The 57671-nt window shown below is 53.4% G+C and carries 51 protein-coding genes and 4 tRNA genes (2 of these 55 cut by a window edge); 52 read left to right on the top strand and 3 right to left on the bottom strand.

Annotation, left to right across the window (positions count from 1 at the left end; genetic code table 11):
* The 5 genes from bfr (WA318_RS11830) to WA318_RS11810 all read left to right on the top strand — a co-directional run.
* Positions 1 to 218, top strand: partial view of a bacterioferritin gene (bfr, locus tag WA318_RS11830; protein ID WP_114097520.1) — the 3' portion only. It extends 259 nt beyond the left edge of the window; the window shows 218 of its 477 coding nt (coding positions 260–477); the start codon falls outside the window, past its left edge; the stop codon is at positions 216 to 218.
* Between the two features lie 21 nt (positions 219 to 239).
* On the top strand, positions 240 to 731 hold the full coding sequence (bfr, locus tag WA318_RS11825; protein WP_114097338.1) for a bacterioferritin: 492 nt from the start codon (positions 240 to 242) through the stop codon (positions 729 to 731).
* A gap of 216 nt (positions 732 to 947) precedes the next feature.
* Entirely contained in the window at positions 948 to 3428 is a 2481-nt protein-coding gene (locus WA318_RS11820) for a heavy metal translocating P-type ATPase (RefSeq protein WP_336081289.1), read from the top strand.
* Between the two features lies 1 nt (position 3429).
* Positions 3430 to 3813, top strand: coding sequence for a Cu(I)-responsive transcriptional regulator (cueR, locus tag WA318_RS11815; protein WP_114097340.1), 384 nt, complete (start codon positions 3430 to 3432; stop codon positions 3811 to 3813).
* Positions 3814 to 3851: 38 nt separating this feature from the next.
* On the top strand, positions 3852 to 4334 hold the full coding sequence (locus WA318_RS11810) for a c-type cytochrome (RefSeq protein ID WP_336081285.1): 483 nt from the start codon (positions 3852 to 3854) through the stop codon (positions 4332 to 4334).
* A gap of 85 nt (positions 4335 to 4419) precedes the next feature.
* Here the strand turns inward: WA318_RS11810 and WA318_RS11805 are convergent, their stop codons facing one another.
* Positions 4420 to 5532 (bottom strand): PAS domain-containing sensor histidine kinase, encoded by a 1113-nt coding sequence (locus WA318_RS11805; protein WP_336081283.1) that lies wholly within the window; start codon positions 5530 to 5532, stop codon positions 4420 to 4422.
* Positions 5533 to 5554: 22 nt separating this feature from the next.
* A complete protein-coding gene (locus WA318_RS11800; protein ID WP_336081281.1) occupies positions 5555 to 6820 on the bottom strand; it encodes a D-amino acid dehydrogenase in 1266 nt (421 codons plus the stop codon).
* Between the two features lie 200 nt (positions 6821 to 7020).
* Between WA318_RS11800 and WA318_RS11795 the strand changes: the two genes are divergently transcribed.
* The 11 genes from WA318_RS11795 to WA318_RS11745 all read left to right on the top strand — a co-directional run bounded on the left by WA318_RS11795 (position 7021) and on the right by WA318_RS11745 (position 18725).
* On the top strand, positions 7021 to 8484 hold the full coding sequence (locus tag WA318_RS11795) for an NAD(P)H-hydrate dehydratase (RefSeq protein ID WP_336081279.1): 1464 nt from the start codon (positions 7021 to 7023) through the stop codon (positions 8482 to 8484).
* Positions 8485 to 8633: 149 nt separating this feature from the next.
* The gene (locus tag WA318_RS11790; RefSeq protein ID WP_336081277.1) at positions 8634 to 10025 is read left to right on the top strand and encodes a malonyl-CoA decarboxylase; all 1392 of its coding nucleotides are present in this window, start codon (positions 8634 to 8636) and stop codon (positions 10023 to 10025) included.
* Positions 10026 to 10193: 168 nt separating this feature from the next.
* Positions 10194 to 10278 (top strand) — tRNA-Leu (locus tag WA318_RS11785).
* Positions 10279 to 10391: 113 nt separating this feature from the next.
* The gene (gene tig / locus WA318_RS11780; protein ID WP_114097344.1) at positions 10392 to 11837 is read left to right on the top strand and encodes a trigger factor; all 1446 of its coding nucleotides are present in this window, start codon (positions 10392 to 10394) and stop codon (positions 11835 to 11837) included.
* 58 nt (positions 11838 to 11895) lie between these two features.
* Entirely contained in the window at positions 11896 to 12525 is a 630-nt protein-coding gene (clpP, locus tag WA318_RS11775) for an ATP-dependent Clp endopeptidase proteolytic subunit ClpP (protein WP_114097345.1), read from the top strand.
* Between the two features lie 300 nt (positions 12526 to 12825).
* Positions 12826 to 14091, top strand: coding sequence for an ATP-dependent Clp protease ATP-binding subunit ClpX (gene clpX / locus WA318_RS11770; protein ID WP_114097346.1), 1266 nt, complete (start codon positions 12826 to 12828; stop codon positions 14089 to 14091).
* Between the two features lie 129 nt (positions 14092 to 14220).
* On the top strand, positions 14221 to 16632 hold the full coding sequence (gene lon, locus WA318_RS11765) for an endopeptidase La (protein ID WP_114097347.1): 2412 nt from the start codon (positions 14221 to 14223) through the stop codon (positions 16630 to 16632).
* Positions 16633 to 16895: 263 nt separating this feature from the next.
* Complete coding sequence (locus WA318_RS11760) at positions 16896 to 17168, top strand: HU family DNA-binding protein (RefSeq protein WP_114097348.1); 273 nt, start codon at positions 16896 to 16898, stop codon at positions 17166 to 17168.
* A gap of 114 nt (positions 17169 to 17282) precedes the next feature.
* Positions 17283 to 17359: transfer RNA gene (locus WA318_RS11755), tRNA-Val, on the top strand.
* A gap of 276 nt (positions 17360 to 17635) precedes the next feature.
* Positions 17636 to 17712 (top strand) — tRNA-Val (locus WA318_RS11750).
* A gap of 380 nt (positions 17713 to 18092) precedes the next feature.
* The gene (locus WA318_RS11745; protein WP_336081270.1) at positions 18093 to 18725 is read left to right on the top strand and encodes a hypothetical protein; all 633 of its coding nucleotides are present in this window, start codon (positions 18093 to 18095) and stop codon (positions 18723 to 18725) included.
* A gap of 93 nt (positions 18726 to 18818) precedes the next feature.
* Here the strand turns inward: WA318_RS11745 and fliG are convergent, their stop codons facing one another.
* Positions 18819 to 19838: a flagellar motor switch protein FliG gene (gene fliG, locus WA318_RS11740; RefSeq protein ID WP_114097349.1), complete on the bottom strand. Its 1020-nt coding sequence runs from the start codon at positions 19836 to 19838 to the stop codon at positions 18819 to 18821.
* Between the two features lie 312 nt (positions 19839 to 20150).
* Here fliG and WA318_RS11735 point away from each other — a divergent pair.
* The 36 genes from WA318_RS11735 to lpxD all read left to right on the top strand — a co-directional run.
* A tRNA-Asp gene (locus WA318_RS11735) sits at positions 20151 to 20227 on the top strand.
* A 284-nt stretch (positions 20228 to 20511) separates the two neighbouring features.
* The gene (locus WA318_RS11730; protein ID WP_008891231.1) at positions 20512 to 20877 is read left to right on the top strand and encodes an NADH-quinone oxidoreductase subunit A; all 366 of its coding nucleotides are present in this window, start codon (positions 20512 to 20514) and stop codon (positions 20875 to 20877) included.
* Positions 20868 to 21410, top strand: a complete 543-nt coding sequence (locus WA318_RS11725; RefSeq protein ID WP_114097350.1) for a NuoB/complex I 20 kDa subunit family protein — start codon at positions 20868 to 20870, stop codon at positions 21408 to 21410. The genes WA318_RS11730 and WA318_RS11725 overlap by 10 nt, the downstream gene beginning before the upstream one ends.
* Before the next feature lie 19 nt (positions 21411 to 21429).
* The gene (locus WA318_RS11720) at positions 21430 to 22059 is read left to right on the top strand and encodes an NADH-quinone oxidoreductase subunit C (protein WP_181850171.1); all 630 of its coding nucleotides are present in this window, start codon (positions 21430 to 21432) and stop codon (positions 22057 to 22059) included.
* Entirely contained in the window at positions 22059 to 23237 is a 1179-nt protein-coding gene (locus WA318_RS11715; RefSeq protein ID WP_114097351.1) for an NADH-quinone oxidoreductase subunit D, read from the top strand. Before WA318_RS11720 ends, WA318_RS11715 begins: the two co-directional genes overlap by 1 nt.
* Positions 23234 to 23896, top strand: coding sequence for an NADH-quinone oxidoreductase subunit NuoE (gene nuoE, locus WA318_RS11710; protein WP_336081262.1), 663 nt, complete (start codon positions 23234 to 23236; stop codon positions 23894 to 23896). Before WA318_RS11715 ends, nuoE begins: the two co-directional genes overlap by 4 nt.
* 1 nt (position 23897) lies before the next feature.
* The gene (gene nuoF / locus WA318_RS11705) at positions 23898 to 25178 is read left to right on the top strand and encodes an NADH-quinone oxidoreductase subunit NuoF (protein WP_114097353.1); all 1281 of its coding nucleotides are present in this window, start codon (positions 23898 to 23900) and stop codon (positions 25176 to 25178) included.
* A 27-nt stretch (positions 25179 to 25205) separates the two neighbouring features.
* Positions 25206 to 27266: an NADH-quinone oxidoreductase subunit NuoG gene (nuoG, locus tag WA318_RS11700; protein ID WP_336081259.1), complete on the top strand. Its 2061-nt coding sequence runs from the start codon at positions 25206 to 25208 to the stop codon at positions 27264 to 27266.
* 86 nt (positions 27267 to 27352) lie between these two features.
* On the top strand, positions 27353 to 28366 hold the full coding sequence (gene nuoH / locus WA318_RS11695; protein WP_114097355.1) for an NADH-quinone oxidoreductase subunit NuoH: 1014 nt from the start codon (positions 27353 to 27355) through the stop codon (positions 28364 to 28366).
* 31 nt (positions 28367 to 28397) lie between these two features.
* Positions 28398 to 28886: an NADH-quinone oxidoreductase subunit NuoI gene (gene nuoI, locus WA318_RS11690; RefSeq protein ID WP_068518918.1), complete on the top strand. Its 489-nt coding sequence runs from the start codon at positions 28398 to 28400 to the stop codon at positions 28884 to 28886.
* An 83-nt stretch (positions 28887 to 28969) separates the two neighbouring features.
* Positions 28970 to 29578 (top strand): NADH-quinone oxidoreductase subunit J, encoded by a 609-nt coding sequence (locus WA318_RS11685; RefSeq protein WP_114097356.1) that lies wholly within the window; start codon positions 28970 to 28972, stop codon positions 29576 to 29578.
* Positions 29578 to 29886: an NADH-quinone oxidoreductase subunit NuoK gene (gene nuoK, locus WA318_RS11680; protein ID WP_007089416.1), complete on the top strand. Its 309-nt coding sequence runs from the start codon at positions 29578 to 29580 to the stop codon at positions 29884 to 29886. Before WA318_RS11685 ends, nuoK begins: the two co-directional genes overlap by 1 nt.
* A gap of 7 nt (positions 29887 to 29893) precedes the next feature.
* Positions 29894 to 31897, top strand: a complete 2004-nt coding sequence (gene nuoL / locus WA318_RS11675; RefSeq protein ID WP_336081245.1) for an NADH-quinone oxidoreductase subunit L — start codon at positions 29894 to 29896, stop codon at positions 31895 to 31897.
* A gap of 6 nt (positions 31898 to 31903) precedes the next feature.
* A complete protein-coding gene (locus WA318_RS11670; RefSeq protein WP_114097358.1) occupies positions 31904 to 33421 on the top strand; it encodes an NADH-quinone oxidoreductase subunit M in 1518 nt (505 codons plus the stop codon).
* A gap of 11 nt (positions 33422 to 33432) precedes the next feature.
* Positions 33433 to 34872, top strand: coding sequence for an NADH-quinone oxidoreductase subunit NuoN (gene nuoN, locus WA318_RS11665; protein ID WP_258548643.1), 1440 nt, complete (start codon positions 33433 to 33435; stop codon positions 34870 to 34872).
* 2 nt (positions 34873 to 34874) lie between these two features.
* Entirely contained in the window at positions 34875 to 35633 is a 759-nt protein-coding gene (locus tag WA318_RS11660) for a biotin--[acetyl-CoA-carboxylase] ligase (RefSeq protein ID WP_336081238.1), read from the top strand.
* A 42-nt stretch (positions 35634 to 35675) separates the two neighbouring features.
* A complete protein-coding gene (locus tag WA318_RS11655; protein ID WP_114097361.1) occupies positions 35676 to 36467 on the top strand; it encodes a type III pantothenate kinase in 792 nt (263 codons plus the stop codon).
* Between the two features lie 73 nt (positions 36468 to 36540).
* Complete coding sequence (locus tag WA318_RS11650) at positions 36541 to 38217, top strand: ribonuclease J (RefSeq protein WP_336081235.1); 1677 nt, start codon at positions 36541 to 36543, stop codon at positions 38215 to 38217.
* Positions 38218 to 38362: 145 nt separating this feature from the next.
* Positions 38363 to 38767, top strand: coding sequence for a methylmalonyl-CoA epimerase (gene mce / locus WA318_RS11645; protein ID WP_044826779.1), 405 nt, complete (start codon positions 38363 to 38365; stop codon positions 38765 to 38767).
* Between the two features lie 104 nt (positions 38768 to 38871).
* Positions 38872 to 39111 (top strand): DUF1467 family protein, encoded by a 240-nt coding sequence (locus WA318_RS11640; protein ID WP_114097525.1) that lies wholly within the window; start codon positions 38872 to 38874, stop codon positions 39109 to 39111.
* A 417-nt stretch (positions 39112 to 39528) separates the two neighbouring features.
* Positions 39529 to 40086 (top strand): hypothetical protein, encoded by a 558-nt coding sequence (locus WA318_RS11635; protein ID WP_336081230.1) that lies wholly within the window; start codon positions 39529 to 39531, stop codon positions 40084 to 40086.
* 167 nt (positions 40087 to 40253) lie between these two features.
* The gene (gene proS / locus WA318_RS11630; RefSeq protein ID WP_336081228.1) at positions 40254 to 41573 is read left to right on the top strand and encodes a proline--tRNA ligase; all 1320 of its coding nucleotides are present in this window, start codon (positions 40254 to 40256) and stop codon (positions 41571 to 41573) included.
* A gap of 112 nt (positions 41574 to 41685) precedes the next feature.
* Positions 41686 to 42936 carry a lipoprotein-releasing ABC transporter permease subunit gene (locus WA318_RS11625; RefSeq protein WP_336081226.1) on the top strand — a complete coding sequence of 417 codons (1251 nt, stop codon included), beginning with the start codon at positions 41686 to 41688 and terminating at the stop codon, positions 42934 to 42936.
* Positions 42929 to 43663, top strand: a complete 735-nt coding sequence (locus tag WA318_RS11620; RefSeq protein ID WP_336081224.1) for an ABC transporter ATP-binding protein — start codon at positions 42929 to 42931, stop codon at positions 43661 to 43663. The genes WA318_RS11625 and WA318_RS11620 overlap by 8 nt, the downstream gene beginning before the upstream one ends.
* Before the next feature lie 99 nt (positions 43664 to 43762).
* On the top strand, positions 43763 to 47248 hold the full coding sequence (gene dnaE, locus WA318_RS11615; RefSeq protein WP_336081222.1) for a DNA polymerase III subunit alpha: 3486 nt from the start codon (positions 43763 to 43765) through the stop codon (positions 47246 to 47248).
* A gap of 231 nt (positions 47249 to 47479) precedes the next feature.
* On the top strand, positions 47480 to 48259 hold the full coding sequence (gene rpsB, locus WA318_RS11610) for a 30S ribosomal protein S2 (RefSeq protein ID WP_336081220.1): 780 nt from the start codon (positions 47480 to 47482) through the stop codon (positions 48257 to 48259).
* Between the two features lie 86 nt (positions 48260 to 48345).
* A complete protein-coding gene (gene tsf / locus WA318_RS11605; RefSeq protein WP_114097368.1) occupies positions 48346 to 49269 on the top strand; it encodes a translation elongation factor Ts in 924 nt (307 codons plus the stop codon).
* A 165-nt stretch (positions 49270 to 49434) separates the two neighbouring features.
* Positions 49435 to 50166, top strand: coding sequence for a UMP kinase (gene pyrH, locus WA318_RS11600; RefSeq protein WP_068518933.1), 732 nt, complete (start codon positions 49435 to 49437; stop codon positions 50164 to 50166).
* A gap of 2 nt (positions 50167 to 50168) precedes the next feature.
* Positions 50169 to 50732 (top strand): ribosome recycling factor, encoded by a 564-nt coding sequence (frr, locus tag WA318_RS11595; protein WP_114097369.1) that lies wholly within the window; start codon positions 50169 to 50171, stop codon positions 50730 to 50732.
* 2 nt (positions 50733 to 50734) lie between these two features.
* Entirely contained in the window at positions 50735 to 51475 is a 741-nt protein-coding gene (locus WA318_RS11590) for an isoprenyl transferase (protein ID WP_114097370.1), read from the top strand.
* Positions 51462 to 52280, top strand: a complete 819-nt coding sequence (locus tag WA318_RS11585; RefSeq protein ID WP_258548644.1) for a phosphatidate cytidylyltransferase — start codon at positions 51462 to 51464, stop codon at positions 52278 to 52280. Before WA318_RS11590 ends, WA318_RS11585 begins: the two co-directional genes overlap by 14 nt.
* 38 nt (positions 52281 to 52318) lie before the next feature.
* Positions 52319 to 53479, top strand: coding sequence for a 1-deoxy-D-xylulose-5-phosphate reductoisomerase (locus WA318_RS11580; RefSeq protein WP_114097372.1), 1161 nt, complete (start codon positions 52319 to 52321; stop codon positions 53477 to 53479).
* Positions 53480 to 53517: 38 nt separating this feature from the next.
* Complete coding sequence (rseP, locus tag WA318_RS11575; protein ID WP_336081212.1) at positions 53518 to 54621, top strand: RIP metalloprotease RseP; 1104 nt, start codon at positions 53518 to 53520, stop codon at positions 54619 to 54621.
* Between the two features lie 26 nt (positions 54622 to 54647).
* Positions 54648 to 56948, top strand: coding sequence for an outer membrane protein assembly factor BamA (gene bamA, locus WA318_RS11570; protein ID WP_336081210.1), 2301 nt, complete (start codon positions 54648 to 54650; stop codon positions 56946 to 56948).
* A complete protein-coding gene (locus WA318_RS11565) occupies positions 56948 to 57529 on the top strand; it encodes an OmpH family outer membrane protein (protein WP_336081208.1) in 582 nt (193 codons plus the stop codon). Before bamA ends, WA318_RS11565 begins: the two co-directional genes overlap by 1 nt.
* On the top strand, positions 57529 to 57671 hold the 5' end (the start) of the coding sequence (gene lpxD / locus WA318_RS11560) for a UDP-3-O-(3-hydroxymyristoyl)glucosamine N-acyltransferase (RefSeq protein WP_336081206.1). Its footprint extends 877 nt past the window's final position; 143 of the gene's 1020 nt are visible here — the first part of the coding sequence; its start codon is at positions 57529 to 57531; its stop codon lies off the right edge, out of view. The genes WA318_RS11565 and lpxD overlap by 1 nt, the downstream gene beginning before the upstream one ends.

Genomic DNA, 57671 nt, shown 5'->3' with positions numbered 1-57671 from the left:
TCAGTTGCGACATGAAGTTCGAACTGGCATCCCTGCCGCTGCTGCGCGAAGCAATTACTGCCTGCGAAAAGGCCGAGGATTTTGTCACCCGCGATCTGCTGGTGAAATTCCTTGAAGAGCAGGAAGAGCATGTCGACTGGCTTGAGACCGAAGAATGGCAACTCGAACATGTCGGTATTGCAAATTACATTCAGAGCCGTTCAGGCGACGGCGACTAATCAGATCAGGAGCTTAACGCCATGAAGGGTAGCAAGAAGGTTATTGCCGCACTCAACAAACAGCTCACAGCCGAGCTGTCCGCGGCGGACCAGTACAATACGCACGCAGAAATGTATGCCGACTGGGGCCTGCATTCGCTTTATGAGCGCATGCACCATGAAAAGGACGAAGAGCTTGAACACGCAAAGCGTTTGATCGAGCGTATCCTGTTCCTTGAAGGTGTGCCCGATACCGCGTCACGTGAACCGATCAAGATCGGCAAAACCGTTCCCGAGATGATGAAAAATGATCTCGAGCACGAATATCACGTCATCAATCTTCTGAAAAAAGCGATCAAGATTGCCGAAGCAGAGGACGATTTCCAGACCCGCCAGATGCTGGTCGGACTGCTTGATGACAGCGAAGAGGATCACGCATACTGGATCGAACAGCAGATCCGTCTGATCGATATGATGGGGCTTCAGAATTATATTCAGTTCCGTGCAGCAGGCGAACCAAGCCCGCACGGATAAGAATTATCAAGCCTGACCCGACAAGAACCCCGGACATGATCCGGGGTTTTTTCTTGCTTTTTTCAATGCGCATCTCGACTTCGTCCATTCCGATTTTTTTGTCTTGACCTTCCAGTTGCTGGAAGGTCTATCTTCGCCCATATCAAGAATAGGGTCAGCTACGGCATAGCGACAAAATATGCGGAGACCCTCCAAACCAGATTGAGGTTACGTGATATGGATGGCCAGATCGAAACAGACGAACGCGATGCAGAGGCAAGTGCGCCAGCGTCGCCGTCCCATCAGGATGAAGTCACCTTGCCTGTCGACGGCATGACCTGTGCCAATTGCGCCGGACGGGTTGAAAAGGCGATTGCCGGACTGGATGGCGTTGCCGAGGTAGATGTCAATCTTGCGCTGAATTCAGCACATATCCGCTTTGATACAGACAAGATCGATACCGCACGGATTGCGGCCACCATCAAGGATGCCGGTTACAGTGTGCCGCAGCAGCAGCTGTCCTTTGATGTTGATGGCATGACCTGTGCGAACTGTGCCCTTCGCGTTGAAAAGGCACTGGCAGCGATGCCCGGTGTTACATCGGCGAGTGTGAATTTTGCCCTTGAGCGCGCAGACATAGAAGCACTGCCGGGCAAGGCAAACGATGCCGCCGTGATCAAGGCGATCGAAGATGCGGGGTATCACGCAACATCGCGCAATAAATCTTCCGGTGCCGATCAGGATGCCGATGGCAAAGCAGTATCAGGCAAGGTGGACAAATCCCTTGTGTTGCTTGCAGTGTCAGCGCTTCTGACCGCTCCGCTGGTGTTGCAGATGGTCTGGATGAACCTTGGTGTGACTTATCACTTGTCTGCCTGGGTCGAACTTGCCCTGGCAACGCCGGTTCAGTTCGTGATCGGTCACCGTTTCTACAAGGGAGCGTGGGCCGCGCTGCGTCATCGCAGCGCCAATATGGACGTTCTTGTCGCGCTCGGAACGTCAGCCGCCTATTTCCTGAGTGTCTATAACATGGCGGTCGGCCAACCCGGGGAAATGCATCTGTATTTCGAGGCATCGGCTGCCATTATCACCCTTATCCTTGCTGGCAAGATTATGGAAGAACGCGCCAAGCGTGGCGCATCCGCCGCCATTCGTGAATTGATGGCGTTGCGTCCGCGTCGTGCGCGCAAGCTGGTAGAGGGTGAAGGTGAACAGGATGTCGCCATCGAAAGCCTTACGGTCGGCGATATCGTTCGTGTACTGCCGGGCGAACGTTTGCCCGTCGATGGTACTGTGGTTGCAGGTGAAAGTGAACTGGATGAAAGCCTGATTACCGGCGAAACACGTCCGGTTGCCCGCGTCGCGGGAGACGGGGTTGTTGGTGGTGCTGTAAATGGCACCGGTCGCCTTGATATCGAAGTGCGTGCCGTTGGTGATGACACCACGCTATCGCGGATTATTCGTCTGGTTGAAAAGGCCCAGACGGGCAAGGCCCCGGTTCAGAAGCTGGTTGATCGTGTATCATCTGTTTTCGTGCCGATTGTTGTCGTCATTGCCGTTGCGACGCTTATTGTCTGGTTGCTGATGGGCTATGGGGCAGAGGCATCAATCGTGGCCGCCGTGTCGGTGCTTGTGATCGCATGTCCCTGTGCGCTTGGTCTTGCAACCCCGACGGCACTTGTCGCCGGAACAGGCAGTGCGGCACGGAATGGCATTCTGATCCGTAATTTTGAGGCGCTCGAACAGGCCCATAATGTTGATACGGTGATTTTTGACAAAACCGGCACCTTGACCGAGGGCACGCCGACGGTGCGTGACGTTTGCGCCGCGGATGGCATGGATCGCAATGAAATGTTGCGTCTCGTGGCCGGGGTTCAGGCTGCAAGCGAACATCCGTTGGCACGTGCGATTGTCTCACTTGCAAAGGACGAAAATATTGTCCTGCCCGAGATTGAGGACTTCAAGGGCAAAACCGGTGCAGGCGTCCTTGCCAAGGTTGATGGTCACGCGGTTGCCATCGGAACCGAGGCGTTGCTGACCGATCAGGGCATCCAGTCGCTTTCTGATAAGGTTGCCATTGAAATCAAACAACATGAGAGCGAAGGGCGTACCGTCGTTCTGGTGGCGATTGACGGTGCCTTTGCCGGATATATCACCCTTGAGGACCGCATTCGTGAAAGCGCGAAACAGGCAATTGCCGATTTGAAGGCGCGCGGTATTTCGTCGATCATGCTTTCGGGCGACAGCCAGGACGTCGCCAGTCACGTTGCCCGCGAACTGGGGCTGGAGCGCGGCGAAGGTCGTATCCGCCCGCAAGACAAGGCGCTTGAGGTCGAGAAACTCCGCAAACAGGGACGTCGTGTCGCCATGGTTGGCGATGGCATCAATGATGCACCGGCATTGGCAGCGGCAGATGTTGGTATTGCGATGGGTGGTGGTACGGATATTGCCATGGAAACGGCGGGTATCACCTTGATGCGTTCGGATCCGGCACTGGTGTCGGCTGCGATTGACATATCGATCGCAACCCGGCGCAAGATCGCCCAGAACCTGTTTTGGGCCTTTGCCTATAACGTGGTGGGTGTGCCACTGGCGGCACTTGGTGTTCTTAGCCCGGCAATTGCCGGTGCTGCAATGGCGCTGAGTTCGGTTTCGGTGGTTGGCAACTCCCTGACGTTGCGGCGCTGGAACGTGCGCCGCCATAAGAGTGGGGAATAAAATGAATATTTCCGATGCAGCAAAGAATTGCGGACTTCCTGCCAAGACCATTCGGTATTACGAGGATATCGGTCTGGTAAATCCGGGCCGGATGGAAAACGGCTATCGCGACTATGGCGAGGATGACCTTCATAAATTGCGGTTTCTGCAACGTGCGCGCGGGCTTGGATTTTCGGTCGAGGATTGCCGTGTGTTGCTGTCACTTTACGAAGACCGCAACCGGGCCTCTTCGGACGTCAAGGAAATCGCCAAAACCCATCTGGGCGAGATCGAACGCAAGATTGCCGAATTGCAAAGCCTGCAAAAGACCTTGTCTGATCTGGTTCATGCCTGTCACGGTGATGACCGGCCCCATTGCCCCATCATCAATGATCTGGCGCGCTGACCGCGCGCAGAAAGACGTCTTCAGAGAGAGAACAAGCAGTGCAAAACAAAAGTGTTATGGTGTTGGGGGCGGCAGTCGGTGCGGCCATCATGTACGGGATCGTAAGTTTCTTTGGGCCGCAATCCGGACAGATGCAAAATGTGGAACTGCGCCCTGATGACCTGAAACTCGTGGCACTGGGCAAAAAGGTCTATGACGCCAATTGTGCTTCATGCCATGGGGCAAGATTCGAAGGTCAGGCGAACTGGCGTGAACGTGGTGACGATGGTTTGCTGCCAGCACCCCCGCATGATGAAACCGGTCACACATGGCATCATCCCGATGCCATGTTGTTTGCCCTGACCAAATATGGTCCGGCGGCAATTGCAGGCAACGATTACAAATCGGCCATGCCCGCATATGAGAACACCCTGACGGATGAGGAAATCCTTGCCAGTTTGTCCTATATCAAAAGCCGCTGGCCAGATGAGATCAGCCAACGTCACGACCAGATCAACCAGTCAGCCGCACAGCAACAGTAACTCTCGTCAGGCAGCTCCGGGAAATGACAAAGCCTGTACCAAGACTACCGGTGCGGGCTTTTGATTTGTCTGAATTCGGGAATGGTCAGGTACGTGGCAATGTGATGCGCACCGTGGTGCCCTTGCCAAGGTCGCTTTCGATGCTCAAGCGGCCGCCATGCAATTCAACAAGCAATTTGGCAAGTGGCAGGCCAAGACCGGTTCCGGCACTTTCCTTGACCCCAGATGGGTGGAGTTGCGAGAAACGGGCAAGCGCACGGGGAATGTCATTCGGGCTCATGCCGACACCGTTATCGGCAATCGAAATGGTGATGTCATCGGGTGTCATGGAGAGCCCGATGGAAATGTCACCTCCATCCGGGGTGAATTTCGCCGCATTGCTCAGGATATTGATCAGAATCTGTTTGAGTTTCAGCTTGTCACAGCGCAGCAAGACGCTTTCGCGTGGCAAGTCGATTTCAAGGTTATGCCGACGTCGCGAAATGTCATCGTGAACAAGCTTGGCTGCTTCGTTGATGATCGTGCCAAGATCGACGTTTTCGGATTGCAAAGTCATCGAGCCAGCAGAAAGCTTGGAAACATCAAGAACATTATTGACCAGTTCAAGCAGATGTTTACCGGCCTCGTAAACGTCGCGTCCGCATTCGCGGTATCCGTCGGGGATATCGCCCAGAACAGCCTCGGCAATCAGCTCGGAGTTGCCGATGATCGCATTTAGTGGTGTACGAAGCTCATGCCCCATATTGGCAATGAAGTCGGATTTGGATGCGTTGGCATCGGCCTGATGGCGGTTTTGCTCCATCAGGGAACGTTCAGCCTGTTGCTGACGGTCATTTTCCAGAAGCGTCATCAAAACCGCTGTACGCGTTTCGTTGTTCTGGAAATATTCAAGCGGCGCGATGGAAAGATCGCAGACATGGCTTTCATTCGAAGCGCCGACAAGAACAATGTCCCCGCGCCAGGTCCGGCCGGATGAAAACACATCTTCAATATCGTTGATAAGGCCCCTGGACAGGAAGCCGGCCTTGCGACCCAGCATGCGATCACGCGACACGCCGATCAGTCTGGCGATGGCTTCGTTACATTGCAGGACCAGTCCGTTGCGATCACAAATGACCGCCGCATAGGGCAGGGCGTTCAGAACAACCTGATCTGCCAATGGCACATTGGTGGTGCCAATCGGTGTATTGCTGGTCATTTCAGCCCCTGGTCCCATTGTTTTACAGTAACGCTCGTTTAAAACGCTCGATACCCAGCCCCGTAAGCGGGATGTCAGGTGTGCGATTGCTTATTACGTCGGCGATTGCCTTTGCCGACCCACAACTCATCGTCCAGCCCAGCGTCCCATGCCCCGTATTAAGGTATAGATTATCATATTTAGTACCCCCAAGAATAGGGGCAGAATCGGGCGTTACCGGGCGTAAACCCGACCAGAAACTGATGGTCGATCGATCTCCGCAATTCGGAAATAATTCTAATGCTTTATCGACGATAAGCTGATTTCTTTTTGGTGACATTCGCAGGTTGTAACCATCCAGCTCTGCGGTCCCTGCTACCCTGAGTTGGTTGCCAAGTCGCGAATACACCATTTTGACGCTGTCATCGATCAGGGCGGTCTGAGGGGCGCCGTGATAACCGGTGGTATCAATGCTGATCGAATATCCCTTGCACGGATAGATCGGCGCACTCAGGCCAAGTGGCTTCAGCAATAACGGACTATAACTTCCAAGACAGACCAGAAAGGCGTCAGCTGTAATGTTGCCCTGATCGGTTTGTACCGAGGTGATCCTGCCCTCATCATGGATCAGGCGTCTGATCTGTGTGTTGAAGCGGAATGTGGCGCCCCGGGCGATGCAATGTTCGGTCAAGCGTTCGGTAAATTTGCGGGCATCGCCGCTTTCATCATCGGGTGTGAAGCTGCCACCCACAATCGGGGCGTTACTTTGGCGAAGGGCAGGTTCGATTTCATAACATTCGTCGGGGCTGACGGTTTTCCGGTTAAGTCCAAGGTCACGCATCTGCGCAGTTGCCCGATCAACAGCGTCCATTTCGTAGGCATCACGGCAGACATGCAAAATTCCGCGTTCGCTGAGATCATAATCCAGATCAAGTTCGCAGCGGAGGGCGCGCAGGCAGTCGCGACTATAGGTCGCAACGCGCAAGGCCTTTTCAAGATTGATGCGGGCACGTTCATCGGTGCAATTTCGCAAGAACCGCAAACCCCAGGCAAAAAGCTGCGGGTCAAAGCGCATGCGGACCAGAAGCGGTGCTTCCTCGTGTCCAAGCCATTTCAGGATTTGTTTCGGGGTGCCGGCATTGGCCCATGGTGTTGCATGGCATGCCGAAATTTGACCGCCATTGGCAAAGCTTGTTTCCTGTGCACTTGCATGTTGGCGATCAATGACGGTGACCTGATGACCATTTTGCAAAAGATACCAGGCCGCTGTCGCCCCGATGACGCCAGCACCCATTACGACAACATGCATGCGGGCAAAGCCTTGTTGCGGAAAGTGCGTTCGTGAAGCAGCCCAGATAGATAGGACAATGCGTTATCTGTCTGACTTGCGAATTTGTTTGCAATATACTGTCGTGTAAAACAAATGGCTACCGGCGACTTTTGATCTTTTTTGCACCTATGAAAATGCGTCGGAATGATCGGGCGCAGTGATAAAACAGACGGGGTAAAATGTTTGAAATCCTGACCACAGACCAGATGTACGAAGCAGACCGCCGAACGATTGAAGGCGGTCTTGCCGGTGATGTGTTGATGGACAATGCCGGACGTGTGGTGTTTGAGGAAATCATACGTCACTGGTCCCCTCGGTCGGTCTCTGTTTTGTGTGGTCCGGGCAATAATGGTGGCGACGGTTTTGTGATTGCCAGATTGCTGCGCGACGCCGGCTGGTCGGTCCGGCTGGGCCTGATGGGGGATGTTGTATCACTTAAGGGCGACGCGGCCCTTCATGTTGCACGCTGGGACGGCGCGGTGGAGCGTCTTTCACCAGCCCTTGTCGTCGGTGCGGATTTGCTGGTGGATTGTATCTTCGGGGCAGGACTGGCGCGCGAGATTACCGGCGAGATTGCCGAACTGATCACCACGATAAATTCAAGTATTGCATCGGTCGTATCCGTCGATGTGCCATCGGGAGTGGATGGCAATAGTGGCGCGATTTGGGGCTGTGGTGTCAAGGCGGATCTGACGGTGACATTCTGTCGGGCAAAGCCCGGTCATTACCTTTTGCCCGGCCGGTTGATGTGCGGTGAACTGGCCATCCGTGATATCGGTATTTCCGATCAGACCATTTCCGAAATGCGTCCGAATTGCTGGCGCAATGATCCGGTTCTGTGGCGTGCTGGTATCCACTGGCCCGGACTGGATGGGCACAAATATCATCGTGGTCATCTGCTGGCTTTTGGCGGGGCATCGATGACCGGTGCAACACGGCTTGTTGCGCGTGCCGCCCGCCGATCAGGTGTCGGGTTGTTGACCATTGTATCAGATCCGGTGGCACTTCCGGTTTATGCGTCAGATACCCCGGGCAATATGACAGCGCCAATCGGACAGGTCGAAAGCCTTTTAAATGACTGTCGTCACAATGCCTTTGTGATCGGGCCGGGATATGGTCTGGGGGATGACACCAGAAGTCTTGTCCTTAAACTTTTGCATCTGTGCCGTTCGACCGTTCTGGATGCAGATGCGCTCACAAGCTTTGCCGATGATCCGTCTACATTATGTTTTGCGATTCAGGGGCCGACGGTTCTTACCCCGCATGAGGGCGAATTTTCCCGCCTGTTCCCCGATATCACTGGCGATAAATTGACCCGGGCGCGCGCAGCGGCGAAACGAAGTGGTGCGACAGTTCTGATCAAGGGGGCGGATACGGTGATTGCCGCACCTGATGGCCGGGCCGCAATCAGTGCCGCCGATGCCCCCTGGCTGGCAACAGCCGGATCGGGCGATGTTCTGGCCGGGATTATTGGCGGTCTGATGGCGCAAGGCATGGAAATGTTCGATGCAAGCTGTATGGCGGTCTGGCTTCATGCCCGCAGCGGAACAGATATCGGGCCGGGCCTGATTGCCGAGGATATCCCGGAACATTTGCCCGGTATTTTGCGCGAACTTTGGCTGGCATCGCGCAAAAAAGGCTAGGGGTGTATCCGGTGATCAAGTGAAACGGTTAAATACCGACGGGCCAGAATTATGACATCTTTGCGGGCATGCTGGATGTTTGGTTGATGTCACCCGATATACTTACCTTGAAATCACAAAAACAGAACTACCGGATGTGGGAGACAGGCATGTCTCAGACCTTCTTGGACAGAACAATTGATAACCTTCGGGTTGCCTGGCGCGAATTGCGTGACAGCCCGGTGGTGCGTGGCCTTGGTCTTGATGAAAGTCAGAGCCGTCAGGAGCGCTGGCGTCGCCAGATCACCGATTGCCTTGCCAAGCGTGGCGGGGCGGTCTCGGCACGTTCGCGTGCGGCGGCGCTTGGTCATGATTTTCTGCGTCTTGATGACGCGGGAAAGCGCGAATTTTTGCACCTGCTAATCAACGAGTTTGGCGTTGATCGAGACCGTGTCGGAGCGATCATGTCAGACTGGAACATGGTTGATGATCTTGCCGAACAGGCTTTGCTGGAGGCAGAACTGAGAGCTGCCCTTACGCCGCCATTTCGCATGATTCTTAAGGAATTCAATTCATTACCCCAGGGTGTGAAGTTTCTGGTTGATTTGCGGGCGGATCTTTTGCGGTGGCGTAAGGAAGCCCCGGGGCTTGTTATCCTTGAGCGTGACCTTAAGGAACTCCTCGCAGGCTGGTTTGATATCGGCTTTCTGGAACTGCAACGCATTACATGGAATTCTTCTGCTTCCCTTCTTGAAAAACTGATCGCCTATGAAGCCGTTCACGCCATTCAAAGCTGGGATGACCTGAAACGTCGGTTGGCACCGGATCGCCGGTGTTTTGCCTTTTTCCATCCGGGAATGCCCGACGAGCCGCTTATTTTTGTCGAGGTGGCCCTGGTCAATGGCATTGCAGGTAGTGTCGATGCCCTGATCCAGAGTGATCAGGATGACGCAGACGAACAAGAGTCGAAGCTTGCCGATACCGCCATCTTCTATTCGATTTCAAATGCGCAGGCTGGCCTGGCGGGAATCAGTTTTGGTGATTTCCTGATCAAGCGGGTGGTTGGGGAATTGCAACGTGATCTTCCGGATCTCAAGCAGTTCTGTACCCTGTCTCCCATTCCGGCTATGCGCAGCTGGATGGACCGGCAACTTGATGCCATGTCGCAAAAGCAGGACACAGGACTGCCCAAGGCAATTGAGGCAGCCTTGCGCGATTGTGATGATCTGATGGGGCCCAAACCGCCTGCAAAACACCCGGACGAGGTGAGCGAACGCACGCGCACCAATATCGAATACCTTACGGCTTGGTATCTTTTGAATGCCAAGCGGGTTGAGACAGGATCGGCATTTGATCCGGTGGCGCATTTCCATCTGACCAACGGGGCACGGGTCGAACGGCTGAACTGGAATGGCAACGGAAATGAAACTGGCTGGATGCAGTCATTTGGCATGATGGTGAACTATCTTTACGACCTTTCGATGATTGAAAAAAATCATGAAAGCTATGTCGGGCAGGGCAAAATAGCCGCATCTGGTGCAGTAAAGCGTCATTTGCGCTAGTTTTGCAAAAGCCGGAAACCCTTGAAACCTGCTAGATATTCCGTGTGATGGCCTGTTAAATTCCACAAGATTGCATTTGTCGAAAAGGCGATGCTTGCATGAGGTGAGCGAAGTTTGTATTAAGGCGCACTCATTCCGGTCTTACCGGCGTGAATTGCGTGCTTGTGTGCGGGCGTGGCGGAACTGGTAGACGCGCTGGATTTAGGTTCCAGTGGAGCAATCCGTGGGGGTTCGAGTCCCTTCGCCCGTACCACTTGCAGGCTTTAAAATAGATCAGGTTATATATTCGTTTAGTCATATTGACTTTCTGACGTCCGGACTGCGTCGCGTAACGGACATTATTCGAACCAAGCAAAAGAGTTATCTATGCAGGTTACTGAAACCAAAAACGAAGGCCTGGCGCGCGAGTTCAAAGTCGTCGTGCCCGCCGCACATATCGAAGAAAAAGTCGTCGCCAAGCTTGACGAGATCAAAGACCAGGTTCGCCTGCCGGGCTTCCGTCCGGGCAAAATTCCGGCGAAACTGCTTCGTCAGCGTTATGGCCAGGCTGTCATGGGCGAAGTTCTTGAAGCCGCTGTGAACGAAAACACCGGCAAAGTTCTTTCCGACAACGACCTGCGTCCGGCCGTTCAGCCGAAAATCGAAGTAACCAAATTCGATGAAGGCGGGGATCTTGAGTTCGACATCGCTGTTGAAGTCATCCCGGCAATCGAAGCAATGGACTTCAAAAAGCTGAAACTGACCCGTGAAGTTGTTGAACTTGACGACAGCAAGGTTAACGAAACCCTTGATCGTATTGCCGCAGCGCAGGGCACCACTGCTCCGCTCGCACGCAAGCGCAAGTCGAAAGCCGGTGACGTTGTCGTTATCGACTTCCTCGGCAAAATCGACGGTGAAGCATTCGACGGCGGCAAAGCCGAAGATTACGAACTCGAACTCGGTTCGGGCTCCTTCATCGATGGTTTCGAAGATCAGCTGACCGGTGTTAACGCTGGTGACGAAGTTGTCGTCAAAGTGAAATTCCCGGAAGCTTACGGTGCTGCTGAACTCGCTGGCAAAGATGCCGAGTTCGACGTAACCGTCAAGGAAATCAAAGAAAAGAAACCGGCTGAGCTGGATGACGAACTTGCCAAGAAACTTGGTCAGGAATCGTTTGAAGCGCTTAAAGACGCAATCCGCAAGGATTACGGCCGCGAATACGAATCGGTTTCCCGTCAGAAACTGAAGCGTCAGCTGCTTGATGCGCTGGCTGAAAACCACAGCTTCGAACTTCCGACCTCGCTGGTCGAAAACGAACTGCAGGGCATCATCGGCCAGATCAAACAGGCCCGTGAAGCTGGTCAGGAAGATGACGAAACCAAAGGCAAGTCCGAAGAAGAGCTGACCGAAGAGTTCCGCGAAATCGCAGAACGTCGCGTTCTTCTTGGTCTTCTGCTTGCAGAAGTTGGCCGTGCAAACGAGATCCAGGTTACCCAGGAAGACGTGAACAAGGTCCTTGTTGCTGAAGCTCAGAAGTACCCGGGTCAGGAACAGCAGGTTATTGAATTCTATAAAAATAACCCGCAGGCCTTGCAGGCTCTTCAGGGCCCTGTATATGAAGACAAGGTCGTGGATTACATCGTCGAACTCGCAAAGGTTGAAGAAAAGACCGTAACGGTCGAAGATCTTCTGAAACCGGAAGAGGAAGACGAAGCTCCGAAGAAGAAATCGGCTGCTAAGAAAGCACCGGCGAAAAAGGACGCAGAGAAAAAGGCTCCGGCCAAGAAAGCTGCTGCCAAGAAGCCGGCTGCGAAGAAAAAAGCAGAAGACTGATCTGACGAGAAGTAATCCTGCCGGACACGGTTTTGGATAATGCAGGGAGTTGCAGTTGATGATTAGAGAACAGATGAATTCGCTTGTGCCGATGGTGGTTGAACAGACCAGCCGGGGCGAGCGTGCCTATGACATCTTTTCGCGTTTGCTCAAGGAGCGTATCGTCTTCATCAACGGTCAGGTTCATGACGGCATGTCGTCACTGATCTGCGCGCAGCTCCTGCATCTCGAATCGGAAAATCCGGACAAGGATATTTCGCTTTACATCAATTCTCCGGGCGGTGTTGTGACCTCGGGTCTCGCCATCTATGACACCATGCAGTACATCCGTTGTGATGTATCGACGGTGTGCATGGGACAGGCGGCATCCATGGGCTCGCTTCTGTTGATGGCCGGTGCAAAGGGCAAGCGTTACTGCCTGCCGAATGCGCGTGTCATGATCCACCAGCCGTCCGGCGGTTTCCAGGGACAGGCATCGGATATCGAAATCCATGCCCGCGAAATCCTGGCGTTGCGTCAGCGTCTTAACGAGATCTATGTCGAACATACCGGCCGTGATCTCAAGACGATTGAAGATGCGATGGAGCGTGACAACTTCCTCACCCCGGATCAGGCCAAGGAATTCGGTCTGATCGACGAAGTGGTGACATCGCGTCCGAAGCCGGAAAGCGATGGAAAGAAAGACTGATCGTTCCATTACGATCGGCAAAAACGCCCCGGACGAACGCCGGGGCGTTTTTTTATGTCTTGCCTCATGGCAGTTTTAAGTCATAGACAGGTATAGGCGCAGGTATCGGCATGATGTCTGGAACTTGTATGGCACTCGAACGTTTGGGTGATTAATACAAGGGGTTTCGTAACCAATCTGGCGAACCCATATCAAACATGATGCCATAACGCCGAAAAGCGCAGATTAAACGTTGAGATCGGTATCGTTTACCGGCTAACATGGCGATAAAAGATAACGTCAAACGTAATTGGGGTTTGTATGAGCAAATCGAATAGCGGGGACTCCAAGAACACTCTGTACTGTTCTTTCTGTGGAAAGAGCCAGCACGAGGTTCGCAAGCTCATCGCCGGTCCAACCGTATTCATCTGTGATGAATGCGTAGAGCTTTGCATGGACATCATCCGCGAAGAGCATAAAACCCATCTCGTCAAATCGGCAGACGGGGTGCCTTCTCCGCAAGAGATTTGCAAGGTCCTTGATGACTATGTCATCGGTCAGGGCCATGCGAAAAAAGTTCTCTCGGTCGCGGTTCACAACCATTACAAGCGCCTGCATCACGCCAGCAAGAATGAAGACATCGAACTGGCGAAATCCAACATCATGCTGGTCGGTCCGACCGGTTGCGGTAAAACGCTTCTGGCTCAGACGCTGGCCCGTATTCTGGATGTTCCGTTCACCATGGCTGATGCCACCACGCTGACCGAAGCCGGTTACGTGGGTGAAGATGTCGAGAATATCATTCTCAAGCTGCTGCAGGCTGCTGACTACAATGTCGAGCGCGCCCAGCGCGGCATCGTCTATATCGACGAGGTCGACAAGATTTCGCGTAAATCCGACAACCCGTCGATCACGCGTGATGTCTCGGGCGAGGGCGTCCAGCAGGCATTGCTCAAGATCATGGAAGGCACTGTTGCTTCGGTTCCGCCGCAAGGTGGCCGTAAACATCCGCAGCAGGAATTCCTGCAGGTCGACACCACGAACATTCTGTTCATCGTTGGTGGCGCGTTTGCCGGTCTTGATCGTGTGATCTCCCAGCGTGGCAAGGGCAGCGCAATCGGCTTTGGTGCCGACGTTCGCAGCCAGGATGACCGTCGCACGGGTGAAGTGTTGCGCGAAGTTGAACCTGAAGACCTTCTGAAATTCGGTCTGATCCCGGAATTCATCGGTCGTCTGCCGGTTCTGGCAACGCTTGAAGACCTCGATAACGAAGCTTTGGTCAAGATCCTGACCGAGCCGAAAAACGCACTGATCAAGCAGTATCAGCGTCTGTTCGACATGGAAGATGTGAAACTCACCTTCCAGCCTGATGCGCTTAAGGGAATTGCCGACAAGGCAATTGAACGCAAGACCGGTGCGCGTGGTCTGCGCTCGATCATGGAAGGCATCCTGCTTGATACCATGTTCGATCTTCCGACCATGGATAGCGTCGAGGAAATCGTCATCAATAGTGACGTTGTCGAAGGAAAGGCAAAACCGTTGCTGATCCATGCGGAACGCCATGAAGGTGTCGAAAACACTGCCTGATATCAAATCCCGCACCGGCATCTATTGCGGTGCGGGAATTTCAGCTTATCTAAGAAATGTTCGCGTTACTGGCGGGGCCTATGGCAGGACCCCAGCAACGTTTTGGCTCAGAGTAGGGAATAGAACATAATGGTCGAATTGGCGCGTGGCGAAATTTACCCGGTGCTGCCGTTGCGCGACATTGTCGTGTTCCCGCACATGATTGTTCCTCTGTTCGTTGGACGTGAGAAATCGGTGCGTGCGCTCGAGGATGTGATGCGCGAAGACAAGCAGATCATGCTTGTCACCCAGAAAGACGCCGGTCTTGATGACCCGGCAGTCGAAGATCTCTATGAAGTTGGTACTGTCGCAACTGTCCTGCAGCTTCTCAAGCTTCCGGATGGAACCGTCAAGGTACTGGTAGAAGGCGGAAAACGTGCCGAAATCACCGGCTATGTTGATAACCCGGAATTCTTCCAGGCCTATGGTGCCGTGCGCGAGGACGCTGACGAAGATGACAGCGAACTCGAAGCGCTTGCACGTTCTGTGGTGACGCAGTTCGAACAGTACATCAAGCTCAACAAAAAGATTCCGCCCGAAGTTCTGGTATCTGTGAATCAGATCGAAGAACCGGCGAAGCTTGCCGACACGGTGGCATCCCACCTGTCGCTCAAGATTTCTGAAAAGCAGGAATTGCTGGAAACCAGCCTTGTTGGTGACCGTCTGGAACGTATTTTCGGCTTCATGGAATCCGAAATCGGCGTCTTGCAGGTTGAAAAGAAAATCCGCAACCGCGTCAAACGCCAGATGGAGAAAACCCAGCGCGAGTACTATCTGAATGAGCAGCTTAAAGCCATTCAGAAGGAACTTGGCGAAGGCGAGGACGGCAAGGACGAGGCTTCTGAAATCGAAGAGAAGCTGAACAAGGCCAAGATGCCCAAAGAGGCAAAGGAAAAGGCCCAGGCAGAACTCAAGAAACTGCGCAATATGAGCCCGATGTCGGCGGAAGCCACCGTGGTGCGCAACTATCTTGACTGGATGGTGTCGATTCCGTGGAACAAGCGTTCGCGTGTGTCCCATGATCTGAAAAAGGCCAAGAAGGTTCTTGATAAGGAACATTACGGTCTTGAGAAGGTCAAGGAACGCATCCTTGAATATTTAGCCGTTCAGGCCCGCACCAAAAAAGTCAAAGGTCCGATCCTTTGCCTTGTTGGTCCTCCCGGCGTTGGTAAAACCTCGCTTGGTAAATCGATGGCCAATGCAACAGGTCGCAGCTTTGTGCGCATGTCGCTTGGCGGGGTGCGTGATGAGTCCGAAATTCGCGGTCATCGCCGGACCTATATCGGTTCCATGCCGGGCAAGATTGTCCAGGGCATGAAAAAGGCGAAATATTCCAACCCGTTGTTCCTTCTCGACGAGATTGAAAAAATGGGTTCGGATTTCCGCGGTGATCCGGCCTCGGCATTGCTTGAGGTGCTTGATCCGGAACAGAACTCGACCTTTAACGACCATTATCTTGAAGTCGATTACGATCTTTCGGATGTGATGTTCGTGACGACGGCAAACTCGCTTCGTATGCAGCAGCCGCTGCTTGACCGTATGGAGATCATCCGTATCTCCGGTTACACCGAAGACGAGAAAGTCGAGATCGCCAAACGTCACCTGATCCCGAAACAAATCAAGGATAACGGTTTGCGCAAAGGTGAATGGAGCATTTCTGACGAAGCGCTTCGTGATCTGATCCGGTTCTATACCCGCGAGGCAGGTGTCCGTAACCTTGAACGCGAGCTGGCCCGTCTGGCCCGTAAGGCGACCAAGCGGATCATGCTCGAGAATATCAAGGCTGTGCGCGTAACGCCGCGGACCCTTGGCAAATATGCAGGCATCCGCAAGTTCCGCTATGGCGAGACCGAGGGTGAAGATCAGGTTGGTGTCGTGACCGGTCTTGCCTATACCGAATTCGGTGGCGATCTGTTGCAGATTGAATCTGTGACGGTTCCGGGCAAGGGCAACATGAAAACCACCGGTAAGCTCGGTGAAGTCATGACGGAATCGATCCAGGCGGCGACCTCGTTCGTGCGTTCGCGTGCAGCAGAGTTCGGCATCAAGCCGACCCTGTTCCAGAAACGCGACATTCACGTGCACGTCCCCGAAGGCGCAACCCCGAAAGACGGTCCGTCTGCCGGTGTTGGCATGGTGACGTCGGTTGTGTCTGTTCTGACCGGCAATCCGGTGCGCAAGGATGTGGCGATGACCGGCGAAGTGACGCTGCGTGGCCGTGTGCTTGCGATTGGCGGTTTGAAAGAAAAGCTTCTGGCGGCCTTGCGGGGCGGGGTGAAAACAGTCCTGATCCCGCAGGAGAACGAAAAGGATCTCGAAGAGATTCCGGACAATGTCAAACGCGGTATGGAAATCATTCCTGTGTCGCATGTTGACGAAGTTCTCAGCCATGCTTTGGTCAATCCGCTGGTCCCGATTGAGTGGGAAGAACCCGAAGATGATGTCGCAGTCAAATCCAAGGACGGCGAAGAATCGGAAATTGGTGGTGTGACGACGCATTAAAGCGTGTCATAACCGGCAGAAATCAAGGGGAGCGACCATGTCGCTCCCCTTTTTCTGTGGATAACTTTGACCAAGAATCGGCGAAGGGACATGTCGAGATTGGTGTAAAGCGCAAAAAATCGAAAAAAACGTCAAAAACCGCAGAAAACTGCGTCTCTCGCATTGACGAGCTGTTTGCTACCTGCTTACACTGCCCATGCAACAGGTTTGGGGCAAACCAAATTTCCTCATAACTCCGAACGTCCAAACAAGGGGGCCAGGAAGTGAATAAAAACGATCTCGTTGGAAGTGTAGCTGCTAAAGCTGATCTGTCCAAAGCTGACGCTGCAAAAGCGGTTGACGCTGTTTTCGATTCCATCACCGAATCTCTTAAATCCGGCGACGAAGTTCGTCTGGTTGGTTTCGGTACCTTCGCTGTCGCTGCTCGCGCTGCTTCAAAAGGTCGCAACCCGCGCACCGGTGAAGAAATCGACATTCCGGCATCGAAACAGCCGAAGTTCAAGGCTGGTAAAGGCCTTAAGGACGCCGTCAACTAAGTTTGACGAAGTTCTTGGAAAAAATGCCGGTGACAAGCGTCACCGGCATTGCTTTTTGTAAAAACCATGTTATGTTCCGCCCCGCTTCCGCAAGAAACAGCGCGGACAAGCAACGGGTGATTAGCTCAGCTGGTTAGAGCATCTCGTTTACACCGAGAGGGTCGGGAGTTCGAATCTCTCATCACCCACCATAAAAAAGGCAGCCCTAAAGGCTGCCTTTTTTCGTGTTCGGGCATGATTCGAATCTTTTCCGAATCACATCACGCAGGCCTTGAAGCAAAATGCTGGTTCGCGGGTTCTGTTTTTCGGGTAATACGTCGCATTTTTGGCGGGTTCAGGTTGACCAGCCATCATGGATAAATACCCTTGAAATAGAAGTTACATTTTTATGCAAACAGGGCATTGCATTTTGTAAAAAGCATGGTAAGTTCCGCCCGCTTCCGCAGAAAACAGCGCGGACAAGCAACGGGTGATTAGCTCAGCTGGTTAGAGCATCTCGTTTACACCGAGAGGGTCGGGAGTTCGAATCTCTCATCACCCACCACGAAAAAGGCAGCCCTAAAGGCTGCCTTTTTTCTTTGCCTGATTTTCGGCTCTGGTGCCCTTTCCATTCAGACTTGGTCGATCACTACCGGTTTGCGCGCTGCATTGCGTCAAAGGCTGTTTTACGGCTACACGGCGTGCATTGAGTGTTTCATGACAAAATGGCGCCTGTTGCAGGTGCGTGCGCCCTCAGGGCTGTTATAAGCCGCTTTGTGGTCCTGGTGCTCCGGGGGAAGGTTGGGGGGGGGCTGAATGGTCACAGCGTTATCCATATCTCATTAAAGCCCGATAACTCTCTGTAAAAGTTGACGCTTGATCGCCTGACGGGCAGTGTTAAGGCAGAAATTTCGGCTATCGGTCACTAGAAACGGAACCTGCATCATGAACATTCCATCGACCGGGCATGTTTCGCGCGTCATCTGGCACCTTCGGCGATTGGTGCTTGTGCTTTGCGTTCCGCTTATTCTGACCAGCTGCTATTTGCCCGAGGCCTTCAATATCGATCTTTCGATGGAACGGAATGGCGATTATCGGCTGAGCTATCAGGGGATGCTGGTGCAGCCGACCATTACCCAGGGGCTGTTGGAGAAAAGTCTCGATCCCGCCGGGGAAAAGGAAAAGGTCGACAAGGTTCTTGCCGATCTCAGGCGCGATTCGGGCGTCAAGCAGTTGACCTATAGCGGGCGAGGTGTGTTCAACATCGTCTATGAACGCCGTGGCAATATCATCCGTGAGAAAAGCTTTGTCTTTGTGCGTCGCCAGTCACGCATTCTCGAGATGTTTTTCCACAAGGACCGCAACACAGTCGAAATCCGGGGCGGGTTTGTACCGGATCAATATCAGGATCGCCTTAGTGCTCTTGGCTATCAGATGACCGGCAAGATCGAGTTTCGTACCACTGCGGGCATTCGCAGTCATAACGCAGCCGAGTTCAAGGAAGTTGGCGGCCAGAACCGGTTGCGCTGGGAAATCAAATCGATTACTGACCCGGTGCCCAACGTGATTGTCGGCTAGGGCAGGGGCATCCGATACCGCAAATGACAGAGGGACAGCACAAACGCTGTCCCTTTTCGGTTTTTTCTGGTGTCTGAAGGTCTGGAAGCCGGTCTAGTAGACCATTTCGTCTTCGCCGCTGCCTTCGGAGATCACGATCTGGCCCTGAGCTGCCAGTTCTTTGGCGAGCTGAACGATCATCATTTGCGACTCTTCTACATCCGAAAGACGAACCGGCCCCAGTGCATCCATGTCCTCTTTCATCATCTTGCCTGCGCGTTCGGACATGTTCTTGAAGAACAGATCGCGCATCTGGTCGGTCGAGCCTTTAAGCGCAAGGGCAAGCTTGTCTTTCTCGACCTGACGCAGAAGGGTCTGAACACCGTTATTGTCGAGACGGGCAAGGTCTTCAAAGGTGAACATGAGCGCCTTGATCTTCTCGGCCGAGTCACGGTTGCGTTCCTCAAGAGCGGTCAGGAAGCGATCCTGACTCTGGCGATCAAGGCTGTTGAAGATATCGGCCATCAATTCGTGGTTGTCGCCGCGCGAACCACGCGCAAGGTTCGACATGAATTCGGTGCGCAGCGTCTTTTCGATGTTATCGAGAACTTCCTTCTGCACTGCTTCCATACGCAGCATGCGCATGATGACTTCCATCGAGAAGTTTTCCGGCAGAAGCGACAGAACCGAAGCCGAGTGACCGGGTTTCAGCTTTGACAGCACAACGCCAACGGTTTGCGGGTATTCGTTTTTCAGATAGTTGGCAAGAACGGCTTCGTTAACGTTATTCAGCTTGTCCCACATGGTGCGACCCGCCGGACCACGGATCTCTTCCATGATGCCGTTAACACGGTCTTCGGGCAGAACCTTGGACAGCAAGCGTTCGGTCGTATCAAAGGAACCGACAAGGGAACCGGTAGAGGACAGCTGATCGGCAAACTCGACAAACAGACGTTCAACGATATTGGAGCTGATGGTGCCAAGGCCTGACATGGTCTGGGAAATCTCTTTGATTTCCTCGTCATCCATCATGCTGAACATCTTGGTCGCGTGCTCTTCCCCAAGAGCAAGCATGAGAATCGCTGCCTTCTCGGGCCCGGCCAGTGATCTGTATTCTTCTTTAACGCGCCCCACGGGTGGTCTTCTCCGTCGTAATGACTCTGGCCTCGTACTGAACCAGTCGTACAAGGCTTGCCCCTATCACACCGTAAGATAGGGGGAATTTGTCAACAATTCTATAAAAGCCGACGCGTCTTTGCAAAGCCCCACATGTATAAGCCCGCAAAATGTACTTAATTGCCAAAATCAGTACAAATCAGAGGCCGGAATGCGTTTCAAAGCGCGATGTTCGCAGGTGATATTGCCGAATGGGTTGAAAACGTTGCTAGCTGCTTGACTTGGTTTTGGGGGTGGTCTAACAAAGGCCCGCCGATTGATGGTCATTTTGCGGGCGTAGCTCAGTTGGTTAGAGCGCCGGCCTGTCACGCCGGAGGCCGCGGGTTCAAGTCCCGTCGCTCGCGCCATGATCCATCATCTGTTGTCTGTTATCGGGTGTTTCGTCTTTTCCGCGATCATCTTTTCATGTGTTGCTAATGCTGCTTCGCACGCTTGGGTCTTGATCATCTCGACATGCGGCCCGATATCGGACGGTAGTGAACGGTAAAAAGATTAGAAAGTTTCCGGTCTTAGAGCGGTTTAATGCTGCTTGAGGACTGGAACTTGTGCGGTGCATGCGTTATGGTGCGCCGTAATGGGCCAGGTGGGGACCTGGTCGGGTCACAAGGCCTGTTCTTGAGAGGTCAGAGAGATGCAAGAGCTTCTTTCGGAATATCTTCCGATCCTGGTATTTATCGGGATCGCCGTCGGTCTTTCGGCGGTAATCGTCATCGCGTCGCTGGTTCTTGCCAAGCAGGCACCGGATGTTGAGAAACTGTCCGCATACGAGTGCGGGTTCGCGCCGTTTGAAGATGCGCGTATCAAGTTCGACGTCCGGTTCTATCTGGTCGCAATCTTGTTCATTATTTTCGACCTCGAAGTCGCCTTCCTGTTCCCGTGGGCTGTTACCCTCGGTGATATCGGGACTTTCGGCTTTGTATCGATGGTGATCTTCCTGGCTGTTCTGACGGTCGGATTTATCTATGAATGGAAGAAGGGAGCTTTGGAATGGGAGTGAGCACCAATACAGGCGCACCCCTGGCACCCGGTACGGATCAGGATGCACTGCTTAAGGGCGTGTTTGACGAGATGAATGACAAGGGCTTTGTCCTTGCCAATCTCGACAAGCTGGCAAGCTGGGCAAGCACCGGTTCCCTTTGGCCGATGACTTTCGGTCTTGCCTGCTGTGCTGTTGAGATGATGCATTCGGCTGCGTCGCGTTATGACCTTGACCGTTATGGTCTGGTGTTCCGCCCAAGCCCGCGTCAGTCAGACGTGATGATCGTTGCTGGTACGCTGACCAACAAAATGGCCCCGGCACTGCGCAAGGTCTATGACCAGATGGCAGAGCCGCGCTGGGTTATTTCGATGGGGTCGTGCGCCAATGGCGGCGGTTACTATCACTATTCCTATTCGGTGGTTCGCGGTTGCGACCGTGTTGTCCCGGTTGACGTTTATGTTCCGGGTTGCCCGCCGACAGCCGAAGCGCTGATCTACGGCGTGATGCAGTTGCAAAAGAAAATCCGCCGTACTGGTGTCCTGACACGCTGATCCGTAATAGGGGGCTTGCATGAGCGAACTGCTCAGCGATAACAGCGCCGCATTGAATGATCTTAAAGATCTTGTGGTGTCCCAGCTGGCCAACGAAATCCTCGAAAGCGAGATTCGTTACGGCGAGCTGACCATCGTCGCAAAGCGCGATGATATTCTTAAAGTTCTGACCTTCCTTCGGGACGATACCGGCTGCTTGTTCAAGCAGCTTATCGACGTTTGTGGTGCAGATTACCCGGAACGTGCTGAACGTTTCGACGTGGTTTACCACCTGCTGTCGCTCAAACATAACCTGCGTATTCGCGTAAAGATCCGTACCGACGAAGAAACGCCGGTGCCGAGCTGTGTTCCGCTTTTCAGCGCCGCCGGCTGGTTCGAACGTGAAGCTTGGGATATGTACGGTATCTTCTTTGCAGGTCATCCGGATCCCCGCCGTATTCTTACCGACTACGGTTTTGAAGGTCATCCGCTGCGCAAGGATTTCCCGCTGACCGGTTATGTCGAGGTTCGCTATGACGACGAGCAGAAGCGCGTTGTCTACGAACCGGTGAAACTGGTTCAGGATTTCCGTAATTTCGATTTCGAAAGCCCGTGGGAAGGCATCCAGCATGTTCTTCCGGGTGATGAAAAGGCGGAGGGCAACGCCTGATGTCCGAACAAAAAATCAAAAATATGACCATGAACTTCGGCCCGCAGCACCCTGCGGCGCACGGCGTTCTGCGTTTGGTTCTGGAAATGGACGGCGAAGTTGTCGAACGTTCCGACCCGCATATTGGTCTTCTGCATCGTGGTACGGAAAAGCTGATCGAATATAAGAGCTATATTCAGGCGACCCCGTATTTCGACCGTCTCGACTATGTTGCTCCGATGAACCAGGAACATGCATATTGCCTGGCCATCGAGAAGCTGATGGGGATCGAGGTTCCCAAACGTGGTCAGTATATCCGTGTTCTCTATGCGGAAATCGGTCGTATTCTGAACCACATTCTGAACCTGACCGCGTTCGCACTGGACGTTGGTGCGATGACCCCGCTTCTTTGGGGCTTTGAAGAACGTGAAAAGCTCATGGAATTCTATGAGCGCGCCTGTGGTGCCCGTCTTCACGCCAACTATTTCCGTCCGGGTGGTGTTGCGGCTGATCTTCCGGCTGGTCTTCTTGAAGACATTGATGCCTGGGCAGATCAGTATGACATCTTCCTCAAGGACTTTGACCGCGTTCTGACCGGTAACCGTATTTTCAAACAGCGTACGGTTGATATCGGTATCGTGAGTGCGGAAGAGGCGCTTGACTGGGGCTTCACCGGTCCGAACATTCGTGCATCGGGTCTGGCATGGGATCTGCGTAAATCGCAGCCTTATGACTCCTACGAAGAATTCGACTTCGACATTCCGATCGGCAAGAACGGCGATTGCTATGACCGCTTCCTCGTTCGTTTCGAAGAGATGTGGCAGTCCCTGAAAATCATCAAGCAGGCCATCAAGAATATGCCAGATGGTCCTGTTATTGTTGAGAATAACAAAGTGGCACCGCCGTCGCGCGCCGATATGAAGCGTTCGATGGAAGCCCTGATCCATCACTTCAAACTCTTCACCGAAGGTTTCCACGTTCCGGCTGGCGAATGCTATGCCGCTGTGGAAGCACCGAAGGGCGAGTTTGGTGTGTATCTTGTTTCGGATGGCTCGAACCGTCCGTATCGCTGCAAAATCCGCGCCCCGGGGTTCCCGCACCTCCAAGGCATCGACTTCATGTCCAAAGGTCACATGCTGGCCGACGTCGTTGCCAATATCGGGTCGCTAGATATCGTGTTCGGTGAGATTGACCGATGAGCCATTTGAGAAGACCAGCTCCGAAAGAGCTTCAACCGACCAGCTTTGCTTTCACTCCGGAAAATCTGGAAAAGGCAAAGAAGATCATCGCCAAGTATCCGGAAGGCCGCCAGCAGAGCGCGGTCATGCCGCTGCTTGATCTCGCACAGCGTCAGACCGAAGGAAACTGGGTTCCGACCGTCGCAATGGATTACATTGCCGACATGCTCGAAATGCCCGCCATTCGCGTCTACGAGGTCGCAACCTTCTATACGATGTATAACCTTGCCCCGGTGGGTAAGAACTTCATCCAGGTTTGCACCACGACGCCGTGCTGGCTTCGCGGTTCTGCCGACATTGTCGATACCTGCAAAAAGGAACTCGGCATTGGCATCGGCGAAACCACTGAAGACGGTCAGTTCACCATGATCGAGGTTGAATGCCTTGGTGCGTGTGTTAACGCCCCGATGATGCAGATCAACGACGATTACTATGAAGACCTGACCCCGGAAACGACCAAGGCGATCCTTGATTCCCTTAAAAAGGGCGAGACGCCTAAAGCCGGTCCGCAGAGCGGCCGCAAAGGTTGTGAGCCGATGGGTGGTCCGAAGGTTCTGAAGGCATTCTGTGGCTGCGGTGCAGCCCCGCAGGGCGCTGATGCAAGCGAAGGGGACGCCTGATATGCTGCAGGATAAGGATCGTATCTTTACCAACCTGTATGGTTTCCAGGATTTCGGCCTCAAGGGCGCGCAGTCCCGTGGTAACTGGGATGGTACCAAGGCCCTGATCGAAAAAGGCCGCGACTGGATCATCGACGAGATGAAAGCATCCGGTATGCGTGGTCGCGGGGGCGCTGGCTTCCCGACCGGCCTTAAATGGTCGTTCATGCCCAAGGAATCTGATGGTCGTCCGAGCTATCTCGTCGTTAATGCCGACGAAGGCGAGCCGGGCACCTGCAAAGACCGCGAAATCATGCGTAATGATCCGCATACACTGGTGGAAGGTTGCCTTCTTGCCAGCTTTGCGATGAATGCACATGCCGCTTACATCTATATTCGTGGTGAGTTCTATCACGAGGCATCCAACCTTCAGCGTGCGATCGACGAAGCTTATGAAGCGGGTCTGATCGGTAAGAACGCCTGTGGTTCGGGCTGGGACTTTGACCTTTACCTGCATCTTGGTGCTGGTGCTTACATCTGCGGCGAGGAAACCGCCCTGATTGAAAGTATCGAAGGTAAAAAAGGTCAGCCGCGTCTCAAGCCGCCATTCCCGGCAAACGCCGGTCTGTATGGCTGCCCGACCACGGTGAACAACGTTGAAAGTATCGCAGCCGTTCCGACCATTCTGCGTCGTGGCGGTTCGTGGTTCTCAAGCTTTGGCCGTGAAAACAACCACGGTACCAAGCTGTTCGCCATTTCCGGTCACGTCGAAAAGCCGTGTACTGTCGAAGAAGCGATGAGCATTCCGCTGCGTGAACTGATCGAAAAGCATTGCGGCGGCGTCCGTGGTGGCTGGGACAACCTTCTTGCGGTTATCCCGGGTGGTTCGTCGGTTCCGTTGATGCCCAAAGATGTTTGCGACGACGTTCTGATGGACTTCGACGGCCTGCGTGAAGTGGGGTCGGGTCTTGGGACGGCGGCTGTGATCGTCATGGACAAGTCGACTGACATTGTCTACGCGATCGCGCGTCTGTCGGAATTCTACAAGCATGAAAGCTGTGGTCAGTGCACGCCGTGCCGTGAAGGCACTGGCTGGATGATGCGCATGATGGCGCGCATGGTCCGCGGCGAAGCCACGCTTGATGAAATTGATCTGTTGTGGGATGTGACCAAACAGGTCGAAGGCCACACCATTTGTGCGCTTGGCGATGCAGCTGCATGGCCTATTCAGGGCCTTATCCGTCATTTCCGTCCCGAAATGGAACGTCGGATCAAGGAATATCGCGCACGGATCGCGGCCTGAGAGGGGCCTGTTGAGAGGGATTGAGACATGCCGAAACTAACAGTTGACGGTATTGAAGTTGAAGTAGAAGCCGGGGCGACAGTCCTTCAGGCCTGTGAAGAGGCCGGAAAGGAAATCCCGCGTTTCTGCTATCACGAACGCCTGTCAATCGCCGGCAACTGCCGTATGTGCCTGGTTGAAATGGAACGCGCACCGAAACCGGTTGCTTCCTGTGCCATGCCTGCGGCAGACGGAATGGTGATCAAAACCGATTCCGACCTGGTCAAGAAAGCACGCAATGGCGTGATGGAATTCCTGCTGATCAACCATCCGCTGGATTGCCCGATCTGTGACCAGGGGGGTGAATGTGACCTTCAGGACCAGGCCATGGCCTATGGTTTTGATTCTTCACGTTACGCCGAGAAAAAACGCGCAGTGAAAGACAAGGAACTGGGCCCGATCGTCAAAACGATCATGACCCGTTGCATTCACTGCACCCGCTGTGTGCGTTTCTCCGAGGAAGTCGCCGGTGTCGGCACCATGGGTGCTGTATACCGTGGCGAGGATACCGAGGTCGGACCGTATATCGAAGCATCAATCAATTCCGAACTTTCGGGCAACCTGATTGATCTTTGTCCGGTTGGCGCTTTGACTTCCAAGCCGTATGCGTTTACCGCACGCCCGTGGGAACTGAAGAAAACCGATAGCATCGACGTGATGGATGCGGTTGGCTCGAACATTCGTATCGATGCCCGCACCGCCGAAGTTCTGCGTGTTCTGCCGCGCACGAACGAAGACATCAACGAAGAATGGATTTCGGACAAAACCCGTTACGCCATCGATGGTCTGAAGCGTCAGCGCCTTGACCGTCCGTATGTTCGTGTGAATGGCAAGCTCCAGCCTGCAAGCTGGGACGAGGCATTTGCCGCGATCAAGGCAAAGGTTTCCGGTCTGGACGGCAAAAAGATTGCCGCACTTGCCGGTGACACGGTCGATTGTGAAGCAATGACCGCGCTCAAGGATCTGATGGGTAAACTGGGTTCCCCGAACCTTGATTGCCGTCAGGACGGTTCGAAGATTGGCGGCCAGCGTGCTTCCTATATCTTCAACAGTACGATTGCCGGTATTGACGAGGCAGATGCCTGCCTGATCGTCGGTGCAAATATCCGTGCCGAAGCGCCGATCATCAATTCCCGCCTGCGCAAGCGCTGGCGTTCGACTGCCGGTGATTTCAAAGTCGGCATCATCGGCGAGAAATGGGATCCGACCTACAAGAACGATTATCTTGGCGCAGGCCCGGACACCCTTGCTGAAATTCTTGCAGGCAAGAACGACTTCGCCAAGGTTCTTGAGGCAGCTGACAAACCGATGATCATCGTCGGTATGGGCGCTCTGAACCGTGAAGACGGCGATGCTGTTCTGGCAGCGACCCGCGCGATTGCCGAGAAATTCGGCATGGTTTCGGGTGAATGGAACGGCTTTAACGTTCTGCACACCGCCGCATCGCGTGTTGGCGGCCTTGATCTGGGCTTTGTCCCGGGCGAGGGCGGTCTTGCAACCAATGACATCCTTGATGCCGCAGCCAAAGGCGACGTCGAAGTCGTCTATCTTCTGGGTGCAGACGAAGTCGACATGAGAAAACTGGAAAAGGCATTTGTCATTTACCAGGGTGCAATGGGTGATGCCGGTGCCCAGGCGGCAGACGTTATTCTGCCGGGTGCTGCCTATACCGAAAAGAACGGCACGTATGTCAACACCGAAGGCCGCGCCCAGCAGGGCTGGCGTGCGATCTTCCCGGTTGGTGACGCGCGTGAGGACTGGGCAATTGTTCGCGCACTTTCGGGCGCGCTTGACCAGACCCTGCCGTACAACAATATCGATGCTGTTCGTGCCCGTATGGTGGAAATCAGCCCGACCTTCGCGTCGCTGAACGTTCCGTCCAAGGCAGAATGGACCGATTTCGGTAAAGCAGGTGACATGAAGCCGGAAGGTTTCGTTTCTCCGGTTCGCAATTTCTATATGACCGACCCGATCAGCCGCGCATCGGTAACGATGGCCAAATGTACTGAGGCCTTTGTTAAGGACGCGGCTGCCGAGAAGGTTGCCTGAGTAAGATGGGCGGCGCAATTTCGTCGCCCATCCCACAAGGGGGTGTCCCAATTCTGGGACGAAACGCAAAAGATACGGTTTGACCGATGGAACTTCTTTGGGACGGATATATTGAACCGCTAGTCTGGATCGTCGCCAAAATTTTGGCGATTGTTGTCCCGCTGCTGGTTGCTGTCGCTTATCTGACCTACGCAGAGCGTAAGGTTATCGGTGCTATTCAGCTCCGTAAGGGCCCGAACGTTGTGGGGCCGTTTGGCCTTCTGCAACCGCTCGCTGATGGTCTGAAGCTGTTTCTGAAAGAAACAATCATTCCGAGCAGCGCGAACAAGGGCGTGTTTATCATCGCCCCGATGCTGACTTTCATTCTGGCGATCATTGCCTGGGCGGTTATTCCGTTCGACGAGGGCATGGTACTGGCCGATCTGAATGTCGGTATCCTTTATATCTTCGCGATTTCTTCGCTGGGTGTTTACGGCATCGTGATGGCCGGTTGGGCATCGAACTCCAAATACGCATTCCTTGGTGCGCTGCGTTCCGGCGCCCAGATGGTTTCGTACGAGATTTCGATCGGCCTGATCATCATTTCGGTTCTGTTGACGACCGGCTCCTTGAACCTGAGCGACATCGTCCGCGGTCAGACCGGCGGGATCTGGGAGTGGAACTTTGTCTACCACTTCCCGATGTTCATCATCTTCATCGTGTCCATCCTCGCAGAAACCAACCGCGCACCGTTTGACCTTCCCGAAGCGGAAGCCGAACTGGTTTCGGGTTATAACGTCGATTATTCGGCAATGACCTTTGCGCTGTTCTTCCTGGGTGAATACGCCAACATGATCCTGATGAGTGGCCTGTGTGCCATTCTGTTCCTGGGTGGCTGGAGCGCGCCGTTGCCGTTCCTCGAATTCATCCCGGGGGCGATCTGGTTCATTCTGAAGATCTGCTTCGTTCTGTTCATCTTCCTGTGGGTCCGTGCAACCTTCCCGCGTTACCGTTATGACCAACTGATGCGTCTGGGCTGGAAAATCTTCCTGCCACTGTCTTTCGCATGGGTCATGCTGGTTGCCACGTTCCTCGTTGTTTTTGACAAGGTCCCGGCCTGATCGCCGCGCATCGGAAAGAGAGAGGTAAACGATGTCATTTATTGATCGGACGGCCCGGAGCTTCCTGCTCGCGGAACTCGTATCGGGTATGGCGCTCACCTTGAAATACATGTTCAAGCCGAAAGTGACGCTGAACTACCCGTATGAAAAAGGCCCGCTGAGCCCGCGTTTCCGTGGTGAACACGCACTGCGCCGCTACCCGAACGGGGAAGAGCGTTGCATTGCTTGTAAACTTTGCGAAGCAATCTGCCCGGCACAGGCCATTACCATCGAGGTAGAGCCGCGTGACGATGGTTCGCGTCGTACAACCCGCTACGACATTGATATGACGAAATGCATCTATTGTGGTTTCTGTGAAGAAGCCTGCCCGGTAGATGCCATCGTCGAAGGTCCGAACTTCGAGTTCGCAACCGAAAACCGCGAGGAGCTGTTCTATGACAAGGACAAGCTGCTGGCAAACGGCGAGCGTTGGGAAGCCGAGCTTGCTGCACGATTGGAGGCAGACGCACCTTACCGGTAAGTGTCGCGTCTGATCGTTAGAAAGAGAGTTCATGGGCCGTTGTCAGCCAGAAGGGCGGCAACGGTTCGCCAAGGGGGTACCTTATGGTCGTACAGGCTTTGGCTTTTTACCTGTTTGCTACCGTCGCGGTCCTGTCCGCGACTGCGGTTGTGACCGTTCGCAACCCGGTGCATTCGGTACTGTTGCTGATCTTGACATTCTTTAACGCAGCCGGACTTTTCGTCCTGCTGGGTGCCGAGTTTCTCGCCATGCTGCTCGTCGTCGTCTATGTCGGCGCGGTTGCAGTCCTGTTCCTGTTCGTCGTGATGATGCTGGACATCAACTTTGTTGAAATGCGCCAGGGTTTCCTGAACTACCTGCCGATCGGGGTTCTGATCGCAGTTGTTCTGTTCGTCGAACTTGCACTGGTTGGCGCTGGTTGGACCCTGACGGACGGGGCGGTCGCGGTTCTCGCACAGCCGACACCGGAAGGCGTTACTAACGTAGAGGCGCTTGGTCGTCTGATTTACACCGATTACGCATACATCTTCCAGGCGGCTGGTCTGGTTCTGCTTGTTGCGATGATTGGCGCAATTGTCCTGACGCTGCGTCACCGCGAAGGTGTCCGTCGTCAGAAAATCTCCGAGCAGGTCAAGCGTAACCGCGCTGATACGCTTGAAATCAAAAAAGTTCCGGTCGGAAGGGGGATCTGATGGAAATCGGTCTTGCACATTATCTGACCGTCGCGGCGATCCTTTTCACACTCGGGATCTTCGGCATCTTCATGAACCGCAAGAACGTCATCATCATCATGATGTCGATCGAGCTGATGCTGCTGGCGGTCAATATCAATCTGGTCGCGTTCTCGTCGTTCCTCGGCGACCTCGTTGGACAGGTTTTCACCATCTTCGTTCTGACGGTTGCTGCGGCTGAAGCAGCGATTGGTCTGGCGATCCTGGTCGTCTATTTCCGTAACCGCGGCACCATCGCGGTTGAAGACATCAACATGATGAAGGGGTAAGGCAGATATGTATCCGTTGATTGTATTCCTGCCCCTGATCGCGGCAGCCATTGCCGGGGCCATCACGCTGGTCGGCGCAATGTCGACCGCAAAAGATGCCCCGCATGACGCACATGGTCATCACCATCATGGTGTTTCTTCGGCTGATCGTGTGGCACAGCTTGTCACCGTTTGCGGTGTTGTTATTGCCTTTATCATTTCGATCTTTGCCTTTGTGGATGTCGCCCTTGGCGGGAACCCGCAGACGATCGAACTGTTCACCTGGATTTCTTCGGGCAGCTTCGATGCTTCCTGGGCCCTGCGTATTGATACGCTGACCTGTGTGATGCTGATCGTTGTGACCGGTGTTTCCTCGATGGTGCACATCTATTCGATCGGCTACATGTCGCATGATCCGGACAAGCCGCGCTTCATGGCGTATCTCAGCCTGTTCACCTTTGCGATGTTGATGCTGATTACTGCCGACAACCTGATCCAGCTGTTCTTCGGTTGGGAAGGCGTTGGTCTTGCATCCTACCTTCTGATCGGTTTCTGGTATTCCAAACCGTCGGCGTCGGCTGCTGCGATCAAGGCTTTCGTCGTTAACCGTGTCGGTGACTTCGGTTTTGCACTTGGTATCTTTGCGGTCTATGTGCTGTTTGACAGCGTCCAGTTCGACGTCATCTTTGGCAATGCCGAAGAAGTCGCCGGTACGACACTGATGTTCCTGGGGCACGAATTCTCCGCTCTGGAAATTACCTGCTTCCTGCTGTTCATCGGCGCGATGGGTAAATCGGCACAGCTTGGTCTGCACACATGGCTTCCCGATGCAATGGAAGGCCCGACCCCGGTTTCCGCACTTATCCACGCGGCAACCATGGTAACGGCTGGCGTATTCATGGTCGCGCGTCTGTCGCCGATCTTCGAATATGCTGAAACCACCCTGATGATCATCACCATTGTTGGTGCGACCACAGCATTCTTTGCCGCGACCGTCGGTTGCGTTCAGAACGACATCAAGCGCGTGATTGCATATTCGACCTGTTCGCAGCTCGGCTACATGTTCTTTGCTTGCGGCGTGTCGGCATATTCGGCTGGTGTATTCCACCTGATGACCCACGGCTTCTTCAAGGCGCTTCTGTTCCTTGGGGCCGGTTCGGTCATCCATGCGATGTCTGATGAACAGGACATGCGCAAGATGGGTGGTATCTGGAAAATGGTTCCGCTGACCTTTGCTGTCATGATGGTTGGTACGCTTGCGATTACCGGTTTCCCGGGCCTTGCAGGCTTCTATTCCAAGGACCTTGTGATCGAAAGTGCGTATGCTGCACATACCAATGTCGGTCTTTATGCCTTCTGGGCTGGTATCCTTGCTGCACTGATGACCTCGTTCTATAGCTGGCGTCTGGTGTTCATGACCTTCTTTGGTGCTCCGCGCGCCGATGAACGTACCATGGCACATGTTCATGAAAGCCCGGCTGTCATGACCGGTCCGCTGCTGTTCCTGACTGCTGGTGCGATCTTTGCCGGCTGGTTTGCAAAAGACTGGTTCGGCGGCGGCGACTATGAAGAAATGCTGTCCTTCTGGAACGGCGCGATCTTCATGGCCGAGGGTCATACTGCCCTTGAAAATGCCCACCATGTTCCGGGTTGGGTCAAACTGGCACCGTTTGTTGCCATGGTATCAGGCTTTGTCATTGCGCTTGTGATGTACAAACTGGTTCCGTCGCTTCCGCGGACTCTGGCGAACACCTTCAACGGTCTGTATCGCTTTGCGCTGAACAAATGGTACTTTGATGAACTCTATGACAAGATTTTCGTGAAGCCGGCCTTTGCTCTTGGCTATGGCTTCTGGAAATCGGGTGATGGTGCCATCATTGATGGTTGCGGCCCGGATGGTGTTGCTGCTGCTTGCCGTAACATCGCACGTCGCGTCAGCGCCATTCAGAGTGGTTTCGTCTATCACTATGCATTTGCAATGCTGATCGGTATTGCAGCGCTGGTCTCCTACACAATTTGGAAGATGGGTTAACGGGCGATGAGTGATTGGCCAATTCTTTCGATCGTCACCTTCTTGCCGCTGATCGGCGCAGCCTTGCTGCTGCTGATCAATGGTGAAGAGGCGACTGTTGCCCGCAATTCCCGTTGGGTTGCGCTTTGGACCTCGGGGTTCACCTTCCTCGTCTCCTTGATGCTGTGGGTGAACTTCGATGCAACGACCGCAGATTTCCAGTTCGTCGAACAGGCGGACTGGATGCCGGGTCTGAACATTTCCTATCACATGGGCGTTGACGGTATTTCCGTTCTGTTCGTCCTGCTTGCGACCTTCCTGACGCCGATCTGTATTCTTTCGGCCTGGGAAGCCATCCAGAAGCGCGTGAAGGAATACATGATCGCCTTCCTCGTTCTTGAAACGATGATGGTCGGCATGTTCAGCGCGCTTGACGGTCTGCTGTTCTATCTCTTCTTTGAAGGTGTCCTGATCCCGATGTTTATCATCATCGGTGTCTGGGGCGGTCAGCGTCGTGTCTATGCGGCATTCAAGCTGTTCCTTTATACGCTTCTTGGCTCGGTTCTGATGCTGGTTGCTCTGCTGGCGATGTATTTCGACGCAGGTACCACCGACATTCCGACCCTGATGGAGCACGGGTTCAGCTATAATATGCAGCTGTGGCTGTGGCTGGCATTCTTTGCATCCTTCGCGGTCAAGGTTCCGATGTGGCCGGTTCATACCTGGCTTCCGGATGCCCACGTTGAGGCGCCGACTGCCGGTTCGGTGATTCTGGCTGGCGTCCTTTTGAAGATGGGTGGTTACGGTTTCCTGCGTTTCTCGCTGCCGATGATGCCGCTGGCATCTGAAACCTTCGCGCCGCTCGTCTTCACGCTGTCGATTGTTGCAATCATCTATACCTCGCTGGTCGCTCTGGCCCAGCAGGACATGAAAAAGCTGATTGCATATTCGTCGGTTGCCCATATGGGTATCGTGACCATCGGTGCATTCACCTTTAACCAGCACGGTATCGAAGGTTCGATCTTCCAGATGCTGAGCCACGGTGTGGTTTCGGGCGCGCTCTTCCTGTGTGTTGGTGTTGTCTATGACCGCATCCATACCCGTGAAATTGACGCCTATGGCGGTCTTGTTCACCGTATGCCGAGCTATGCGCTGATCTTTATGTTCTTCACCATGGCGTCTGTCGGTCTTCCGGGGACGGGTGGTTTCGTTGGCGAAATCCTGGCTCTGCTGGGCGCGTTCGAAGCAAACACCTGGGTTGCATTCTTTGCAGCAACCGGTCTGATCCTTGGTGCGGCTTATGCGCTGTATCTCTATCGCCGGATTATTTTCGGGGCACTCACCAAAGAGAACCTGAAATCAATCCTCGATCTGAGTCCGCGTGAATGGCTGATCTTCGCACCGCTGGTGGTCGTTGTATTGTGGATGGGGGTCTATCCGGTCTCCTTCCTCGACATCATGCATGTTTCGGTTGAAAACCTCGTCAACCAGGTCGAAACGGCCCAGGCTGCAGCGGCACATGCCGCCCAGCTGGCCGCGAATTGAGGGGAATGAACATGGGAGTTTCTATGCTCAACCTCGGGGCCGCACTGCCCGAAATGTTTATGGCAGTTTCTGCCTTGGCGCTGTTGATGCTTGGGGTTTTCGCAGGCAAGGACAAAGCCTTCCGTACTGTATCCTGGCTGGCCGTTGCTGTTCAGCTTGTTACCATCGTTCTGGTGGTGGCAGGCGAGGGCGGAACTGCTTTCTATGGTCAGTTCACGGCTGATGCCTTTGCCAAGTTCTGTAAGGTCATGATCCTGATCGGTTCTGCAACCGGTATCATCATGGCAATGAACTTTGCCGAACGCGAAAATATGTCACGTTTCGAGTTCCCGATCCTGATCACCCTTGCCACCCTTGGCATGATGGCGATGGTTTCGGCAACCGATATGCTGTCGTTGTATCTCGGTCTCGAACTGCAGTCGCTTGCGCTTTATGTTGTTGCTGCTATTCGCCGTGACACGGTGCGTTCGACGGAATCGGGTCTGAAATACTTCATTCTTGGTTCGATCGCTTCGGGCATTCTGCTTTATGGCATGTCGATGGTTTACGGTTTCACCGGAACCACCAATTTCGACGTGCTTGCAGAAACCCTGGTTGCGGGCAACCTGCCGGTTGGCGCGATGGTCGGTATGGCGTTCATCTTTGCCGGTCTGTGCTTCAAGGTTTCCGCTGTTCCGTTCCACATGTGGACTCCGGACGTCTATGAAGGTGCACCGACCCCGGTCACGTCCTTCTTTGCGGTTGCTCCGAAGATTGCAGGTCTTGCACTGTTTATCCGTGTCGCTATCGGCCCGTTTGGCGGTGTTGTTGAAGACTGGCAGCAGATCATCGTTCTGATTTCGATCCTGTCGATGGCTGTTGGTTCTTTTGCCGCACTTCGTCAGGAAAACATCAAACGTCTGATGGCCTATTCGTCCATTGGTCACGTTGGTTTTGCACTGGTCGGTCTGGCAGCAGGCACCAAGGACGGTGTTACCGGTATTCTGGTTTATCTTGGCATTTACCTTGTCATGAACCTGGGCACCTTTGCGGTCATCCTGTGCATGCGTCGTAATGACCGTATGGCCGAAGAGATCACCGATCTTGCAGGCCTTGCCAAAACCAAGCCGCTGATGGCTGCGATTACCGCGATCCTGATGTTCTCGATGGCCGGTATTCCGCCGCTTGCTGGCTTCTTTGGCAAGTTCTATGTCTTCAAGGCAGCCGTTGATGCCGGTCTTGTGACGCTTGCTGTTATCGGTCTCGTGACTTCGGTTGTCAGTGCGTATTACTATCTGCGCATCATCAAGGTCATGTATTTCGATGAGCCGGTCGAAGGGTTCGATCGCAATGGCACCGAGATGAACGTGATCATGGCTGTTGCCACGATTATCATCCTTGCCTTTGTCTTCTTCCCGAACCTTCTGATGGACAGCGCAGCTGCCGCTGCGGCATCCCTGTTCGGAATGTAAGAATGACAGCGCGAACGATCCGTCTTCCCGAAGGGTTCTACCTTCATGAACTGGAAGCGATCGACAGCACAAATGATGAGGCCAAGCGCCTCGCAGACAAGGGCGCCCAAAGTGGCGCCCTTGTTCTAGCAAGAACACAAACATCCGGTCGCGGTCGTCGCGGTCGGGGCTGGTCATCACCGGTCGGCAATCTTTATTCTTCCTTGCTGTTGCGTCCGACCTGTTCGCTGGCAGACGCAGCACGCCTGACTTTTCTGATTGCGGTTGCCATGGCCGAGGCGGTTGAGACAGTGACTGGCAATCAGGTTCGGCCCGATTGCAAATGGCCCAATGATCTGATGGTCAATGGCCGCAAAATTTGCGGCATCCTGCTTGAAAGTGCATCCAATCAGGGATCGGCGACCGATTACCTTGTGATCGGGGCAGGGGTGAATGTCGCGTTTTTCCCCGAGGACTCCGAACGTCCGGCAACGTCGCTTGCCGCCCTTGGTGCGCCGGTTTCGGTCGATGATCTGGTTTCGACCTATGTCGGGCGCATTGCCCACTGGTTGCCGATCTGGGAGAACGAGGGGTTTGCACCCATTCGCGAAGCCTGGCTCGCGCGTGGCTACGGGATTGGCAAGCCGGTTGTTGCCCGTTTGACCGAACGCGAGTTGTCGGGAACTTTTGTCGGACTTGATGATGATGGTTCACTTGTCCTAAGAGAAGACAACGGAACAGAACACCGTATCGGGGCTGGCGAAGTCTTCTTTGCGTCCTGATATGAATGATACCCTTGCGATTAGCGGAGGCCTGTAAGCATCATGTTGCTTGCGATTGACGCCGGGAACACCAACATCGTTTTCGCCGTATTTGATGGGGATACCATCAAGGGACAGTGGCGTTGTTCAACCACCACAGAACGTACTGCCGATGAATTGGGCGTATGGTTACATCACCTGTTTACGCTGGCCGGTGTGCCGGTGGACGCGATCACGGGCGCGATTATCGCGACAGTGGTGCCCGCGGCCGAATTCAGCCTGAAGACCCTGTGTCGTCGTTATTTCGATGTTGAACCGATGGTCGTTGGGGACCCGGAGATTGATCTTGATATGAAGATCGTCATGGACCGCCCCAGCGAAGTCGGTGCTGACCGTCTTGTCAACGCGGTCGCAGCCCACGCCCTGTTTGGCGGACCGCTGGTGGTTCTTGATTTCGGGACGGCGACGACTTTTGATGTTGTCGACAGCAATGGTGATTATCTGGGTGGTGTGATTGCGCCCGGTGTTAACCTGTCGATCAAGGCACTTCACATGGCGGCGGCCCAGTTGCCGATGGTCGCGATCGAAGCCCCGCGCAATGTTGTCGGTAAAAATACCGTCGAAGCGATGCAGTCCGGCGTTTACTGGGGCTATGTGTCCATGATCGAAGGCCTGCTTGCCCGTATCCGCAAACAGCAAAACCTTGAGCATATCAAGGTCGTTGCAACTGGCGGGCTTGCGCCGCTATTTACAAAGGCTGTAGATGAAATTGAACATTTGCATGGCGATCTGACCATGCTGGGGCTGTTGATGATTTACCGTCGCAACAGCAACAAGACTGCCAATCAGGCCTGATAAAGGCTTGCGCCGGATACGGGGACTGATCCCCGTATCTGATCCGAGTGCCGAAAGTAAAGGAATACCGTCAGTGGATTTGTATTTGCCAAAAGACGAAGTGTTGTTTGTGCCGCTCGGCGGTTCCGGCGAGATTGGCATGAACCTTAACCTTTATGGCTACGACGATCAGTGGCTGATGGTTGATATGGGTGTTTCCTTTGGCGAGGAGGGGCTTCCCGGTGTTGACGTGGTTATGCCCGACCCGGCCTTTATCGAGGAACGCAAGGACAAGCTGCTTGGTCTTGTTCTGACCCATGCGCATGAAGACCATCTGGGCGCTGTGCCCTATTTGTGGCCGCGACTGAAATGTCCGATCTATGCAACACCGTTTGCGGCGGAATTCCTTAAGGCCAAACTGTCAGAAACCGATTTTGCCGATCAGGTGCCGATCCACGTGATCGAACTTGGCGGTCGGTTCAAACTGGGCTGCTTTGATATCGAATTTGTCACCATGACCCATTCGATTCTCGAACCTAATGCCCTTGCCATCCGCACGCCCAAGGGACTGATCGTCCATACAGGTGACTGGAAATTCGACCCTGACCCCCAGATTGGCGAAGCATCCGATGTCAAAAAGCTTGAAGCTTTGGGCGATGAGGGGGTGATGGCGCTGGTCTGTGATTCGACCAATGTCTTTTCCGAAGGTAAAACCGGATCAGAAGGCGACGTTGCCAAGAATCTGTCGACCCTGTTTAAGGAACATCCACAGGGGCGCATTGCCGTTGCCTGCTTTGCCACCAACGTCGCCCGTGTTCAGTCAGTGATCGAAGCCGCTCATGAAAACGGGCGCTGTGTCGGTCTTGCCGGGCGGTCGCTTAATCGCGTGACCGAGGCTGCGCGTGAAGTCGGCTATCTGACCGGCTACCCGAACCTTCTGTCTGATGACGAAGCCATGGAAGTACCCAAGGATCAGGTTCTTTTGATTTGCACGGGATCACAGGGCGAACCGCGTGCTGCATTGTCGCGCATTGCCAAGGGCGATCATCCGACGGTCGAACTTGATCCCGGTGACACGGTTGTTTTCTCGGCCCGTGAAATTCCGGGGAACGAGAAATCCATCGGCTATATCCAGAATCTTCTGATCCGTCGTGGCATCAAGGTCATTACTGCACGTGACGAGCCGATTCATGTTTCCGGCCATCCCGGACGCGAAGACCTGACGCGGATGTATCAGCTGACCCGTCCGAAAATCCTTGTTCCGGTGCATGGGGAAACCCGTCATCTGTGTGAACAGGCGGCACTGGGCGCAGAATGCCAGATCCCCGAACAAGTCATTCCCCATGATGGCACGGTCATCCGTCTGTCACCGGGCGAAGCACATGTGATCGGTGTTGCCGAGGCAGGCATTCTTGCCCTTGATGGCGGGCGCCTGCTTAAGCGTGATGCCGACACCATCCGCAACCGTAACCGGATCGTCTGGAATGGTGTCATATTTGTCACCCTGGTGCTCAACCAGTTCGGTGAAATGGTCAATGATCCGATGATCACGGCCCCCAGCCTGTTTGACGAGCCGGGAGACGAAACGCGTCTGGATCATTTCGCTGCTGAAATCGGCAATCGGGTAGATCAGCTTAATGATGACGAGGTTCTTGATGATGCGGCTGTTATCCTTGCCGTTCGTCAGGCATTGCGTCGTCCGGTACGACAGCGTCTTGGCAAACGCCCGCTGATCGAAGTCCATCTGGTGCGTGTCACGGAAAAGGGCTGATTGCCCGTAAAGCGACCCCGATCACAGTCACGGGAAAGAACCCGGCGATTAATTGCCTGTTCGACGAAATGGGGAATTGTCTTTTGGCGTTCGGCTATCCTAGATTGACGCTGATCGGGCAGATCACATTCGCAGGAGCAAGACCATGATTGGACGGCTAAATCACGTCGCCATCGCAGTACCGGACCTTGAAGCAGGCATTGCGCAGTATCGTGATGTCCTTGGGGCCAAAGTATCCGAGCCACAGGACGAACCCGATCACGGCGTGACGGTGGTTTTTGTCGAACTGCCCAATACCAAGATCGAATTGCTTTATCCGCTGGGCGAGAATTCACCGATCAAGGGATTCCTTGAAAAGAATGCGTCTGGCGGCATTCACCATGTTTGCTATGAGGTTGATGACATTCTGGCCGCGCGTGACAAGCTTCAGGCAAGCGGCGCGCGCGTGCTTGGTGATGGTGAACCAAAGATCGGGGCACATGGAAAGCCGGTTCTGTTCCTGCATCCCAAGGATTTCAACGGCACACTGGTCGAACTTGAGCAGGTTTGACAACACACCGTGCAATCAAGACACCTGTCCCGTGATGATATCACCGGGCAGGCGTGCTGTTTCCCACCGACAAGAATTTTGCCCACCACAAAGAAGAGAAACTCATGAACTGGTTTTCAGGACTGCTGGTCTATATCGTTATCTGGTGGCTTGTTCTGTTCATGGTTTTACCATTCGGCGTGAAGCGCGAGGAAAATGTTGAACCCGGAAATGACAGCGGCGCACCGCAAAAAGCCCATATGTGGAAAAAGGTCTTCGCCACAAGTGTCATTTCAGCAATTTTGTGGGCTGTTGCAGTCTTTGTGATTACCAGCGGCATGATCGAAGTCCGCCCGCCGCAATAAACCAGACAGTCATTGCAGATAACATAAAACCCCGCACAAAATTCTGCGGGGTTTTGTCGTTAAAGACTGCACAAAATCGGATTGGACGGGGCAGGAGCAAAAAAAAAGCAAGATCGCGAGGATCTTGCTAAGATGCTATTTTTATAGCTATTTTCCCGTAATCTTTTTTATGCTTCCTCCTAAGACCTGGGCATGTAGCACAGGTTTTAATTCGACGTCGCGCCTGCTTCTTGTATGCTTATTGGCAACAAAGCCTCCCGCAATTTTATGAGCGGCTGCGATACGCCTCCCGCAACGATCTTGCGCCGAAAGCGGAGGATTAAAAAGCCACATGTTTCAGTTTTATGCAAGATGTTTTGACCAAACTTCACAAATGTTTCGATGCTGCGCCGCACACAGATAGGGTGAAACTACAAGATGACTAATATTCCATTGGTCGAACCTATTTCCAGCCATGGCTTGGGCCTAAAAATCAGACTATTGGCGGTTGTTTCTGCAACCTTGATGATTGCGGTTCCGGTGTCCGGGGCGATGGGGCAGGCCGAATCCCCGTTCCCATCTTCGCAAGAAAATCCGCTGACCGGGGATGCCGACGCGACGTCTCCGGTTGTCGAGGATGTCAAACAGACGATCACTGTGTCAAAGTCGGCTTGTCGTGCTTTGGTGCAACACGTGCCGGATGCGGATGTTGCCTATCAGCCCGGTGTTGATGTTCGTGGCAACAAGGTTGTCGGAGCTGATCTGAATGGGGGCAGCAATATTTTGCAATCCTTGCCAAAGGAAATCGAATTTCCGGTGACGCTGGACTTCTTCGCATATAGCGGCATCGCAGTGCCGGACGGTGTTAGCGGCGAGCAGTCGATTGGCAAAATCACATATCGCAATGGCCGGGTGTACTTTAATGATCAGCCGCTGGGCGACGAGGCATATAGTGACGAACTGATCGCCGCTTGTCGCGAAGCGGGCTTTCGCTGATCGGAATACGCGTCTGATTTCGACCATCGCAGTTTTGCCATCATTTAAAACTATGCAGGCCGGGATCATATTACGAAGTTCCGGCTTGCGTTTCGGGCTGTGCTGTCGCATTTTCCGGGCAAGGTTTATACACCCACATATTCAGATTTGATCATCACGAGGCATTGATGCGTCTTTCCCAGTTCTTTCTGCCGACCCTGAAGGAAACCCCGTCAGAAGCACAGATCGTTTCTCATCGTCTGATGCTGCGCGCCGGCATGGTGCGTCAGCTCACGTCAGGGATCTATTCATGGTTGCCGCTTGGCTACCGTGTTCTTAAAAAGATCGAACAGATTGTTCGTGAAGAACAGGACGCTGTTGGTTGCAACGAATTGCTGATGCCGACGATCCAGCCGGCCGAGCTTTGGCAGGAAAGTGGTCGTTATGACGATTACGGTCTTGAGATGCTGCGCATTACGGACCGCCATGATCGTCAGATGCTGTTTGGTCCGACCAACGAAGAAGCCATCACCGATATCTTCCGTAAGGATGTGCGTTCCTACAAACAGCTGCCGCAGCTGCTGTATCATATTCAGTGGAAGTTCCGTGACGAGATCCGCCCGCGCTTTGGCGTGATGCGCGGGCGCGAATTCCTGATGAAGGATGCCTATTCGTTCGATATCGATTACGAAAGCTCGCGTCACGCCTATAACAAGATGTTCCTGGCATATTGCCGGACCTTCACCCGTCTGGGCGTCAAGGCCATCCCGATGGTTGCTGATACCGGACCGATTGGTGGTGATCTGAGCCATGAATTCATCATTCTCGCCGATACCGGCGAAAGCGAAGTCTTCTGCGACCAGAAGTGGCTCGCCAAAGACCTGAGCGGCAAGGGCGTTGATCTTAATGACCGTACTGCTCTGGAAAACTGGGTGCAGGGTACGCTGGTTGATTATGCCGCGACCGAAGAAAAGCACGATCCGGCCAACAGCCCGATTTCCGGTGAAGACCTGATCGCGACCCGCGGGATCGAAGTCGGCCATATATTCCACTTCGGAACCAAATATTCTGAACCGATGGGCGCGACTGTTCTTGGCCCGGATGGCAAGGAAGTCCCGGTCATGATGGGGTCTTACGGGATCGGTGTCTCGCGTCTTGTCGGTGCATTGATCGAAGCATCGCATGATGAAAACGGTATTATCTGGCCCGATGCGGTTGCACCTTACAAGGTTGGTCTGATCAACCTGCGTACAGGTGACGATGAATGCGATGCTGCCTGTGAAGATGCCTATGCGAAGCTGTCGAACGCTGGCATTGAGGTTCTTTATGATGACCGCGACATTCGTGCTGGTGGCAAATTCGCCGATATGGACCTGATAGGTCTGCCATGGCAGATCGTGATTGGCCCGAAAGGCTTGAAAAACGGTGTGGTTGAACTGAAAAACCGCAGAACCGGTGAAAAAACAGAAGTCACATTTGAAGCGGCTCTGAACCAGATCAGCGCCTGATAAAATATTGTTTGACGGGGCGGCTTAGGGCTGCCCCGTTATCATTTCGGCTTTGGGGGCCCCAGGCCACCCGGACCATTTCCTGACCATATTCCACAAGGATAGATTGCCCATGTTCAGTCCGTTCGAGCGTATGGTGGCCTTTCGCTACCTACGTCCACGTCGGCAGGAAGGCTTTGTTTCCGTCATCGCCATCTTTTCGTTGCTTGGCATCATGCTTGGTGTTGCGACGCTGATTATCGTTATGTCGGTGATGAACGGTTTCCGTGCCGAACTGCTTGGCCGCATTTTGGGGCTGAACGGGCATATCTCTGTTTATGCGCAGGGCAATGGTGGCATTGGTGACTATGCCAAGATCGAAAAGCAGATCGCCGAGACCGGAAATGTCATGATGACGGTCCCCGTGGTTGAAGGGCAGGTGATGGCTTCGAAAAACGGTCGTGCATCGGGTGCAATTGTACGTGGTATGCGTCCCGAAGACGTCAAAACGCGCAAGACGATTGCTGATAACATCGTTTTCGGCTCGCTTGATGACTTTAAGGGCGATGATACCGTGATCATGGGTGCGCGCCTTGCCATGAAACTTGGCGTCGGTGTCGGCGATACGGTCAACCTGATTTCGCCCAAGGGCAATGTCACGGCCTTTGGCGCGGTTCCGCGCGTCCGGGCTTATACGGTTGCCGGTCTGTTTGATATTGGCATGTATGAATATGACAGCGGCTTTATCTTCATGCCGTTATCAGCAGCCCAGGTTTATTTCCGTCTGCCTGAACAGATCACGCATTTCGAAGTCATGCTTGATGATATCTCGGTCCTTGGAGATACCATGGATCAGTTGCTGACCACGTTGTCTGGTGAGCGCTTGCGACTTGTGAACTGGCAGCAATCCAATGCCGGGTTCTTCAATGCACTTCAAGTCGAACGCAATGTGATGTTCCTGATCCTGACCCTGATTATTCTGGTCGCCGCATTCAACATCATTTCGGGCATGGTCATGCTGGTGAAGGACAAGGGACGCGATATCGCGATCCTGCGAACAATGGGGGCGACGAGACAGTCCATCATGAAGGTGTTCTTCCTTGCAGGTGCCTCTATTGGTGTCCTGGGAACGCTCAGCGGTCTGATCATCGGGGTTCTGTTCTGTCTGAACATTGAAAATATCCGTCAGTTCATTCAAACCCTGACCGGGACCGATCTGTTTAACGCCGAGATCTATTTCCTGTCACAGCTTCCTGCGGACATGGATGTCAGCGAAGTGGTGCTGGTTTGTGTGATGTCACTGAGCTTGTCTTTCCTTGCGACCGTCTATCCGGCATGGCGTGCGTCACGCCTCGATCCGGTGGAGGCCCTGCGTTATGAGTGATCTGATCAAAACCACAGCCAAACAGCGTTCGCGCAATGTTGTTCTGCGCCTTGAAAAGATTGATCGCATCTTCAATCAGGGGCCAGATCAGCTCGAAATTCTCAAATCGGTTGATCTTGAAATTCATCAGGGCGAAATCGTCGCCCTTGTCGGCCCGTCCGGTGCCGGTAAATCTACGCTGCTTCAGATTGCCGGGCTTCTGGAAAAGCCCGATGGTGGTCTGGTGTCGATTGGTGGCAAACGCAGCACCGATCTTTCTGATCTTGCCCGTACCGAGATGCGTCGAAAGCATATCGGTTTTGTCTATCAGTACCATCATTTGCTGCCGGAGTTTTCCGCATTGGAAAATGTCGTTATGCCGCAAATGATCAACGGGCTTAAACGGGCAGAAGCCGAAGAACGCGGACTTGAACTGTTGCGCTGTCTTGGTCTTGAAAAGCGTGCAGATCACCGTCCGGCACGCCTTTCGGGCGGCGAACAACAGCGTGTGGCAATTGCCCGCGCGCTGGCCAATGTGCCGGATGTCCTGTTTGCCGATGAACCGACCGGGAACCTTGATCCGCAGACCGCGGAAACCGTGTTTGGCATGTTGATGACACTGGTACGCGAAACCGGACTGGCGTCGCTGATCGCGACCCATAACCCGGAACTGGCGCGCCAGATGGACCGGGTCGTGACCCTGCGCGATGGTCATTTGATCAAACTTGATCCTGCCGAACTTTCCTAAGCGATCAAAATTCTTTAAGCTGGTCTGACACATCGCATTCCGGGTCCGGAATGCGATGTGTCACCTGCCTTTTTACTTTATCTCAGAGGTCTAGCTCCGATGGAAAACGGTTTCGTCCATCTTCGTGTTCACACCAACTATTCGCTTGCCGAAGGTGCCATCACGACCAAGGAGCTGGCGAAACTCTGTGCCGCTGACGGCCAGCCTGCCGTTGCAATGACCGATACCGACAACATGTTTGGCGCTCTTGATTTTGCTGGCGCGCTTAGTGGTAGCGGTGTTCAGCCGATCCTTGGCGTTCAGATGGGGGTGGAACGCTTTGGCGATAAACCCGTTGTCGGGAAAATCGCCCGCGAACCGATGCCGGATCGTCTGGTGCTGATTGCACAAAACAAGGAAGGTTATTTCAATCTTCTGAAAATTGTGTCGCGCGCCCACATGACATCCGAAGCCGGTAGCGAACCCAAAGCCCTGTACGAGCATATCCGCACCTATTCCGATCACGTCATTTGCCTGACCGGTGGCCCGACCGGGCCACTGGCGCGACTTCTGGCCGAAGAACAGGTTGAAAAGGCCGAAGATTGCCTTGCCCAGCTCAAGGATATATTCGGTGATCGTCTGTATATTGAACTGCAGCGCCACGGTGAAGAGCTGGAAGATCTGGTCGAGCCCGGATTGATCAAACTTGCCTATGATCACAATGTGCCGCTTGTCGCCACCAATAACTGCTATTTCCCGTCGATTGATATGTATGAAGCGCACGACGTCTTCATCTGTATCGGACAGGGGGCTGTTGTTGGTCAGGAAGATCGCTGGAAACTCACGCCCGATCACCGCTTCAAGACCGCAGCCGAAATGCGCGACTTGTTTGCCGATATCCCCGAGGCCTGTGACAATACGCTTCTGATTGCGAAGCGTTGTTCCTGGCACGTTGAAAAGATCGACCCGATCTTGCCGCCATTCGACTGCGGCGAAGGCCGCACAGAGGTCGATGAATTGCGTCACATGTCCGAAGAAGGCCTTAAGGGGCGTCTGGAAAAATATGTCTATACCGAAGGCATGTCGGACACCGAAAAGGAAGAAATCGCCAAACCATATTGGGAACGCCTTGATTACGAACTGGGCATCATCAACCAGATGGGCTTCCCCGGTTACTTCCTGATCGTTGCGGACTTTATCCAATGGGCCAAGGATCACGGGATTCCGGTCGGGCCCGGTCGTGGTTCGGGTGCAGGGTCGCTGGTTGCCTATGCGCTTTTGATTACCGACCTTGATCCGTTGCGTTTCTCGTTGCTGTTCGAACGTTTCCTTAATCCGGAACGTGTCTCGATGCCTGACTTTGACGTCGATTTCTGTCAGGACCGGCGCGGTGAGGTAATCGAATATGTCCAGAAGAAATACGGACATGATCGTGTTGCCCAGATCATCACCTTCGGTAAGCTGCAGGCAAAGGCCGCCGTGCGTGACGTTGGTCGCGTTCTGAGCATCCCATATGGCTATGTCGACAAGATCTGTAAGATGATCCCGGGTGATCCAGCCAAGCCGATCCCGCTTAAGGAAGGGATCGACATGGAACCCGACCTTCGCCGGATTGCGCGTGAAGACCCCGATATTGACCGTTTGCTGTCAATTGCGATGCAGATCGAAGGGCTTTATCGCAACTCATCGACCCACGCGGCGGGCGTGGTGATCGGGGACCGCGACCTTGATGAACTGGTCCCGATCTATCGCGATCCGCGTTCGGACATGCCGGTCACCCAGTTCAACATGAAGTATGTTGAAAATGCCGGTCTTGTGAAGTTTGACTTCCTTGGTCTGAAGACGCTGACGGTGATCATCGAAGCTGTCAAGCTCATGCTTCAACGTAAAGACGTCCCGCAAAGCTTTGATATCAGTGCTATTCCTCTTGATGATCGAGCGTCGTTCAAATTGCTGTCTGCTGCGGAAACAGTTGGCGTGTTCCAGCTTGAATCCCAGGGCATGCAGGATGTCTTGCGGGGGCTGAAGCCCGATACCCTTGAAGATATTATCGCTGTCGTGGCGCTCTATCGTCCGGGGCCGATGGATAACATTCCGCATTACATCGCGCGTAAGCATGGTCAGGAAGAACCTGATTATATGCACCCGATGTTGCAGCCGATCCTCGAAGAAACCTATGGCATCATGATCTATCAGGAGCAAGTCATGGAACTTGCCCAGATCATGGCGGGCTACTCGCTTGGCGGTGCTGACCTGTTGCGCCGTGCAATGGGTAAGAAAATCGCCGAGGAAATGGAAAAACAGCGCAGCCTGTTTGTCGATGGCGCGGAAAAGAACAGCGTTGATCGCGGGCAGGCGTCTGACATCTTCGATCAGGTGGCGAAGTTCGCATCCTATGGCTTTAACAAATCCCATGCAGCTGCTTATGCGCTGGTGGCCTATCAGACGGCTTATCTGAAGGCGAACTATCCGGTCGAGTTCATGGCCGCACTTATGACGCTCGATATGCATAACACCGAAAAACTTGCGGTGTTCAAGCAGGAGGTCGAACGTCTTGAGATCGAAATCCTGCCACCATGCGTCAATAATTCCCAAGTGGCATTTTCCGTCGAAAACCACGATGGCGTGCGCAAGATCCGCTATGCATTGGCCGCGGTCCGAAATGTTGGTGACGCGGCGATGGAAAGCCTTGTGGCGGAACGCGAGGCCAATGGGCCTTTCAAGGATATAACCGATTTTGCATCACGTATTGACAGTCGTGCTGTGAACAAACGTTTGCTTGAAAACCTTGTGCGGGCAGGGGCCCTTGACTGCCTGTCACCCAATCGCAAGGTCATGTTCGAGAATGTCGACAAGGTAATCGCCGTTGCCCAGCGTGAAATGCAGGCCCGCAACGATGATCAGATTTCAATGTTCGGTGACAGCAGTGGCTTTGGCAAAGATAAGATCCGCCTGCCGGATGAACGTGACTGGGTGCCGATGGAAAAGCTGACCGAGGAATTCTCGGCCATCGGTTTCTATTTGTCGGCTCATCCCCTTGATACATTTGGTAAAAGTATCCAGCGGATCGGGATTGCCCCGATCAAGGAACTGCCAGCCCGAATGCGTGCACAGAACAAGGGCGCCATTCGCCTTGCCGGGACATTGATCAACGCGCGCGAAATGATATCAAAAAAGAACGGGTCAAAGTTTGCCTTTGTAATGTTCTCCGATCCGACTGGAAGTTTCGAGGTCGCTTTTTGGGCCGAAGCCTGGGCTGCCTATAAGGAAATCATCAATGCGGGTCGTCCCGTACTGCTCGTGGTGGCCGCCGAGATGCGCGAGGGGCAGTTGCGTATTCAGGGACAGCGCGTCGAGGATCTGGAGCAGGCCGTTGCCGGTGCTGCTGAGGGCATCCGTATTCGCCTGAACCGCCCCGATCCGGTTGCTGAAATTCGCCAGCTTCTCGAAGGTGCGGGGAAGGGGCGTGGTCTTGTGACGCTTTCGTCTGTCTGTGATGACGGCCGGATGGCCGAAATCGAGCTTGACGACAAATACAAGGTCGGTCCGTCCCTTATCGGGGCGATCGGTGCCATTCCCGGTGTCGAATTCGCCGAAGAAATCTGATCAATTCCATTGTGTGATCTGTTAAATTGGTTCGATCCTTCACAAAGCGCGCAGAAATGCGCACTTTAGGGCTTGCATTCTTGTCGGTACGGGATTAAAACCCGCCCCGAACATCGCACGCGGAAGAGCGGCGACTGCCGTCATATGGCAACTCGTCCATCCGGTGTTTCATGCATGAGGCGTGAAATTCCCTTTCGCGGAGGTATTAACCGGAAAAAGGTAGGAACTATTATGGCATTGCCAACCTTTACCATGCGCCAGCTCATGGAAGCTGGTGTCCACTTTGGTCACCACACCCGCCGTTGGAACCCGAAGATGAAAAAATTCATCTTTGGTGCACGTAACGACATCCACATCCTGAACCTGCAGGAAACCGTCCCGATGCTGCATCGTGCGATGCAGGCTGTTCGCGACGTAACTGCTTCGGGCGGTCGTGTTCTCTTCGTCGGTACCAAGCGTCAGGCTTCCCCGATCATCGCAGACGCTGCAAAGCGTTGCGGCCAGTACTATGTGAACCATCGCTGGCTCGGCGGCATGCTGACCAACTGGAATACTGTTTCCAATTCGATCAAACGCCTTAAAGAACAGGAAGAAATCCTGTCTGCAGGTGCAGAAGGTCTGACCAAAAAAGAAATCCTGAACCTGACCCGTTCGCGCGACAAGCTTGAGCGCGCACTTGGCGGTATCAAGGACATGGGTGGTCTTCCGGACATCATCGTCGTGGTTGACACCAACAAAGAAGCACTTGCTGTTCATGAAGCAAAGAACCTGAACATTCCGGTCGTTGCAATCCTCGATTCCAACTCTGATCCGGCAAACGTTCAGTACCCGATCCCGGGCAACGACGATGCGATCCGTGCGATCCAGCTGTATTGCGACCTGTTCGTTGGTTCTGTTCTGGACGGTATCCAGGAAGAAATGACTGCTTCTGGCGCAGATCTCGGCGAAGCGGAAGAAGTTCCGGCCGAAGCAGCTGCCGCAGTTGAAGCTGCAGAAGAAGCTTCCGCATAAGTTTCACTTTGTATCTGATGAAACGGCGGCTAGCATGCCGCCGTTTTGTTAGGTGTTCACCTGATCGCGTAATAGGGGCTTTAAAAATGGCTATTACCGCTGCTCTCGTAAAAGAGCTTCGCGAAACCACCGGCGCTGGCATGATGGATTGCAAGAAAGCGCTTTCCGAAACCGATGGTAACCTTGAAGCAGCTGTTGACTGGCTGCGCACCAAAGGTCTTGCTGCTGCTGCCAAGAAAGCTGGCCGTGTTGCTGCCGAAGGTCTGGTTTCTGTTGCTGTTGACGGCAACAAAGGTGCAGTTATCGAGCTGAACTCGGAAACCGATTTCGTTTCTCGTAACGAAGACTTCCAGAAATTTGTCGGTGAAATCGCGACCCAGGCTGTTGCTGCAAATGGCGACATTGATGCCCTTAAAGCTACTGCTTTCCCGGGTACTTCACGTAACGTCGAAGAGCAGGTCACTCACATGATCGCTACCATCGGCGAAAACATGTCGTTGCGCCGTTCGGCTGGTCTGTCGGTTGAGAAGGGCGTCGTTGCGTCCTACATCCACTCGGCAGTTGCTGCTAACCTCGGTAAAATCGGTGTTCTGGTTGCTCTGGAATCGGAAGCTGATGCCGCTGTTCTTGACGGTTTGGGCAAACAGATCGCAATGCACATTGCGGCAACCAACCCGGCATCTGCAACCGTTGAAGATCTGGATCCTGAACTGGTCGAGCGCGAGAAAGCCGTTCTGACCGAGCAGGCCAAAGAATCCGGTCGCCCGGCAGAAATCATCGAAAAGATGATTGAAGGTCGTATCCGTAAATATTACGAGCAGGTCGTTCTGGTTGAGCAGACCTTCGTTATTGACGGTGAAAACAAAGTCAAAGACGTGATCGCAAATGCTGCTAAAGAAGCTGGCAAGCCGATCACCCTCAAGGGCTTTGTCCGCTTCGAACTCGGTGAAGGCATCGAGAAAGAAGAAAAAGACTTTGCTGCAGAAGTTGCTGAGCAGCTGAAGAAATAAACATATGATCGGAATGGTGCTTCGCGCATCATTTCGTGTATGATCCAGACCGGCGAGGTCGGCAGCGCATGTCCGCCCTGTTACTCGCCGGTCTTTTTATATCTGAATTTTGCATTTCCCGTGTTAGGGCAATGCGTTACATCGGCATTTAAGAGGCATTGAGATATGGCAGAAAACGGCCAACTGAAATTTCGCCGCGTTCTTCTTAAGCTCTCGGGTGAAGGGCTTTTAGGGAAACAGCAATACGGGATTGATCCTGAAACGGTTGACCGGATTGCCAGCGAAATCAAAGCCGTTCATGACATGGGTGCCGAAGTTTGCATGGTGATTGGCGGCGGAAACATCTTCCGCGGCGTCAAAGGGGCCTCGCAGGGTATGGAACGCGCAACCGCCGACTATATGGGCATGCTGGCGACCATCATGAATGCGCTGGCCGTTCAGAATGCGCTTGAGCGCCATGGCGTTCAGACCCGTGTCCAGTCTGCCATTCCGATGTCTTCTGTTTGTGAGCCCTATATCCGCCGTCGGGCTGTCCGTCACATGGAAAAGGGCCGGGTCGTCATCTTTGCTGCGGGTACCGGTAACCCGTTCTTTACAACGGATACGGCGGCTGCATTGCGTGCTGTTGAAATGGGTTGCGATGCGCTGCTTAAGGGGACTCAGGTTGATGGTGTTTACACCGCTGACCCGAAAACCGATCCCACAGCAGAACGTTACGACCAACTTACCTATATGGAAGTTTTGTCCAAAGATTTGCGTGTGATGGATGCATCGGCTATTTCTTTGGCTCGCGAAAATGATATTCCGGTTATCGTATTTTCTTTGCATAATCCGGGTGCCTTTGCAGACGTCGTTACTGCAAAGGGGACGTTTACGATTATTTCGAATGGAGACTGAACGTGTCTGACGTTGCTGGCCTAAAAAAGGACCTGTCCCGCCGTATGGAAGGGGCAGTCGAAGTATTGCACAAGGAATTCACCGGTCTGCGTACCGGGCGCGCCAGTGTGAGCCTTCTTGAGCCGGTCATGGTTGAAGCCTATGGCGTTCCGACCCCGCTTAACCAGGTGGCATCTGTCAGCGTTCCCGAAGCACGTATGCTTTCGGTTCAGGTCTGGGACAAGTCGATGGTGAAATCCGTCGAGAAAGCCATCCGTGATTCCGGGCTGGGTCTTAACCCGGCTGCTGATGGTACGCTTGTTCGCGTTCCGATCCCGGCTCTGAACGAAGAGCGCCGCGCTGAGCTGTCCAAGGTTGCAGGCAAATATGCCGAACAAGCCAAGGTGTCGGTCCGCAACGTGCGTCGTGACGGCATGGATCAGCTAAAAAAATGGGAAAAAGACAGCGAGATTTCCAAAGACGAGATGCACAGCGAAGAAAAAGAGATCCAGAAGCTGACCGATAAGGTCATTGCCGAGATCGACGAGACGCTGGCAAATAAAGAACAGGAAATCATGCAAGTCTGATTATGGCTGTGTTTTCTTCGCAAACCCAACCTTCAGATACCCGGACGGTCCCACGTCATGTTGCTATCATTATGGATGGCAACGGGCGCTGGGCGCGTGGGCGTGGGCGCCCGCGTACCATGGGGCATCGTGCCGGTGTCGACGCTGTTCGTCGCACGATTGAAGCATCAGTCGCCCTTGGAATTGAGTATCTGACGCTTTACGGGTTTTCGACGGAAAACTGGAAGCGTCCGGAAAGTGAAGTCAGTGACCTGATGGGGCTGCTGCGTCTGTTTCTGAAGCGCGAGCTTGCGACATTGCATAAAAACGGTATCAAAATCCGTATCATCGGTGATAGGTCGCGCTTTGCTGATGATATTCGTGCATTGCTCGACAAGGCCGAAGAACAAACCAGCGGAAATACCCGTCTTAATCTGACGATTGCCTTGAGTTACGGGGCGCGTGCAGAGATTGCTCATGCCATGCGCGAGATCGCAAGAAAAGTGGCGGCAGGCGAAATCTCAGCCGATGCGATTACCGAAGATATCATCGAGCAAAATCTGTCAACAGTTGGCATTCCTGATCCGGATCTTTTGATCAGAACCAGTGGTGAACAACGCATCAGCAATTTCCTTTTGTGGCAGTCGGCTTACACTGAATTCATCTTTGAAGATGTTCTTTGGCCGGACTTTGACCGGGCCCATCTGGAAAAAGCGATAGATAACTTTGCCGGACGGGAGCGGCGTTTTGGTGCTGTCATCTGAAGCCGACCGTCTTAAAGATAATAATTCCGGATTGAAGCCGCGCATTCTTTCTGCGTTGGTTATGACGCCGGTGGCTATTGCTGCTGTGTGGTTCGGGGCACCTTATTTCGACATTCTGTTGTTCGTATTTTCCGCGGGCATGATGTGGGAATGGTCGCGCATGTGTGCTCCGAAATTTTCTAACGGCATTTCTGTTGTAGCGGCTGTTGCGCTTGGCGTTGCCATTCTGATGCAAGTTGCGGGACAAGATGAATTCATCGTGCTGCCGATCGCGATCAGCACAATTATTGCTGCTGCACGTGCAGGGCGAAACTGGCTTTTGGCCGGATTTGGTGTTCTGTATGTCTCGGTGGCAGCACTTGCGGCACTCTGGCTGCGCAATCAGGACCCTGATGGTCTTTTAACGATCATGTGGCTGTTCTTCCTTGTCTGGGCGACAGATACCGGCGGATACGCATTTGGCAAGACGATTGGCGGTCCGAAGCTTGCTCCGCGCTTCAGTCCCAAAAAAACCTGGGCTGGGCTGATCGGGGGGATGGTTTGTGCTGGTCTCATTGGTGCAATTGTAACCTATTTCAGTGCCGATCAGATCAACTGGAATATTGTCGGGGTCAGCATGGTTCTGGCTGTTGTTGCCCAAATTGGCGATCTTGGTGAGTCTGCGCTCAAACGCCACTTCAAGGTCAAAGACAGCAGCAATCTGATCCCTGGACATGGTGGTCTTCTTGATCGTGCTGACGGAATGCTTTCGGTGTTTCCGGTTGCGTTTATTATTATCTGTTTCGCAGGGCTTGCCTTGCGATAGGGCGGTCGAATCATCGATCGTTTTTTCACAGGTGTTTGATGACTTTGAAGAAATCCGTCAGCGTTTTTGGTGTTACCGGATCTATCGGGACCAGTACTGTTGATATTCTCAGGAACCACTCGGACAAATACAGCGTCGATGCCGTAACCGCGCATCGCAATGTTCAATCGCTGGCTTCTATCGCCAAAGATTTGAATGCCAGATGTGCTGTCATTGGCGATCCCGATCTTTTTCATGAACTGCGTGAAGCGCTGGCAGGTACCGATATCGAGGTAGGTGCTGGCGAAACCGCATTGATCGAGGCTGCCGAGCGTCCATCAGATATCGTTATTGCTGCAATCGTTGGTGCAGCGGGGCTAAAGCCGACATTGGCAGCCATTCGGCGGGGCGCACGGGTTGGATTGGCCAACAAGGAAACCTTGGTCTGTGCCGGCGCTCTGATGACGGCTGAGGTGGCAAAACACAATGCGACACTGATCCCGGTCGATTCCGAACACAGCGCAATTTTCCAGGTTCTTGAAGACAAAGCCGACAAACAAGTCGACCGCATTTTGCTGACTGCTTCCGGTGGACCTTTCCGCGAGCGGTCCTTGGTTGACATGAAATCTGTCACACGCAAGCAGGCGCTGGCGCATCCGAACTGGGAGATGGGGGCAAAAATTTCCATCGACTCTGCGACCATGATGAACAAGGGGCTGGAGCTGATCGAAGCCTGGCACCTGTTTCCGGTTGCTGAGGAGCGTATTGAAATTGTTGTTCATCCTCAGTCAGTTGTTCATAGTATGGTTGAATATTGCGACGGTTCTGTGCTGGCGCAACTGGGGTCTCCGGACATGCGCACGCCGATTGCCTATGCTCTTGCATGGCCGGATCGGATCAAGGTGGATGTACCGCGTCTTGATTTTGCCATGATCGGAAGCTTGAACTTCCAGAAACCCGATACCAATCGGTTTCCGGCTCTTCGTTTGGCACGTCAGGCCTTGCAGGAAGGTGGTACACTGCCTACTGTCCTGAACGGAGCAAACGAAGTTGCGGTCGAGGCCTTCCTGCAAGACAAGATCGGTTTTCTTGAAATTGCAGAAATTGTTGAGACCGTGATGGAAAAGATTGGTCGCGAAGACCTGACCAGTCTGAACCAGGTATTTGAAACAGATGCACTTGTGCGTCGGCAGACCGCAGCACATATCGCCGCTGTTTAAGTTAATTTCTCCGGTTTGACCGGATAAGGAACGTCTTGATGGAAACCTTGCTTGCCTTTCTTTTTGTACTTTCGGTTCTCGTCTTCGTTCACGAATACGGTCATTATTGGGTTGCCATCAAGAATGGTGTCAAGGTCGAAGCATTTTCCATCGGGTTCGGACCCGAACTTTTCGGTTGGAAAGACAAAAAGGGGACACGCTGGAAAGTCAGCCTGATCCCGCTTGGCGGCTATGTGAAAATGTTTGGCGACATGAACCCGGCCAGTGCCGGTCAGCGTGACGACCTGAACGCAGAGGAAGAAAAATACGCTTTCCATCACAAAGGTGTCGGTGCGCGCGCTGCTATTGTGTTTGCTGGCCCGCTTGCAAATTTTGTGTTTGCCATCATCGTTTTTACCTTCTTGTTTGCAGCTGTTGGACAGCAACGTGCTTTGCCGGTCGTCGGTGATGTTCTTGAAAACAGCCCTGCTGCAAGTGCCGGTTTGCTAAGTGATGATCAGGTCATCGCAATCAACGGTGCGACGGTCGAATGGTTCTCGGAACTTTCCGATATTGTACGCAACCATCCGGCGCAAACACTTGCGATAACGGTACTGCGTGATGGACAATCGCTCGAGCTCTCGGTAACTCCGGACTCTGTGACAGCGGATGAAAACGGTGTGACGCAGACATTTGGTCGTCTTGGTATTACGGCCGGTGCTTTTGATACCAGCCGTGACGGAGTGATAGAGGCGGTTGGGCGTGCTTTTGAAACAGCCTATTCTCTGACAACCCAGACCTTTTCTGCTCTTGGCGAGATGATCAGTGGTGACCGGGACAGTTCCGAACTTGGTGGCCCGATCCGGATCGCGCAAATGTCAGGGCAGGTCGCAGAGGGTGGTTTGGGGCCTCTCCTGTTCTTTATGGGCTATCTGTCGATCAGTTTGGGGTTGATCAATCTGATGCCGGTTCCGGTTCTGGATGGCGGGCATCTTGTGTTTTATGCGATTGAGGCAATTCGCGGTAAGCCATTGGGAGCAAAAGCACAAGAATATGGTTTCCGTATCGGCGCGGGTTTGGTATTCAGCTTAATCATTTTCGCAACGTGGAACGATTTGACGCAATTGGGTGTCTTTAGTTTCCTCAAAGGACTTGCTGGCTAATGTGTGACAGCAACAGGGGGGTTAACTTGCTGCGTAAGGTAAAAGCGGCCGCGTTAGTTGCGGCCCTTCTTGGCGGAACCGCGCCAGTGATCATTCCGGTGGCAGCATATGCCCAACAGAATTCAGGCCTGATTCGCGAAATTCAGGTCGAGGGTAACAACCGAATTGAAAGTGCGACCGTTAACGCATATCTGACGGTTGCGCCCGGAGACGCATATGATGCGCGTCAAATCAACACGTCGCTAAAGGCGCTGTTTTCCACCGGGCTGTTTGCCGATGTATCCTTCTCGTTCAATCAGGGGGTTCTGAAGGTTAATGTCGTTGAAAATCCGATCATCAACCGAATCGCCTTTGAGGGGAACAATCGTCTCAAGGATGATGTGCTGAGCGCAGAACTCCAGCTTCGCCCGCGGGTTGTTTACACCCGTACCAAAGTCCAGTCGGACGTCCAGCGTATTCTTGAACTGTATCGTCGTAGCGGTCGTTTTGCCGCCACTGTCGAGCCGAAAGTCATTCAGCTCGAACAGAACCGCGTCGATCTGGTCTTTGAAGTTGACGAGGGTGAGGCGACAGGTGTTCGCAAGATCAATTTCGTCGGTAACAAGGCATTCGATGATGGCGAACTTTCTGAAGTCATCCGAACCACCGAAAGTGCCTGGTGGAAAATCCTGACCTCGGACGACAACTATGATCCTGATCGTGTGACGTTTGATCGCGAACTGCTGCGCCGTTTCTACCTTTCCGCAGGCTATGCCGATTTCCAGGTTCTTTCATCTGTTGCGGAACTGACCCCGGATCGTTCGGACTTCTTCATTACCTACACTGTCAGTGAGGGGCAACGTTACCAGTTTGGTGATGTCAAGGTTGTCTCCCAGATCGATAAGATTGACGCTGATGCCTTGCTGCCTCTGATCGAGATCGAAAAGGGTGAGTGGTACAACGCGACCATGGTTGATGACGCGGTTGACGCCCTGACGACCAAAGTCGGCGACGAAGGCTATGCCTTCATTGATATTCGTCCGAGCGTTCAGCGTAACCGTGAAACAGGTACAATTGACCTGACATTTACGATTGCAGAGGGGCCGAAAGTATATGTCGAACGCATCAATGTGGTTGGTAACGTCCGTACGCTTGATGATGTTATTCGTCGCGAGTTCCGTCTGGTCGAAGGGGATGCTTTCAGTAGCTCCAAAATGAAACGCTCCAAGCAGCGCATTGAAAACCTTAACTTCTTTAAATCTGTTGATGTCAAAACCTTGCCAGGGAAGACACCGGATCAGACAATTCTTGAAGTGGATGTGGAAGAAAAATCGACCGGAGAATTCTCGATTGGTGCCGGATATGGAACGGACGATGGTGCGTTCGGTCAGCTGGGTATTCGTGAACGTAACCTTCTGGGTAAAGGTCAGGATCTGCGCTTGAACTTTACTTTGGGGTCATCAGATCAGCAGATCGATTTGTCGTTTACGGAGCCATATTTCCTGGATCGTGAAATTGCAGCCGGGTTTGACGTGTATCGTCGGGAAAAGGACAATCAGGACGAAAGCTCTTATGATGAAGAGCAGACTGGTGGTCGACTGCGTGCAGGATTTAAGTACACAGAAGATCTATCGCACTCTTTCCGATATACGCTTGAGCAGAACAGCTACTCAAATATCAATCGGGCTGACGCATCACGTCTGTTGCTTTCCGAAGATTCTGAATTTATTGAGTCATCTGTCGGCCACACGCTGACCTACGATAAACGCGATAGCTCTGTTGCGCCAACAGAGGGCTACTTTGGACGGTTGTCCAATGATTTTGCCGGATTGGGTGGCGATGAGACTTATCTGCGGACGCGTTTGGAAGGCGGATATTATTATCCGCTGGACCGCGAACATGAATGGGTTCTCTCGACCCGTGCCGGGACCGGTTATATCTTTGGTATCGGCGATGATACACGTATCTCGCAACGCTTTATGGTTGGTGGTGCGAACCTGCGTGGTTTTGAATCTGCTGGTGTTGGCCCGCGTGATGTCGCGACAGACGATGCCTTGGGCGGCAATATGTACTACACTGGTACTGTTCAGATGGACTTCCCGCTTGGATTACCATCAGAATTTGCACTGAAGGGACGCATTTTCAGTGACTTTGGTTCATCCGAAGGTGTTGACGGTGCGCGCCCTGGTGAAGTGAATGACACTGGGTCCATTCGTGGGTCTGTTGGCTTTGGTGTTGGTTGGGAGTCGCCATTCGGTCCGATTGGTGTCGACCTTTCGCAGGCCATCCTGAAAGAAGATTACGATAAAGAGGAAGTGTTCCGACTTAACTTCGGAACCAGATTCTAATGATTATCATGAAGTCGCTTCAGAAACTGCTTGTCGCATCCGCTCTTGTATGTGGTGTTTTTACGACATCTTATGTATCTGCGCAGGAAACCCCGAATCCTGAAACCATGGCGTCCGTCATGATCGTCGACTATGCGGGGATCATGCGTGAGGCATCAGCTATGCAGGATGTCAAAAAGCAAATCCGCGAACGGCAGATAACCTATCAGCAAGATATAGAGACCCGTCAGCAAGCGCTGCGTGAAGAAGAAAAGCAGCTTGCCCAGCAACGAACCCTGCTCGCGGCAGATGTTCATCAGGAAAAGCAAAAACAGTTTCAGCAAAAGGTAGCTGCATTCCAGAAATTTGCCCAAGGGCGCAGCCGCGTTCTCGATCAGGCTCTTGCTGAGAGTCAGGCAACCTTTCAGAAAGCTTTGAATGACGTTATTGCAGGTTTGGCCGAAGAACGACGTGCAACGCTGGTTTTGCATCAGGCGCAGGTGATCATCTTTGCCAATGCGATGAATGCCAGCAAGGAAGTGTTTGACCGGATTAACAAAAAAGTTCCGACGATCAAGGTTGAGTTCAAGGAAGGGTCCTGATGGCTGATACGCGTTTCTTTCGTCGCAAGGGACCTTTCAGCGTCGCTGAAATTGCGGAGCTGACTGGCGCAGAGGTTTTGAATGCACCTGACAAAGCGCGTGTCTTTGACGATGTGTCACCACTGCAAAATGCTGATGACTC

This window comes from Thalassospira sp. CH_XMU1448-2, from assembly GCF_037027285.1.
In the GTDB taxonomy this organism is placed as follows: Bacteria; Pseudomonadota; Alphaproteobacteria; order Rhodospirillales; family Thalassospiraceae; genus Thalassospira; species Thalassospira profundimaris_C.
The sequence above is the reverse complement of the archived record's forward strand: the minus strand, read 5'-3'. Positions and strand labels throughout refer to the sequence as shown.

Excerpts from the sequence above, each read along its gene's own strand:
- pyrH (WP_068518933.1), top strand. The coding sequence starts at position 49,435 with ATGGCAGAAAACGGCCAACTGAAATTTCGCCGCGTTCTTCTTAAGCTC.
- mce (WP_044826779.1), top strand. The coding sequence starts at position 38,363 with ATGATTGGACGGCTAAATCACGTCGCCATCGCAGTACCGGACCTTGAA.
- WA318_RS11790 (WP_336081277.1), top strand. The coding sequence starts at position 8,634 with ATGTCTCAGACCTTCTTGGACAGAACAATTGATAACCTTCGGGTTGCC.
- nuoL (WP_336081245.1), top strand. The coding sequence starts at position 29,894 with ATGTATCCGTTGATTGTATTCCTGCCCCTGATCGCGGCAGCCATTGCC.
- WA318_RS11620 (WP_336081224.1), top strand. The coding sequence starts at position 42,929 with ATGAGTGATCTGATCAAAACCACAGCCAAACAGCGTTCGCGCAATGTT.
- WA318_RS11820 (WP_336081289.1), top strand. The coding sequence starts at position 948 with ATGGATGGCCAGATCGAAACAGACGAACGCGATGCAGAGGCAAGTGCG.
- clpX (WP_114097346.1), top strand. The coding sequence starts at position 12,826 with ATGAGCAAATCGAATAGCGGGGACTCCAAGAACACTCTGTACTGTTCT.
- tig (WP_114097344.1), top strand. The coding sequence starts at position 10,392 with ATGCAGGTTACTGAAACCAAAAACGAAGGCCTGGCGCGCGAGTTCAAA.
- WA318_RS11565 (WP_336081208.1), top strand. The coding sequence starts at position 56,948 with ATGATTATCATGAAGTCGCTTCAGAAACTGCTTGTCGCATCCGCTCTT.
- lon (WP_114097347.1), top strand. The coding sequence starts at position 14,221 with ATGGTCGAATTGGCGCGTGGCGAAATTTACCCGGTGCTGCCGTTGCGC.
- clpP (WP_114097345.1), top strand. The coding sequence starts at position 11,896 with ATGATTAGAGAACAGATGAATTCGCTTGTGCCGATGGTGGTTGAACAG.
- nuoN (WP_258548643.1), top strand. The coding sequence starts at position 33,433 with ATGGGAGTTTCTATGCTCAACCTCGGGGCCGCACTGCCCGAAATGTTT.
- WA318_RS11725 (WP_114097350.1), top strand. The coding sequence starts at position 20,868 with ATGGGAGTGAGCACCAATACAGGCGCACCCCTGGCACCCGGTACGGAT.
- nuoI (WP_068518918.1), top strand. The coding sequence starts at position 28,398 with ATGTCATTTATTGATCGGACGGCCCGGAGCTTCCTGCTCGCGGAACTC.
- proS (WP_336081228.1), top strand. The coding sequence starts at position 40,254 with ATGCGTCTTTCCCAGTTCTTTCTGCCGACCCTGAAGGAAACCCCGTCA.
- WA318_RS11635 (WP_336081230.1), top strand. The coding sequence starts at position 39,529 with ATGACTAATATTCCATTGGTCGAACCTATTTCCAGCCATGGCTTGGGC.
- WA318_RS11580 (WP_114097372.1), top strand. The coding sequence starts at position 52,319 with ATGACTTTGAAGAAATCCGTCAGCGTTTTTGGTGTTACCGGATCTATC.
- cueR (WP_114097340.1), top strand. The coding sequence starts at position 3,430 with ATGAATATTTCCGATGCAGCAAAGAATTGCGGACTTCCTGCCAAGACC.
- WA318_RS11640 (WP_114097525.1), top strand. The coding sequence starts at position 38,872 with ATGAACTGGTTTTCAGGACTGCTGGTCTATATCGTTATCTGGTGGCTT.
- nuoK (WP_007089416.1), top strand. The coding sequence starts at position 29,578 with ATGGAAATCGGTCTTGCACATTATCTGACCGTCGCGGCGATCCTTTTC.
- WA318_RS11685 (WP_114097356.1), top strand. The coding sequence starts at position 28,970 with ATGGTCGTACAGGCTTTGGCTTTTTACCTGTTTGCTACCGTCGCGGTC.
- WA318_RS11795 (WP_336081279.1), top strand. The coding sequence starts at position 7,021 with ATGTTTGAAATCCTGACCACAGACCAGATGTACGAAGCAGACCGCCGA.
- nuoG (WP_336081259.1), top strand. The coding sequence starts at position 25,206 with ATGCCGAAACTAACAGTTGACGGTATTGAAGTTGAAGTAGAAGCCGGG.
- WA318_RS11625 (WP_336081226.1), top strand. The coding sequence starts at position 41,686 with ATGTTCAGTCCGTTCGAGCGTATGGTGGCCTTTCGCTACCTACGTCCA.
- rpsB (WP_336081220.1), top strand. The coding sequence starts at position 47,480 with ATGGCATTGCCAACCTTTACCATGCGCCAGCTCATGGAAGCTGGTGTC.
- tsf (WP_114097368.1), top strand. The coding sequence starts at position 48,346 with ATGGCTATTACCGCTGCTCTCGTAAAAGAGCTTCGCGAAACCACCGGC.
- dnaE (WP_336081222.1), top strand. The coding sequence starts at position 43,763 with ATGGAAAACGGTTTCGTCCATCTTCGTGTTCACACCAACTATTCGCTT.
- bfr (WP_114097338.1), top strand. The coding sequence starts at position 240 with ATGAAGGGTAGCAAGAAGGTTATTGCCGCACTCAACAAACAGCTCACA.
- rseP (WP_336081212.1), top strand. The coding sequence starts at position 53,518 with ATGGAAACCTTGCTTGCCTTTCTTTTTGTACTTTCGGTTCTCGTCTTC.
- nuoH (WP_114097355.1), top strand. The coding sequence starts at position 27,353 with ATGGAACTTCTTTGGGACGGATATATTGAACCGCTAGTCTGGATCGTC.
- nuoF (WP_114097353.1), top strand. The coding sequence starts at position 23,898 with ATGCTGCAGGATAAGGATCGTATCTTTACCAACCTGTATGGTTTCCAG.
- WA318_RS11805 (WP_336081283.1), bottom strand. The coding sequence starts at position 5,532 with ATGACCAGCAATACACCGATTGGCACCACCAATGTGCCATTGGCAGAT.
- WA318_RS11660 (WP_336081238.1), top strand. The coding sequence starts at position 34,875 with ATGACAGCGCGAACGATCCGTCTTCCCGAAGGGTTCTACCTTCATGAA.
- WA318_RS11745 (WP_336081270.1), top strand. The coding sequence starts at position 18,093 with ATGAACATTCCATCGACCGGGCATGTTTCGCGCGTCATCTGGCACCTT.
- WA318_RS11720 (WP_181850171.1), top strand. The coding sequence starts at position 21,430 with ATGAGCGAACTGCTCAGCGATAACAGCGCCGCATTGAATGATCTTAAA.
- WA318_RS11730 (WP_008891231.1), top strand. The coding sequence starts at position 20,512 with ATGCAAGAGCTTCTTTCGGAATATCTTCCGATCCTGGTATTTATCGGG.
- WA318_RS11670 (WP_114097358.1), top strand. The coding sequence starts at position 31,904 with ATGAGTGATTGGCCAATTCTTTCGATCGTCACCTTCTTGCCGCTGATC.
- WA318_RS11590 (WP_114097370.1), top strand. The coding sequence starts at position 50,735 with ATGGCTGTGTTTTCTTCGCAAACCCAACCTTCAGATACCCGGACGGTC.
- WA318_RS11800 (WP_336081281.1), bottom strand. The coding sequence starts at position 6,820 with ATGCATGTTGTCGTAATGGGTGCTGGCGTCATCGGGGCGACAGCGGCC.
- WA318_RS11655 (WP_114097361.1), top strand. The coding sequence starts at position 35,676 with ATGTTGCTTGCGATTGACGCCGGGAACACCAACATCGTTTTCGCCGTA.
- WA318_RS11715 (WP_114097351.1), top strand. The coding sequence starts at position 22,059 with ATGTCCGAACAAAAAATCAAAAATATGACCATGAACTTCGGCCCGCAG.
- nuoE (WP_336081262.1), top strand. The coding sequence starts at position 23,234 with ATGAGCCATTTGAGAAGACCAGCTCCGAAAGAGCTTCAACCGACCAGC.